Below are 55,636 nucleotides of genomic sequence, written 5' to 3'. Positions count from 1 at the left end.
GAAAGGGATGGTAGCAAGGGGCGGGCCAGCACGATATGCATTCAACAAGAGCAATTCGTATGAGATGCGTGTAAAGCTGCCTGAAAAAACGGCTGGACGCTGCTCGTTTCGGCAGCAAAACCCCGTGACATCAGGACTTTGCCTGCGCATGGTCCCGGGAATGGTGAGGAACGACAAATGACCGAGATTGTGACCGCGGGCATCCTGGTGATCGGCGACGAGATTCTGTCAGGTCGGACCAAGGACAAGAACATCGGCTTCATTGCCGAGTACCTCACCAATATCGGTATCGATCTCAAGGAAGTCCGTGTCGTCTCCGACGACGAGCCGGACATCATTGCTGCGCTCGATGCGCTGCGCAAACGTTACACCTACGTTTTTACCACTGGCGGCATCGGCCCCACCCACGACGACATCACAGCGGATGCGGTCGCCAAGGCGTTCGGCGTCAAGATCGATCATCATCCCGAGGTGGTCGCGCGTTTCCAGGAGCGCTTCGGCGCCGACCTGAACGAAGCCCGGCTGCGGATGGCACGCATCCCTGACGGCGCCGACCTGATCCAGAGCGCGACCATCCTGGCGCCCGGCTTCAAGATTGACAATGTGATCGTGATGGCCGGCGTGCCGACGATCATGCAGGCGATGATGGACATCGTGTCGCCGAAACTGAAATCTGGTTTGCGGATGCTATCCGATACGGTGAAGGCCAATGCGCGGGAGGGCGACGTCGGTGGGCCGCTGCGCGATATCGCGAAGGCGCATCCGGACACGATCATCGGCAGCTATCCGTTCATGGACGAACAGGGCAAGCCGAACACCAATCTGGTGGTGCGTTCGCGCGACCAGGATAAGCTCAATGCGGCAATGGAGGCCGTCAAGGCGATGTTGGCGACAATCAACGCGCCCAAGTGAAATTAAGAGTGAACTAACGAGTGGATCAACATAAGTCCGGCCGCCTGAGGGCGACCGATGTGAGGAGACGAACATGGCCGATCATCCGGAATTGAGTGCTGAGGAGCGCGCCGGGAAGGCATTCCCGGTGTCCTGGGATCAATTCCATCGCGATTGCCGCGCGCTGACCTGGCGGCTGAACAGCGCCGGTCCATTTCACGCGATCATCGCTATCACACGCGGCGGTCTCGTGCCGGCAGCGATCGTGGCGCGCGAACTCGGCGTCCGCGTCATCGATACGGTGTGCATCGCCAGCTATGAGCACAACAAGCGCGGTGAGTTGCAGGTACTGAAGGGGCTCTCGGCCGATGCGCTGAAACTCGGCGGCGGCGACGGCAAGGGCCTCTTGATCATCGACGACCTCGTCGATACCGGCAAGACGGCGCGTATCGTTCGCGACATGCTGCCGAAAGCGCACTTTGCGACTGTCTATGCCAAGCCCATGGGCCGGCCGCTGGTGGATACGTACATCACCGAAGTGTCGCAGGACACTTGGATCTTCTTTCCGTGGGATCTCGGCCTGTCGTTCCAGCCGCCGATGCGCGAAGGCGCAGGCTAGGGCACCAGCTCTTCAGCCGTCATTGCGAGGAGCACTCGCGACGAAGCAATCCAGTCTTGGCTTGTTGCTTCTGGATTGCTTCGCTGCGCTCGCAATGACGTGGAGAGGACAGGGATATGCCGCTGCAAAATCGTGTCACGCCGTCAGGCAATATCGTCGCGACACCGGAGCGCGGAACGTTCACCGGCAATCGTGGCATCATCCATGATCCTTCGACCAAAACGCTCCTGAACAGGCGCTGGTCGAATCCGGCCTGGATCACCTGTGTCTGCGAATTTTGCGGCCGTCGCCGCGATGTGATGGCGACACGTAGCTGGACCGAACTGTTCTTCCTCGACGAGGCCACATCCTTCGCCGCCGGTCACCGCCCATGCTTCTATTGCCGCCGCGACGATGCCAACCGCTTTCGTGCGGCGTGGGAGGAGGGCAACGGCGTCACGCGTGTGCGGGCGACGGAGATCGATGCGGTGCTGCATCGTGAGCGGCTGGATAACAGGAAGAAGCGATTGCATCCGGTGGATGGGCCTGTCGAGGTATTGCCGGATGGGGCGATGGTGCAGGCGGGTGGTGAGAGCTTTCTGATCGCGCAGGGGCAGGCGCTGCAGTGGTCGTTTGCGGGCTATCGCGCGGCGGATGTCGAGCTCGTCGACGCGCATTTGCTGACGCCACCATCGACGCTGAGGGCATTTCGCGCCGGCTATCGTCCGGTGCTGCATGTGAGTGCTGCCGCGGGAAACTAGAATTCGTCATGGCCGGGCTTGTCCCGGCCATCCACGTCTTTCCTTGTTTGGTGCTAAGACGTGGATGCCCGGCATAAGGCCGGGCATGACGGCGTTTGTTGCGGGGGACGTCTTACCCCAGTTTCTGCCTTGCGAGCTTTGCACCCGCACCCAACGCCCGCAGTTTCGCTTCCGCGATATCCCGCTGCATCGGAGCCATGCCGCAATTGGTCGTCGGCACGATCTTGTCCTTCGGCACGTGTTTCATCACGGCCTCGATGGTGGCGACAACATCCTCCGGCGTCTCGACAGTGTCGCTGGCGACATCGATCACACCGGCCTGGACGATCTTGTTCTTCAGCAGTCCCAGCAATTCCAGCGGCACGCGCGAATTGCGGCATTCGATGGCGACCTGCTGGATCGGGCTGGCGTCGATGGCCGGGAATATCTCCTCATATTGCCGCCACTCACTGCCGAGGGTTTCTTTCCAGTCGGTATTGGCCTTGATGCCGTAGCCGTAGCAGATGTGAACGGCTGTCGCGCAAGTGAGGCCTTGCGCGGCGCGCTCAAGCGCCTTGACGCCCCAGTCGGCGGCTTCGTCCATGAAGACGTTGAAGGCCGGCTCGTCGAACTGGATCATGTCGACGCCGTCGGCCTGCAGTGCGAGCGCTTCCTGGTTCAGCAATTCGGCGAAGGCGAAGGCCATCTTGACGCGGTCGCCGTAATAGCTGTCCGACAGGGTATCGATAATGGTCATTGGGCCGGGCAGCGTGAACTTGAACTTGTTCGTCGTATGCGCGCGGGCAGCCTGCGCTTCGAAGGCGTGCACGCGGCCCTTGAGCTGCAGCGGCGCGGTCACCTGCGGCACCATCGCTTTATAGCGATCCTTGCGGATGCCCATCTCGACCTTGTGGGCGAAGTCGATGCCGTCGACCTTTTCCAGAAAGCCATGGACGAAATGCTGCCGCGCCTGCTCGCCTTCGGTGACGATGTCGACGCCGGCATCTTCCTGCACTTTCACCGCCAGCAGCGTCGCGTCGCGCTTGGCGCGCGCGAGTTCGTCGCCGGAGGAGCGCCAGGTTGGCCACAGCTTGTTCGGCTCGGCGAGCCATTCGGGCTTCGGCAGCGAGCCGGCGATGGTGGTTGGAAACAGCATTTGTTCGCTCCCCGGAAATTGTGTTTTGCGGAGGCCTATCTGCCACGTTCCTGACCCTCCGTATATGGGATTGGCGCATCCATAAGGGAGGGCTAGGATCGGCCAAAACGTATCGAGGACGCCGGGAAAATTATATGATCGACCTGCATTACGCACCGACGCCGAACGGCTGGAAAATCTCGATCATGCTGGAGGAGTGCGGGCTGCCCTATACGGTCGTCCCGATGCAACTCGGTCGCGGCGACCAGCACCAGCCTGAATTCCTCAAGCTCAGCCCCAACGGCCGCATGCCGGCCATCGTCGATCATGCGCCTGCCGATGGCGGCGCGCCGGTGTCGATCTTCGAGAGCGGCGCAATCCTGATCTATCTCGCGGAGAAATCCGGCCAGTTTATGCCGGCCGAGATGCGAAAGCGTTTCGACGTCATGCAATGGCTGATGTGGCAGATGGGCGGGCTCGGTCCGATGCTCGGCCAGAACGGACATTTCCTGCTCTATGCCCCCGAGAAGATTCCCTATGCGATGGATCGCTATACCCGCGAAGCCAGGCGCCTGTACGGCGTACTCGATGCGCATCTTGGCGGGGGCCGCGATTATATCGCCGGCGACTACTCCATCGCCGATATGGCGTGCTTTCCGTGGATCATGACCCATAAGGCGCAGGGGCTGACACTGGATGATTTCCCGAACGTGAAGCGCTGGTTTGCGCTCGTCCGCGCGCGGCCGCAGGTACAGGCAGGGCTTGCCGTCGGCAAGCAAGAGAAGAAGCCGATGGATGAGCAGGCGAGGAAGATCATGTTCGGTGTCGATGCACCGGCGCATGCGCAGGCGCAGCAGTGAGATTCGTCGTTCCGGGGCGGCGGCGCGCCTTCGCGCCGACGAACCCGGAACCTGGCAGTAATAAAAACACATCGGGATTCCGGGTTCGCGCCAAGTGGCGCGCCCCGGAATGACAGAGAACAATAATAAGAGGAAACACCCATGATCGAATTCTTCTTCGACTGTTCCAGCCCCTGGACCTATCTCGCCTTCCACAACATCCAGCCGCTGGCGAAGGAGTTCGGGGAGGAAATCTCGTGGCGGCCCATTCTGGTCGGCGGCATCTTCAATTCGATCAATCCCAGCGTCTATGAATCGCGCAAGACGCCGGTGCCGGCCAAAGCGCGCTACATGAAGAAGGACCTCGGCGACTGGGCGCGCTCGGCGGGCCTGGCGATCAAGATGCCGCCGACGGTGTTTCCGGTGAACAGCGTCAAGGCGATGCGCGGCTGCATCTGGCTTGGAAGCGATGCGATGGTGCCGTTCGCGCGCGCGGTATTCGAAGCCTATTGGGGCGACGACAAGGATATCTCCAGGGATGATGTTCTCACCGAGATCTGTACGCGCACCGGCATCGATCCCGCGAAATTCTTCGCGGGCATCGGCGATCAGGCGATCAAGGACCAGCTCAAGGTCAATACGGATGACGTGATCGCACGGGGCGGCTTCGGCTCGCCGACCATCTATCTCGACAAGACCGACATGTATTTCGGCAATGACCGCCTGCCGCTGATGCGTGAGGCGCTGCAGCGCCGCCGCGTTGGCGCTGGAAGCGCCGAGAGCGCCGCCTGATGCCGAAAGCGATTGTTTGCCGTGAGCTCGGAGCGCCGGAAATCCTGCGTCTCGAACAATTCGAATCAAAGGCGCTAAAGCCCCGGCAGGTCCGCGTTGCCGTGCGCGCTGCCGGAATCAATTTTCCGGATATCCTGATGGCGGCCGGCGAATATCAGCTCAAACCGGAGCTGCCGTTCACGCCGGGTATGGAAGCGGCGGGCGACGTCAGCGAAATCGCCGGCGATGTGCCCGGCATCGCGGTCGGGGATCGCGTCATCGTCAAGCTGCGTCATGGCGGCTATGCGGACGAAGTCGTGGTGACGCCGGCACAACTCACTCCACTACCGTCGACGTTCGACTATGCGGAGGGGGCGACGTTTCTTGCCGCCCACGGCACCGCGCATCACGCGCTGGTCGATCGCGGCCAGATCAAGCCGGGCGAAGTGCTGCTGGTGCATGGTGCCGGCGGCGGCGTGGGGTTGGCAGCGGTGGAGATTGGCAAGCTGCTGGGCGCCACCGTGATCGCTGCCGCGTCGTCAGAAGAGAAGCTCGTAGTGGCGCGTGAGCGCGGCGCGGATCACGGCGTGCTGTATGGCGCCGGACCGTTCAGGGATGCCGTTAAACGTCTCACGGATGGCAAGGGCGTCGATGTCGTGTTCGATCCGGTCGGTGGCGAAATCTTCGAGCAGAGCCTGCGCTGCATCAATTGGGGTGCCCGCCTGCTGGTGATCGGCTTCACCGGCGGCATCGGCGTGGCGAAAACCAATCTCGTGCTCATTAAAGGCGCCAGCGTGCTCGGCGTCCGCGCCGGCGAGGCGGCGCGGCGCGATCCGAAGATCGGCGAAGCCCGCATCGCGCAGCTCCTCGCATGGGCAGAAGCGGGAAAGATCAGGCCAAATGTTTCGCATCGCCTGCCGCTGGCGGATGTCGCGGCTGCCATGCGGCTGCTGACGGAGCGCAAGGCGATCGGCCGTGTGGCGCTGACCATGGGCTGAGCGCTCAGCGCCGAAACTGGCCGTCCTGCAGGAAGGCGATGGTCTGCATGATTGCTTCCCGATTCCGGATCATCATCGCATGTGACGCGTGGATGACGAGGTGGTCGGTCATGCCTTCAAGTTTCGTGCGCGCGACGGTGACACGACCATCATTCGGGCCACGCAACATCAAGCGCGAAGCGATCGGATCGAGCGTACGATCGCCGGCGATGATGCCGACCGGATAGTCAACTGGGGGAAGCATCGCCTCAGTTACGTCATCCCGCATCGTAACGAGTTGCTGCCCCGCCGGGCCGAAATACTGGCGATAGGGCAGCCAGTTCTTGAACAGATCGGCGATCTCGCTGCCGCCGTTCGGCGTGCCCAGCATGACCACGCTGCCCAGACGTGATGGACGGTGGCGCGCCAGATAGACACGCGCCAGCAGGCCCCCCATCGAATGGCAGACGAAATGCGTGCAGCCTTCGTTGGCTTCGGCAAACGGCGCGATGGCGGGATGGATGTCATCGGCCAGCGCAGACAGCGTCTTGCGCCGGCTGGGATAACCGATGTTCCGCGTGGCGAATCCTGCGGCTTCGACCGCCTGCTGCATCTTGATGAAAGATCGGAACGACCGGCTGATGCCGTGCAGGAAAATGACGCCCTCAGACGGACGACCAGAGGGCGTCGGATTCATTCGTGATCCTACTTGTAGCCGCGCTCGTCCCACCACGGGAAATAGCTCGGCATATCCGTGCTGACCTTGTTCTTGAACTCGGCCGGGCGCTTTTCGAGAAACGCCACGACGCCTTCCTTGACGTCTTCGGATCGGCCACGCGCATAGATGCCGCGGCTGTCGATCTTGTGCGCTTCCATGGGATCGTCGGCGCCCATCATGCGCCACATCATCTGGCGGATCAGCGCCACAGACACCGGCGCGGTCTTGTCGATGAAGGTCTTCGCCAGCGCGCGCGCGGTCGGCAGCAACTCATCGGGCGGCACGACCTTGCTGACGAGTCGGCCGGCGAGGGCCTCCTGTGCCGGGAACACGCGACCGGAGTAGCACCATTCCAGCGCTTGCGAGATGCCGACGAGGCGCGGCAGGAACCAGCTCGACGCGGCTTCCGGCACGATACCGCGCTGGGAGAACACGAAGCCGAAGCGTGCGGCTTCCGAGGCGATGCGGATGTCCATCGCGAGCTGCATGGTGGCGCCAATGCCAACGGCCGGGCCGTTCACCGCGGCGATGACTGGCTTGAGGCATTTGAAGATTCGCAGGGTCACCTGACCGCCGCCATCGCGCACCATTGGATCGCTGTAGTCGACATCGCCGCTGGCGAGGCGCTTCACCGGGCCGCGCCGCGCGTCGCGATCGAAGGTGTCGGCGCCCGAAGAGAGATCCGCACCCGCGCAGAAACCACGTCCGGCACCGGTCACGATGATCGCGCGCACATTGTCGTCCGCATCGGCCTTGTCGAAGGCGTCGATCAGCTCGGCCTGCATGGTGGCGTTGTAGGCATTGAGCTTTTCAGGGCGGTTCAGCGTGATGGTGAGGATCTGGTCTTCGACGCTGTAGAGGATGGTCTCATAGGCCATGATGGTTTCTTCCCTGTTTTTTGTTTGTTGGACGGTTGCTCGCCGCCGATTTTAGGATGGGTTGCGCGATAGCGAAACCCATCTTGTCATGCGCGCAGTCGTGATGGGTTGTCGGACAGCAGCTTGCACGGCTGCTCTCAACCCATCCTGCGGAATTATGCCGACAGCGTTGGCTGCCGCTTCTTACGCCGGCAGCCGGGTTTCGACGATGCGGGCGAACATGCTGGCGCCGATGGGCAGGATTTTATCGTCGAGATAGTAGCCGGGATTGTGCACCGGCACCGAGCCTTCCTGGCCGACCCAGAAATAGGCGCCGGGCACGGCATGCAACATGTCGGCGAAATCTTCGGAGCCCATTTTCGGCTTCGCGCGGGTGATCACATTGGCGTCGCCAACGATCGTGCGGGCGACGTCCTCGACGGCCTTGGAATGTTCTTCCTGATTGACCAGCACGCTGAAGCCGTCGCGGATATCGACCTTGATCTCGCAGTCGAATGCCGTCGCCATGCCGGCGGCCAAGGCGTGCATCCGCTCGCGGATCTGCATCCGGACCTTCTCGGAGAAACAGCGCACGGTGCCGCAGAGCTTCGCATCATCCGGGATGACGTTATAGGCCGAGCCCGAATGGATCTGGGTGATCGACAGCACCGCGGATTCGAACGGGTTGACGTTGCGGCTGACGATCGACTGCATCGCCTGACCGAGCGACATCGCGATCACGACAGGGTCCTTGGAGCGCTCCGGCATCGCGCCGTGCGCGCCATAGCCCTTGATGGTGATGTCGAAGAAGTCGGCGGCGGCCATTGCGGGACCGGGGAAGATGCCGACTTCGCCGTGATTCATGTCCGGCGCATTGTGCAGGCCGTAGATTTCATCGCAGGGAAACTGCTTGAACAGTCCGTCCTTGATCATCGCGCGCGCACCGCCGAGGCCTTCTTCGGCGGGCTGGAAGATAAAATGCACGGTGCCGTCGAAATTGCGGGTCTCGGCGAGATAGCGCGCGGTGCCGAGCAGCATGGTGGTGTGGCCATCATGACCGCAGCCGTGAAAGCGGCCCGGAATGGTCGATCGCCAGGCGAGGTTGGTGTTCTCCTCCATCGGCAGCGCGTCCATGTCGGCGCGCAGGCCGATACGCTTGCCGCCCGAACCCTTGCCCTTCAACACGCCGACGACGCCGGTGCCCCCTAAGCCGCGATGCACTTCGACGCCCCAGGAAGTCAGCTTATCGGCAACGATGCCGGAGGTGCGGACTTCCTCGAAGCCGATTTCCGGATGCGCGTGCAAGTCGCGGCGGATGGCGGTGAGTTCGTCGGCGAAAGCGTCGATACGTTCGAGTGTGGGCATGGGTCTATCCGTTCACGGCACGAGGGCAGGTGATGAGGTCTGGGGCGTAAATGGTTCGCCGTTCGGCTTCAGCCGAATGCCCGGACGCAGATGCTTCCAGGGCAGCACCGACGTATCCGCGGGCATCGCACCGGGCGCGGCGCAGATCAGCAGCTTGCCGGCGATGGGCTCGAAGTCGGCGCGGAAATGCACCGAGCTCTTGTTGACGAGAATGTTCTGCTCAGTCGGCTCGATACCGACATAGCGATACATCGACTGGTCGGCGAGCTGGGCCTTGTGCGAGGAGATGACGACGCGGACGTCGTCGATACGCAGACAGGCCGAGAGGCCCATATCCATGTCGCGGCCGCCATAATAGGGGCCGTTAGCGACGAACTTGCCGTCCGACAGTTTCTCGACCACGAACGTGTTCTCGTAAGGCGCGTCGCCGGGAATGCCCGACTTGCCGCCGATCGAGAGTTTGACCGTAGCGCCTTCGCCGGCCTGATGGGCAGCCTTCGCTGCAGCGGGATCGTAGATCACGCCGGTGGCCGCCTTGATCGCCTTGTTCTTCACCAGCGCGCGCAGCATGCCGGTGGTGTCGCTGTCGCCGCCGGCACCGGGATTGTCCTGGGTGTCGGCGATGACGACCGGCTTGGTGAGGGTCTTCGCCAATTCCATGGCATGCAACACGCCTTCGTCCGGCCTGTAGATCTTGCCGTCGAAATCATCCTCGTGGCCCATCACCAGCTTGACGATGGTGTCCGCTGCGGCGTCGGCATCGGCCCGCGTCACGCCATAGGCGAACACGCTCGGGCAGCAATGCGGGAAATCGGCGGCAGGAAAGCCGGGGCAGAACGACAGCGTCGGCACCTGGTCGTGTTCGAGCGCGGCCAGCTTCAGATAGATGCCCTTGGTCGGCTCGTCATTGGTGCATTGCCAGCTGATCGGAATCAGGAACGGCAATTGCCGGAACGCCTTGGCGAAGCGGTTGCCGGCGAGCAGCAAGTCCATGTGGCGTGCGCAGGCGCGGCCGGTGTCGGCCATGTCCACATGCGGGTAGGTGCGATAGGCGATCAGCGCGTCGGTATATTCGACCGTTTCCGGCGAGACGTTGCCATGCAGGTCGAGGCTGACCACGAACGGAATGTCCGGCCCGATCACCTCGCGCACGCGCCGCGCGATTTCGCCTTCGCCGTCGTCGAGATGTTCGGTGACCATGGCGCCGTGCAGATCGAGATAGACCGCGTCCAGCGGCAGCGCTGCCCTGATGCCGTCGATCATCTCGCCGACGATGCGCTCAAACGCGTCCCTAGTGACATGCGCCGAAGGGCTCGCGCCGCAGGCGATGGTCGGGATCAACTCCCAGCTGCGTGTCTCGGCTTCCTCGATAAAGCCGGCGAGGCCGACATTGATGCCACGCATCACCTTGAGGACGTCGGCGCCATGCGTCATCGACGGCCAGCCGCCGCCATGTACAAAGGCCTCATAGGTCGCCTTGGTCGGCGCAAACGTGTTCGTCTCGTGCAGAAAGCCGCCGACAGCGATACGGGTCATTCAGAATCCAGGGTCAGTTTCGGTATGGGCTCAGGCCGCCGGCACGGTGGTACTGCCATCGACCGCGCGGAAGTTGGCGAAATCCCATCCTCGTCCGGGCGCCGCGTCAAGCAGCTGGCGCGTATAGGGCTGTTGCGGATTTGCGAGGACTTCCGCTGCCGGGCCCTGTTCCACCACCCGGCCATGCTGCATCACGGCAACATCATCGCAAATCTGGGCGGCGACGCGCAGATCGTGGGTGATGAACAGGATGGCGATGCCGAGCCGGGTCTGGATGTCATCGAGCAGCCGCAGCACCTGGGCCTGCACTGAGACGTCGAGGGCCGAGACGGCCTCGTCGGCCACCAGCACTTCCGGATCGAGGGCAAGCGCGCGCGCAATGGCGATACGCTGGCGCTGGCCGCCGGAGAACTGGTGCGGATAGCGCGACACTGCGTCTGCCGGAAGACCGACCAGTTCGAGCAGTTCACGCGCCCTGGCCATTGCCACCGAATGTTTGGTGCCGAAATTGATCGGACCTTCGCAAATGGACTCGCCGATGGTGATGCGCGGATTGAGTGAACGATAGGGGTCCTGGAAGACGATCTGGATCTTCTTGCGATGCGGCTGCAACGTGTGGCGTGACAGGTCGGAAATTTCGCGACCCGCAAGACGGATGCCGCCGGAGGTCGGGTCGATCAGCCGGACGATACAGCGTGCCACCGTGGATTTGCCTGAGCCGCTTTCGCCGACGATGCCGAGCGTACGGCCCTTGCGCAGCGTCAGCGTGACGTCCTTGGCTGCGTGGACCTCGCGTGGTTTCCCGAACATGGAACGCTCGCGATAGACCTTGCCGAGCTCATTCGCTTCGAGCACGACTGGATTGAAGCCCACTTCCTCGCGGGCCGCGCGGGGAATGAGGCTCGGCACCGACGACAGCAGATTGCGGGTATATTCCTGCGTGGGCGCGCTCAGGATATCCTTGAGTGCTCCGGTTTCCACCAGCCGTCCATGACGCATCACCGCAACGCGGTCGGCAATGTCGGCCACCACGCCCATGTCGTGGGTGATGAACAGCACGGCGGTGCCGTGATCCTTCTGCAGGTCGCGCATCAGCTTGAGAATCTGCGCCTGCGTGGTGACGTCGAGCGCGGTGGTCGGCTCGTCGGCGATCAGCAGCTTCGGCTCCAGCACCAGCGCCATGGCGATCATGATGCGCTGTCGCTGGCCGCCGGAGAGGCGGTGCGGGTACGAGGCGAAGATGCGTTTCACATCCGGAAGCCGCACCTGCTCCATCATGTCGAGGATCTTGGCGCGACGCGCGGAGGCACCGAGATTGGTGTGGGTGCGCAGCACCTCGTCGATCTGCCGTCCGACCGGGACGACAGGATTGAGCGCCGTCATCGGCTCCTGGAAGATCATCGCCATCGTCGTGGCGCGGAGCTGACGCAGCCGGCGATCGCTGGCCTGCAGCACGTCTTCGCCGACCAGCTTGATGCTGCCGCCGATGGCTTTGAGTGAATCTCGCGGCAGCAGGCCCATGGTGGAGAGCGAGGTCACCGACTTGCCGGAGCCGCTTTCGCCGACCACGCAGAGCGTTTCGCCCTGGCGCACCTGGAGAGAAATGCCGTCGATGATCTTCTTGCCGGCGCCGCTCTTGCCGACGCCGACGACGAGGTTTTCGATTTCCAGTGCGATGGGGCGGGTATTCACGGTGGGGTTCACGAGTTCGCTCACTTGCCGGCCTCACGCTGTTTCATGCGGGGATCGAGCGCATCGCGGGCAGCGTCGCCGATCAGGTTGACGGAGAGGATGGCAATCGAGAGCAGTAGTCCCGGCCAGAAGATCAGCGATGGCTTGACCTGGAAGAAGGCGCGGCCCTCGGCCATGATATTCCCCCAGGTCGGGGTTTCCGGGCTGATGCCGGCGCCGAGGAACGACAGGATCGCTTCGGTGAGAATGGCGGATGCGGCGATGAAGGTGCCCTGGACGATCAGCGGCGCCACCGTGTTGGGCATCAGATGCTTCCACATGATCTTCGGCATGCTGGAGCCGAGCGAGATCGCCGCCTCCACATAGGGCTCCTCACGCGCCGACAGCACCACGGAACGCACCAGTCGCGCGACACGGGGGATTTCCGGAATAGTGATCGCAATCAGCACCGTCGTCAGGGTGGCGCCTGACAGCGACACGACGGCGATGGCCAGCAGCACGCCGGGCATCGCCATCAGGCCGTCCATGACACGCATCATCACAGCATCGGCCAATTTGAAAAAGCCCGAGAACAGGCCGATGAACAGGCCGATGACGATACTGGTGACGGCGGCGCCGAGGCCGATCAGGAGCGAGATGCGACCGCCATAGAGGATGCGCGCCAGCACGTCGCGGCCGTAAGCGTCGGTGCCGAGCAGATATTCCGAACTGGCCGGCTTCAGCCGCAAGGCTGGTGCCAGCAATTGCGGATCGTGCGACGTCAGCCACGGTGCGAAGATCGCCGACAGGATCACCAGCGTCAGGCAAATCGTCGCCAAGGCGATAATCGGCGTCGCGGTGAGAAAGCCGAGCGACGGACCGCTGCGGGAGGGGAGGGCCGGGTTGGGAAGGGATTCGATCGCCATCAGATACAGATTCCTAGTAACGAATTCTGGGATCGAGCAGTGCGTAGGCAAGGTCGATAAGCAAATTGACCCCGACATAAACGCCCGAGGTCAAAAGGATCATGGCCTGGATCACGGGAAAATCCCGCGCCAGCACGGCGTCGACCGTCAAGCGACCGATGCCGGGCAGGTTGAACACGCTTTCGGTGACGACGACGCCGGAGATCAGCAGTGCGAAGCCGGTACCGATCACCGTGATGACCGGCACGGCGGCGTTACGCAGCGCGTGGCGGAACAGCACACCGCTCTCGTTGATGCCCTTGGCGCGCGCGGTGCGGACATAGTCTTCGCCGAGCACTCCGAGCATCGCCGCCCGGGTCATGCGCGCGATTAGCGCGACATAGACAAAGGACAGCGCGATGGTCGGCAGCGTGATGCGCTCAAAGAACGGCCCGAATCCACGCGAGATACTGCGGAAACCCTGCACCGGAAACCAGCGCAGTTCGATCGCGAACACCTGGACCAGCACGTAACCGATCACGAACACCGGCACGGAGAAGCCGATCACTGACAGCGCCATCACGAAACGGTCGATCCATGTGCCGTGTTTCCATGCGGCGATGACGCCGAGCGGGATTGCAACAAGGATCGAAACCAGCATCACGCTCAATGCAATGCTCAAAGAGGGCTCGATGCGCTGGTTGACCATCTGCAGCACAGGCACGTTGGAGATCAGCGAGGTGCCGAAGTCACCGTGCAGCAGCCGCCAGACCCAGCTGAAAAACTGCGTGTAGAGCGGTTCGTTGAGGCCGAGCTGCGTCCTGATGCGGTCGAGCTGCTCGGCCGTCGCGTTATCGCCGGCGATGATCGCGGCAGGATCGCCGGGCGTCAGCCGAAGCAGCAGGAAGACAAACAGGGCCACCACACCCATGACGGGTATGGCCGCAAGAATCCGGCGAATGAGGTATCCGAGCATGGCGCTTTCCTATTGGTGGTGTTGATCGAACGTAACTGGACCGCGTCGGTCAACCGGAAACGTCACGGGCTCGCTGCTCTTGGTCGTCATTGTCCGCGAGAAACACAGATTTTTCGAGAAACGCTGATTCACCGTCGCAACTTGCCTCAACCCGAAGTTCGCTAAACTTAAACGTAAAGGTAGCAAGTCCTGTGCCACCGCCGATTTGCGCCATGCGATGCATGTGCAAACCGGGCGACGTTGCATCAATCGAGGGTTGCCAGCAATCCCGCCATCAGGCGGCCACGATCAACAAGGCTCTGCGCGACGATATATTCGTTGAGCGTGTGCATATCGGCGCCATGAACGCCGAGCCCGTCGAGGGTCGGGATGCCCATCGCGCCGGTAAAATTACCATCCGAACCGCCACCCTTGCTGCCATGGGTCAGTTCGGGCAGGCCGAGGCGACCATTGATGGCCTTGGCTTTCTCGAACAGCGCCATGGTCGCCGCGTTCGGTTCCCACACCGGGCGGGTGACGCCGCGGGTGACGTTGAAGGTCACGTCATTCTCGGTACTTGAGAGAGCGAGCATGCGCTGGACGCCGGCATCGAGATCTTCCTGACGCTTGGCCATGCTCAGCGCTTCGCCGGTGCATGACGAGGCAACGCAGTTGACCCATTGTCCGCCATGCACGATGCCGACGCTGAACGTGCAGTCCGGTCCGGTCATCTCGTCGATCTGCACGATCTTCTTCGCCATTTCGCGAATCGCGGAGCGGCCGTTCGACAGCGTCGCGCCCGAATGGCTGGGCCGGCCGATGGTTTCGAGATTGAAGCGGGCGATCGCATAGCGGCCAGTGGTGACACCGTTGCCCGCACTACCGGGCTCCGGCACCAGCACGTATTTGTTCCGCGCGGCTTCAGCTTCGATGATGTCGCGGGTCGATGGCGTGCCGACTTCCTCGTCGGGCGTGAACAGTACGGTGATGGGTAGCGGCGTCGTATAGGAGATACGTGCGAGCTGGCGAATGGCTTCCAGCGATAGATAATTACCGCCCTTCATGTCGCAGATCGCCGGGCCGTAGCAGCGCTCGCCATCGCGGCGCCACTTCAGCTTTTCAATGGTGCCAACCGGATGAACCGTATCCATGTGGCCCGCGATCAGGATACCGGGTTCGCCGAATTTCGGATGTGGAAAACGGGCGCGGATGCAGCCGCCGAATCCCTGACGTCCCGCGATGCGCTCGATGGTCGCACCCATGATTGCCATGTCGCGTGCAGCGAGGTCGAGCATGCTGTTGACCGCATTCGCGTCCCATGTGGGGCTCTCGCATTCGACCCAGATGCGCAGGCCCTGCAACATGTTCTCGAGATCAAACGGGAGTTCGGCGGGGTTCATCAAGTCATTCCTCTTGGATGAGAATTTCGTCACGGATGATCAAGGCGCTCCGTGCCTGCGCACATTGCGAGAGTTTGTCGGCGAGAGTTCGCGCATGACTTAGCAGCAGCGCAATCGCCTTTGCAAATCGACAATGTGCATTGCAATGCATTCTACACCGTGTGGATGTATCGCGTGGAAAACGCGATTGACGCGCATCACGCTTGATGCCAAGTCCTTGAAGCCTAAATGATAAAGGCAATACGCGAAGGCGCCTAAAATTCTATCGCGTTGCATAATCGATCATCGATCGATGGTCAGATTCCAGTCAGGAGAGATTGAGTGTCCTACATGTCACGTTGGCAGCATTCTGCGGCCTTCACGAAATTTGCGCTGCCCGGTCTGGCGGTCGTCGTTGCGCTCGCGCTGCCGGTGCTGTCGTCGCCCGCGCATGCTGCAGGTAAGACCATCACTGCAGTGATGCATTCCGATCTGCGTGTGATCGATCCCGGTATCACCACCGGTTATATCGTCCGCGACCACGGCTACATGGTTTACGACACGCTGCTCGGCATGAACTCGAAATACGAGATCAAGCCGCAGATGGCCGACTGGAAGGTCTCCGACGACAAGCTTGTCTATACATTTACCCTGCGCGACGGCCTGCTGTGGCATGACGGCAAGCCGGTCACCGCCGAAGACTGCGCCGCGTCGCTGCAGCGCTGGGGCCGCAATGACGGCATGGGCCAGAAGCTCATGGATTTCACCAAGAGCATCGAGGCGCCCGACGCCAAGACCATCGTGCTGACGCTAAAGGAGCCCTACGGCCTCGTTCTGGATTCGATCGCCAAGCCATCGTCGCTGGTGCCGTTCATGATGCCAAAGCGTCTGGCTGAGACGCCCGCCGGCAAGGCGATCGCCGAGCAGGTCGGTTCGGGTCCGTTCAAATTCGTGCAGTCGGAATTCCAGCCCGGCGTGAAGGCCGTCTACGAGAAGTTCAAGGAGTACAAGCCGCGCTCCGAGCCGACCGACTGGCAGGCCGGCGGCAAGGTGGTGAAGGTCGATCGCGTCGAATGGATCACCATGCCCGATGCACAGACCGCGGTGAATGCGCTGCAGTCGGGTGACATCGACTTCATGGAAAATGGTCCCTACGACCTGCTGCCGGTCCTGGCGAAGGATCCGGAGCTTAAGATCGAAGTGCTCAACCCTCTGGGCTTCCAGACCTTCGGCCGCATGAACTTCCTTAACCCGCCCTTCGACAATCCGAAGATTCGCCGTGCCGCATTTTTGGCAATGAGCCAGAAGCCGGTGCTGGATGCGCTGGTCGGCGATCCCAAATATTACAAGGTCTGCGGCGCGGTGTTCGGTTGCGACACGCCGAATGCGACGGATGTCGGTTCGGAAAGCCTTGTGAAGGGCAATGGCGTCGAGGAAGCCAAGAAGCTGCTCGCCGAGGCCGGTTATGACGGCACGCCGGTGGTGATCATGGCGCCGACCGACGTGACCACGTTGAAGGCGCAGCCGATCGTTGCGGCGCAACTGCTCCGCAATGCCGGCTTCAAGGTCGAAGTGCAGGCCACCGATTGGCAGACGGTGCTCAGCCGTCGTCCGAGCCAGAAGCCCGTCAAGGAAGGCGGCTGGAACATGTTCTTCTCGAACTGGGTCGGTGCCGACATTCTCAATCCCATCAGCAATGTCGCGACCTCCGGCCGCGGCAAGAGCAATGGCGGCTGGTTCGGCTGGAGCGAAGATGCCGAGCTGGAAATGCTGCGCGACAAATATGCGCGTGCGACCACGCCGGAAGAGCAGAAGAAGCTCGCCGCCGAGATCCAGAAGGAGATCTATGACAAGGTCATCTACATCCCGCTCGGCGAATACAAGGTGCCGAGCATCTGGCGGACCTCGCTGACCGGCGTCACACAGGGCGCTGCCATTCCGATGTTCTGGAACATCGACAAGAAGGACTAACCGGCGCCGCTGTCGCGGTTCGTGTGAAGTAACAGAACGCCGGCCTGAGTGATCAGGCCGGCGTTCTTGTTTTTGCGAATGACCTCTCCACGAGCGATGCGTTCGATGGTCGCACCCATGATTGCCATGTCGCGTGCAGTGGGGTCGAGCATGCCGTTGACTGCGTGCGTGACTTGGCAGTAGCGGGCAATCTCCTTTGCAAATTGACGATGTGCATTGGAATGCATTCTGCAGCATGTGGATGTAGCGCGTGGAAAACGCGATTGACGCGCATCACGCTTGATGCAAGTCTTTGATGTCTAAAAGATAAAGGCAACGCGTGGTCGCGCCTAAATTTCTATCGCGTTGCACAAGCAATCATCGACCGATGGTCAGTTTCAAGTCAGGAGAGATCGAATGTCCTACATGTCACGTTGGCAGCGTTCTGCGGCCTTCACGAAATTGACGCTACCGGGCGTAGCCCTCGCAATTGCGCTGGCGCTGCCGGTGCTGTCGTCGCCCGCGCATGCTGCCGGCAAGACCATCACCGCAGTGATGCACTCGGATCTGCGCGTGCTCGATCCGGGCATCACCACCGCCTATATCGTGCGCGATCACGGTTACATGGTTTACGACACGTTGCTGGCGATGGACGCAAGCTTCAAAGTCCAGCCGCAGATGGCGGAGTACAAGGTCTCCGATGACAAGATGGTCTACACTTTCACGCTGCGCGACGGCCTGAAGTGGCATGACGGCAAACCTGTCACTGCGGAAGATTGCGTCGCTTCGCTGCAGCGCTGGGGCCGCAATGACGGCATGGGCCAGAAGCTCATGGACTTCACCAAGAGCATCGAAGCCCCTGACGCCAAGACCATCGTGCTGACGCTCAAGGAGCCCTACGGCCTGGTGCTGGATTCGATCGCCAAGCCATCGTCGCTGGTGCCGTTCATGATGCCGAAGCGTCTCGCCGAGACGCCCGCCGGCAAGGCCATTCCGGAGCAGATCGGTTCGGGTCCGTTCAAGTTCGTGCAGGCTGAATTCCAGCCGGGCGTGAAGGCGGTCTATGAGAAGAACAAGGACTACGTGCCGCGCTCCGAGCCTGCGAGCTGGGCGGCCGGTGGCAAGGTCGTCAAGGTTGACCGCGTCGAATGGATCACGATGCCCGATGCGCAGACCGCGGTGAACGCGCTGCAGTCCGGCGACATCGATTTCATGGAGAACGGTCCCTACGACCTGCTGCCGATTCTCGTCAAGGACAAGGACCTCAAGATCGAGGTTCTGAACACGCTTGGTTACCAGACGCTGGGCCGCATGAACTTCCTTTTGCCTCCCTTCGACAACGTCAAGGTTCGCCGCGCGGCCTTCCTCGCGATGAACCAGAAGCCGGTACTCGATGCTCTGATCGGCGCCCCCGAATACATGAAGGTCTGTGGTGCCATGTTCGGCTGCAACACACCGAACGCCTCTGATGTCGGTGCGGAAACGCTGGTCAAGGGGAACGGTATGGCGGAAGCCAAGAAGGCGTTGGCCGAATCCGGTTATGATGGCACCCCCGTTGTCATCATGGCGCCGACCGACGTATCGACGCTGAAGGCGCAGCCGATCGTGGCGGCGCAGTTGTTGCGCGATGCCGGCTTCAAGGTCGAAGTGCAGGCGACCGACTGGCAGACCGTGGTGACCCGCCGCGCCAGCCAGAAGCCAGTCAAGGAGGGTGGCTGGAACATGTTCTTCACCAATTGGGTCGCTGCTGACATTCTCAACCCGGTTTCCAACGTCTCGACGTCGGGCCGCGGCAAGAATGGCGGCTGGTTCGGATGGTTCGAGGATGCCAAGATCGAAGAACTGCGCGACAAGTATGCGCGCGCAGCGACGCCTGCGGAACAGAACGCTGCCGCTGTGGAAGTCCAGGCCCGTGCGCTCGAGCAGGTCGCGTATCTGCCGCTTGGCGAATACCGGATCCCCAGCATATGGCGGAAGTCGCTGACCGGCGTGCTGCCGGGCGCCGCCACCCCGGTGTTCTGGAACATCGACAAGAAGGAATAACCGGCGCCGCTGCGGCGGGCAGGTTTGAATAAGAGAGCGCCGGCCTGAGTGATCAGGCCGGCGTCTTTGTTTTTGCGAATGACCCCGCAATGACGGGGATGGGCCGGTACTACCGCTCGGGCGATGCCGCCGACACCACGAGCAGCACATCGGCCTTGGGCTTGCCGATGCTGCGCACCCAGTGCGGTGTCTCGCCGGAAAAGTACAGGCAGTCGCCTTTCTTCAGGACGATCTCTTCGTCCTCGATCTTGATCGCCATCTTGCCTGATATGACGAACAGGAATTCTTCGCCCGCATGCGATGCGCGCGGCGCGAATTTCAGCGGCGGCCGGATCAGGAACGGCTCCATCATCTTGCGTGTGCGTCCCGCAGCCAGCGCCAGCAGATCGACGCCGTCGTCCTGCATGGGCGTTTGCTGTTCGTCCTGCCGGAACAGCGTGTAGCGCGGGGCAGGCGTTGGGTTGGGGTCGAACAGATAGGTGACGTTGACATCGAGCGCGGCGGCGAGGCGCAGCAGCGCATTGACCGACGGCGTTTTCAGGCCGCGCTCGACGAGGGAAATGTAGCCGCGCGTCAGTTCGCTCTGGGTGGCGAGCTGATCCAGCGTCAGTCCCTTGGTGGTGCGTAGCTGGCGCAGGTTGAAGCCAACCGCATTCTTGCTGACGTCGAGCAACGTCGATCTCCTGATGAGGTGCTTGTCCTTTTAGAGGGCGCGCGGCGATGGTGGAAGGGCCGTCTCGCTGATCTCTTTGAAAGAGCTCCAGAGCGATGCCGGAGTGTTTCTACAGGAAAACATTGCTGCAGATATTTCCAGCACGAGCAAGGATAATTTAGGCAAAAGCGCCGGGAGATGCCGATTTTTAGCCTGCGTTATGTGCATCGGCTGCCTTTTGCCGATTTAGGCGTCAGATGCCGATTTTCGTGACGTTGATTTCTGTCAGTAAACATGTTGGATTTTGATGACGGGAATATGTCCTCAGAAAACGACACGAAGGCAGATATATGATCAAGCGTTTGAAGCCCGGTAAGCGGCTCAGCATGGCCACTGTTCATGGTGGTCTCGTTTATCTCGCAGGACAAGTGCCGGACGATCTGTCTGTCGGTGTCGAGGCACAGGCCGCCGAAGTGCTCGCCAAGATCGATGCACTGCTCGGCGAAGCCGGCACCGACAAGTCATCGATCCTGAGCGCCACGGTGTGGCTGCCGAACATCGCGGATTTCGCGGCTTTCAATACGGTCTGGGATGAGTGGGTGCCGGCAGGCGCATCGCCCGCGCGCGCCTGCGTCGAAGCACGGCTCGCCAATCCGTCGATCCGCGTCGAGATCGCAGCCATCGCTGCGATTCACTAGGAATCGCTGCCATTCCTTAGGCATCACCACCGCCTGCGCTGGGGCGACTGAAGCAACAGCGAAAGTTCACGAGAAGACCCGGACCGCGCCGCGAGATGTCGTGGCACGGAACGAGCCCATGCGCCTGAAACTGAACATGTCTTTTGAAGGAGTGAACGATGACCGTCGCAGAAGAATTCAATGCCGTTACGACCGCCGACCATCCCGACGACGCAGTGTTGCGCAAGATCGTTTGGTCGAGCGTGATCGGCACCGCCGTCGAGTGGTACGACTTCCTGATCTATGGTGCCGCGACCGCATTGGTCTTCAACAAGGTATTCTTCGCGGCCGGCGATCCGGCGCTCGCAACTATTGCAGCCTTCGGCACCTATGCTGTCGGCTTCCTCGCGCGTCCGCTCGGCGCGGCGATCTTCGGTCACTATGGCGACCGCGTTGGCCGCAAGGCGATGCTCGCGATTACAATCATGGTGATGGGCCTCGGCACTTTCGCCATCGGCCTGCTGCCGACCTATGCACAAATTGGAATCGCGGCGCCGATCCTGCTCATCGCGCTGCGCTTCCTGCAGGGCATCGGCCTTGGCGGCGAGTGGGGCGGGGCGGTCCTGATGGTGGTCGAGAATTGTCCCACGCATAAACGAGGTTTCCTCGGCAGCATGGTGCAGGTCGGCAATCCCGTCGGCAATCTCGCGGCCATCGGCATGTTCGCGCTGGTGTCGCAACTGCCCGAAGAAGATTTCATGAGCTATGGCTGGCGCATTCCGTTCCTGCTGTCGATCCTGCTGGTCGGCGTCGGCCTCTGGATCCGCATGAGCATGGAAGAGACCCCGGCGTTCCGCGCCCTTAAGGCCAAGAACGAAGTCGCCAAGATGCCGATCGTGGAAATCTTCAAATATCACCGCCGTCCGTTCTTCACCGCCGTCGGTCTGAAGATCTCGGAAATCGCCTATGCCTCGATCGCTGGCGTGTTCATCATGTCCTATGCGACATCGAAGCTCGGCCTGTCGCGCGGGCTGGTGCTGAACGGCGCCTTCATCGCATCCTTCGTTGCGCTGTTCTCGATCCCGTTCTTTGGCTGGCTGTCGGACAAGGTCGGTCGCAAGGCGATGTTCTATGCGAGCTGCCTCTTTTGCGCGGCTTTCGCATTCCCGATGTTCTGGCTGCTGGATACGCGTGATCCGACCATCGTGATCCTCACCATCGTCGTCGCAATCTCGTTCGGCCAGATGGTGATGTTCGGCATCGGTGCGCCCTGGTATTCGGAGCTGTTCACCGCGAAGCTGCGCTATAGCGGTGCCTCCCTCGGCTTCCAGGTCGGAGCGGCGATCTCTGGCGGTCTCAGCCCGTTGATCGCGGCGTCGCTGATGACCTGGGCCGGTGCGACCTGGCCGGTGTCGGTGTTCCTGATCTTCTGCGCCTGCATCACCGCGATTGCGACGTCCTTTGCGCCGGAAATGGCGAACAAGGAACTGACCTGACGGCAATGGGGCGGCAGCACGGCTGCCGCCCCATATGCCTGCCCATCAATGACTGCGATGATGATTTCCGCAGAAGGGATATGAGCGATGCTCGATACGTTGACTGCCAAACCTGTACCCGGCGCCGTGGTCCCGTCATGGACTGGCGTGGTGCGCCATCTCCACATCACACCGCGCGCTTTCCTGCCGATGCGTGAAATGCCAGAACTCACACTGATCGCCGGCAAGGGCATCGAGGGCGATCGTTACATGATCGGCCGTGAGGAGGGGTTCTACTCGCACAAGCCCGAAGAAGGGCGTCAGGTCACGTTGTTTGAATACGAGACGCTGGTAGCGCTCAAGCGGGATCACAATATCGATCTCGGTCCCGAGGAGCATCGCCGCAATGTCACCGTATCCGGCGTACCGCTAACGCATCTGGTCGGTCGCCAGTTCTGGCTCGGCGAGACGCTGCTGGAGTCCACGCGGCTGTCGATCCCGTGCCGGCATATCGAGGAGATCACCGGCAAGGCGATCTTCGATCCGCTGATCAACCGCTCCGGCCTCAACTGCAGGATCCTGCAGGGCGGCATCGTGCGCGTCGGCGATGCCGTGCGGAACATGCAATGAGCGCGGTGCCGATTACTAAAGTCAGGACCATCGTCGACACGGTCGAGGACGGCGGCCGGGGCATCAAGCTGTTCTCGCTGGTCGATCCCGATCACTGGGAGCTGCCGCCGTTCCGGCCGGGCGCGCATATCGATCTGCATCTACCCCGCGGATTGGTGCGGACCTATTCGCTCTGCAACGATCCGGCCGATAACAAGCGCTATGTCGTTGCGGTGAAACGCGAGGCCGAAGGGCGGGGCGGCTCGATCGTGCTGCATGACGAGGTCAAGGTCGGCGACACCATCGGCGTGACGCTGCCCCGCGGCGGGCTCGATCTGTCCGCGGATGTGACGCGCTTCACCTTCATCGGCGGCGGCATCGGCGTGACGCCGTTCCTCTCGGCTGCGGCCTGGCTCAAGCGCATGGGCCGTTCGAAATTCACGCTGCACATGATTGCGCGCGGTGAGCCGCCACTCGCCGATCTGCTCGCGCCGCTGCGCAAGTCCGGTCATGTGGTGATTCACGACACGTCGAGTGGGCAGCGCCCGGATATTGCGGCACTGGTCGGCCGGCCACTGTCGGATGTCGCGCTTGCCTGCTGCGGTCCCGACGGCATGATCGACGACTTCGAACAGGCATCACGCGACTGGCCCGCCGATCGCGTTCATATCGAGCGCTTCGTGCCGCCGCCGCTGCCGATCGATCCCGACGCCAAGCCCTATGTGCTCGCGCTCGCAAAATCGAACCGGGAAATCACCGTGGCTGCAGGACAGACCATGCTGTCGGCGCTGACAGATATCGGCATCGACGTGCCGGCATCCTGCTGCGGCGGCATCTGCGGCTCCTGCAAGGTGGACTGGCTGGAAGGGCAGCCGGTGCATCGCGACCGCGTGCTGTCGCCGGCGGAGCGCGAACGCAGCCTGCTGGTCTGCGTGGCGGGTTCCGCTGGGGATCGTCTGGTTCTCGATCTCTGACGTCCGATCTGACAGCCAAACAGGCGGCAACGGTCATCCGTTGCCGCCTGTTTGCGTTCAATCGAGGGGCGCGGCGTTCCGGTCAGCGAACGCCCGCTTTGGATGGCTTACAAACATACCTTGATGGCTTAACTAATTCTTAGAAATTGCGCAAAGTGCGCAAAAAGTGTTTGATGTCTGCGTAATTTGCGCATATCGGGCGGTGTGCGCAGGGGCTCCTGAGGGAAATTGCGCAGAATAATCAGTGATGCGCACGGCGCGGGAAGGAAATAACCATGCAGATTCCAATTAAGCGGGCGATTGAGAAGGTGCCGGGCGGCATGATGACCGTGCCGCTGCTGATCGGCGCGCTGTTCGCGACCTTTGCCCCCAACACCCCGAAATTCTTCGGCTCCTTCACCGGCGCGCTGTTCTCCGGCGGCGCTCTCAGCATTCTCGCCGTGTTCTATGTGTGCATGGGTGCGAGCATCGACTTCAAGGCGACGCCTTACATCGTGAAGAAGGGCGGCGCCCTGATGATCGTGAAGGTCGGTACCGCAATTATCTTGGGCCTGATCTTCGGCCGCTTCCTCGGTGAAGCGCCGGTCACCGCCGGCATTTTCGCAGGCGTCTCGACGCTGGCGATCGTCGCCGCCATGAACGACACCAATGGCGGTCTCTACATGGCGCTGATGGGCCAGTATGGTCGCCCGCGCGACGTCGGTGCCTACAGCATCATGACGCTGGAAAGCGGTCCGTTCCTCACCATGGTGACGCTCGGCGTTGCCGGTCTGTCGTCGTTCCAGTGGCCCGCGCTCGTCGGCGCGATCCTGCCGCTGGTGGCCGGCATGATCCTTGGTAATCTCGATCGCGAGCTGCGTGACTTCCTCAGCAAGGCCGTGCCTGTGATGATCCCGTTCTTCGCCTTCGCGCTCGGCACCGGCCTGAACCTGACGCAGGTCTGGCAGGCGGGTCTGCTTGGCGTCGGCATGGGCGTTGCCGTCGTGATCGTGACCGGCATCCCGCTGTTCTTCGTTGACCGTCTCACCGGCGGCAACGGCGTTGCGGGTGTTGCTGCAGCGTCGACCGCCGGCAATGCGGCGGCTGTGCCTGCGATCGTCGCTGCGGCCAATCCGGCCTATGCGGCTGCTGCCGGCCCGGCGACCATCCTCATCGCGGCCTGCGTGGTCGTGACAGCGATCCTGACGCCGATCCTCACCTCATGGGTGGCGGGCATTGTCGGCCGTGATGTCGAGCCGGGCGAAGAGGCGACGACGCCTGCCGCGCCAAGCGTCGCAGCACCCGCACCAGTGGCTGGGCACTAAGATGGCGGGACGCTGGTTGATCCTCGCCGATGATCTCACCGGTGCAGCAGACTGCGCCATCGCCTTCGGTCGCCGGGGCCTTGCGGCTGCCGTGACTTGGGGCGACGTCGCAAGTGCCGGGGATCGCCAGCATCCGGTTATCTCCTATGATGCAGCGAGCCGCGGCCTGACGGCCGAGGCCGCTGCGCGTCGCCACGCCGACGTGTTGCAACAATTGATGGAGCCGGACCGGCTCCTGTTCAAGAAGATCGACTCGACGCTGCGCGGCCAGCCGGCTTCCGAGACGGCCGCTGCGCTGGCGCATCTCAAGGCGCAGTCGGGTTCGGCCTTCGGCATCTTCGCGCCAGCCTTTCCGGCGACGAACCGCATCACGATCGATGGCCGTGTTGTGGTCGGCGGCCGTCCACTTGAAGAGGCCGAGGTCTGGAAGCGCGATCACACTTACGACAATGCCGATATCGCCGATGTGCTGGCCTCGGCAGGCGTTCGCAGCGAGAAGGTCCTGCTTGCGACGATCCGCGGCGGCCATCTCAAGGCTCACTTGGCGCGTATCGCGTCCGAGGACAACGTCGTTGCGATCTGCGATGCGGAGACCGAGCACGATCTGCATCTGATCGCCGAAGCCAGCCTGAAGATTTCGCCGGCGACAGTGTTTATTGGCAGCGCCGGCCTTGCGCATGCACTGGCTGAGCTCGATGACGCCAGCTCTGTCGAGACGCTCGAAATTCCGCCCAGCACATATGGCACATTGATCGTTGTCGGCTCGCTCGCCGGTGCATCGCGCTCCGCAGCGCGCAAGCTCGTCGCGAGCGGCACCGTCACCCATCTGCCTGTCACACCTGAAGTCTTGCTCGGCAACAAGGTGGGACAGGCGGCGCTCGCCGCGCGTGTGACCGAAGGACTGACCGCAGGCGGCGATGTCCTGGTCGAGATCGTGATGGATGACAATCCGAAAATGTCGCTCGGCCCGCAGCTCGCGCAAAATCTCGCCGATGCGCTGATGCCAGTGGCGTCCAGCATCGGCGCATTTGCCGCAACCGGCGGCGAGACCGCGGCGGCACTCTTGTCGCGCTTCGGTGTCAACGGAATCCGTCTGGCCGACGAGATCGAGCCCGGCGTCTCGCTGGGTCTTACGCTTGGCGCACTATCAGTTCCGATTGCCACCAAGGCAGGCGCCTTTGGCGACGAGAACAGCCTGATCAAAATTCGCGAACGTCTTCACACCGTCCGAACTCAAGGAAGCTTCACATGACCCGTCCGACCATTGCGATCACCATGGGCGATCCTGCAGGCATCGGCCCCGAAGTGATCATGAAAGCCTTTGCCCATCCGGAAATGCTCGCGATGTGCAATCCGCTGGTGATCGGTGACGCCAATCGCCTGCGCAAGGCCGGTGAGATCGTCGGCGCCAGGATCGGCGTCGACTCACTGACCGACGCAAAGGCTGCGAATTTTGCGTCGAAAAACGTCCAGTGCGTGGATCTGAAGATCGTTCCCGACGATTTGCCGTTCGGACAAAACTCTCCGATCGCAGGCGAGGCGGCTTACCGTTTCATCGAGAAGGCCGTCGAGATCGTTCAGGCCGGCATCGCGCAGGGCATCTGCACGGCGCCGCTGTCCAAGGAAGCGCTGCATGCAGCCGGCCACAAATATCCTGGGCATACCGAACTGCTCGCGCATCTGACCGGCACGCCGGAAGTGTCGATGATGCTGGTGTCGCCGAAGCTGCGCGTCATTCACGTGACGACGCATATCGGCCTGATCGACGCCATCAAGAAGATCGAGCCCGGCCTGGTCGAACGCGTCATCACGCGTGGCCATGAGGTGCTGGTCAAGGCGGGCATCAAGAATCCGAAGATCGGCGTTTGCGCGATCAATCCGCATGCCGGCGAGAACGGCCTGTTCGGCTACGGCGAGGAAGCCGAGAAGATCACGCCGGCCGTCGAAGTCTGCCAGAAGAAGGGCTGGGATGTCCGCGGTCCGCTGCCGGCCGATACGCTGTTCTTCCTCGCCGGCCGCGGCGACTACGACATGGTGGTCGCGATGTATCACGATCAGGGCCATGGTCCGATCAAGGTGTTGGGCTTGGAATCCGGCGTGAACATCACGGTCGGCCTGCCGGTCATCCGCACCTCGGTCGATCACGGCACCGCCTTCGACATCGCCGGCAAGGGTATCGCCGATGAGCGCAGCCTTCTCGAGGCCTTGCGGCAGGCGGTGGATCTCGCACCGGGATCCAAGGCGGCCTGACAATCTCCGTCATGCCCGGCCTTGTGCCGGGCATCCACGTCTTGTTACTTCGAAGACGTAGACGGCCGGGACGTCAAGCGAAGCTCGCTTCGCGCTGCCCGGCCATGACGAAACGCTGGTAAATACCAGCTTGATTGGCTGAGGTTAGATGTCGATGCGCAACAAGGAACGTCGCTCACGCCTGTTGGACGCGCTGAATGCCGGCGAGATCGATGTCGACGATCTCGCGCGGCGCTTCGGTGTGTCCGGGTCCACCGTGCGGCGCGACCTGCAGCATCTCTCGAAGAACAATGCGGTGCGCCGCACTTACGGTGGCGCGATTCTCACCGGTCACGTCGCAGAAACCACGCTCGACCAGCGCTTCGCGGTGCAGGGCAAGGAAAAACAGGCCATCGCGCGCGCCGCGATCGACCTGATCGAGGACGGCGACACGCTGATCCTCGATGCGGGATCGACGGTCGCGGCATTCGGCAAGCTGCTGCTGCAGCGCCGCTTGCGCATCATCACCAACAATATCGCGCTGCTGCCGTTTCTCGCCAAGGCACCAAGCATCGAACTCGTGGTGCTCGGCGGCGCGCTGCGATCGACGAGCATGAGCACCATGGGGCCACTGGCCAGTGAGGGACTGCGCCGGCTCACTGCCGACCGCGCCATCATGAGCGCCGACGGTGTCGTGAGCGGCCGCGGGTTGTGCGAGGCCGACCTCGATCAGGTCGCCTTGAAGTCCCTGATGATGCAGCAGGCCAAGGAGGTCATCGTGCTCGCCGACGCCGGCAAGCTCGGCCGCGCCGAACAGGACGCCTGGGCGCCGTTGCCGCCGCGCTGGACGCTGGTGACGGGCGCCGGTGCCTCGGCGGAGCAGCGCAGGCTGATGGAGAGTGCAGGGGCGCATATCGTCGTGGCGGGGGCGTAGCGGGGCTTTATGCGTGTTCTGGCGCCAGGCGGATATGGGATCGACTTGCGGCGAAAACCGGCTAAGTAGGTGCCAGCGCGGACGTGGCGGAACTGGTAGACGCAAGGGACTTAAAATCCCTCGATGGCAACGTCGTGCGGGTTCGATTCCCGCCGTCCGCACCAGCCTTCAGGGGAACTTCGGCCTCAATCCGGCCACCGGCGGCTGCTTTACGCAACTTCAATCCTGCCCGGCTAGAAAGTCCCGATGATCGCATCTTCTTCCCGTTCTCGCCTGCCGATGCGCGCTGCCGCGATGGCATCGTTGCTCGTCCTTGCCGGCTACCTCGGCGGCTGCGCCAGCATGGGCGATGGCATGGTGTCGGGCGCCTTTGTCGATCCTGCGAAATATGACCTCTATGACTGCCCGCAGCTTGAGACCGAGCGCAAGACGCTTGCGACGCGGACGGCCGAATTGCAGGGGCTGATCGACAAGGCGCAGACCGGCACGGGTGGAGCGGTGGTCAGCGAACTCGCTTATCGCAACGATTACATCTCGACGCGTGCGCAGGCCAAGCTGGCGGAAGAGAACTGGCAGAAGAGCAAGTGTGTGGCCAGTCCGCCGAAAGCGCCGGCAGCGTCAGAACCCATTACGCCGCGCAAGCGCGCTGGCGCCCGCTCCTGAGCCTGTCAGGATCAGAGTTTCCAGTCGTAGATCCAGTCCTGCCGCGCCTGCAGACGTCCTGCACCGAGCGCGCGCATGGCGAGGTCGCGCGCCAGCGCCATGGGTCCGCGCAGATGATAGATCTGCCCGGATTGCCGGGCGGTGCGCTGTATCAGGCAGACGCGCGGCTGGCGTAGCTGGGCGTAGCGCGCCAATGCCGGCGCAATCCCTGCGGCATCGTGGCCAGCCGTGCCAAGGCATTGCGCCAGCACCGCCGCATCCTCGATGGCCATGCCTGCGCCCTGCGCGGCGAAAGGCAGCATCGCATGGGCGGCATCGCCGAGCAGCGCCACGGATCCCTCGTGCCACATGCCGCCGTCCGGCAGTGTGAACAGTGGCCAGCGCCGCCAGTTATCGACGCTCTCGATCATGGCGCGTGCATTGGCTGGCCAGCACGACCCTGCAAGGTGCCGCCTGATCTCGCTGGCGTCGCCGATGTCGCTGCTGCCGGGCTGCATCACCGCGCCGGGCATGATGGCGACCATGTTGATCCGCTCGCCCGATGACACCGGATAGACAACGAGATGGGCCTTCGGCCCCATCCAGAGCTGGACGCCATGGGGGATCAAGTCGCTTTTCAGCCGACTCGTTTCCAGCGTCCCGCGCCAGGCGATGAGACCGGAGAAGTGCGGCTGCGTTTCGGGAAACAATTGCCGTCGCACGAAAGACCACGCGCCATCGGCGCCGATCAAGGCCAGCGCCGACTCGCCGTTGACGATGATACCGGCGGGCGTGGCGCGGAGGTTGTCCACGGGACAACCGAGGCGCAGTTCAATGTCGGGATGCGCCGTGACCGCGCCGAGCAAGGCCGATTGCAGATCGGCGCGATGCACCAGCCAGTAGGGCGCGTCATCGCGGGTGCTGCCGAGCGGCAGGCGGATCACCTCGCCGCCGCTGCGCGCGGTCATGATGCTTACACTGGCGGGCGTCGTGACATGGGGCGCAAGGCGCGGTTGCAGGCCGAGGTTGATCAGTATGCGGGTCGCATTGGGCGAGAGCTGCAGCCCGGCGCCGGCCTCTTCGAGCCGTCCGGTCTTCTCACAGATGATGACGCGAAAACCCCGGGCGGCTAGCGCGAGTGCGGCCGTCAGTCCGCCGATGCCCGCACCAGCGATGACGATGGTGCGCGGCGCCGTCACGGCCGGAAATCAGGCAACCTTGTCTTTCACCACGCATTCCGGCGGACGTGACTGGCCGGCGCCGAGATCGGCGGCAAAGCGATACAAGGTCGAGCAATACGGGCAGATGATCTCGTTGTCGTTGCCGAGATCGAGGAAGACATGCGGATGGTCGAACGGCGGATTTGCACCCACGCACATGAATTCCTGCGAGCCGATCTCGATGATCGGAACGCCGGCGTCATTGTGAAAGTGCGGAACCACGTGGTCGGACATCTTCTCTACCTTTGCTCGCAACAGCCGCGGGCGTATGAGCCGGCGCGCCATTCAGTGCGGCGCACCATACTGGTCCGGAACCATGATTCCTAGACCGCGCAGGGGTCATTCATCCGTACAAATTCGACACAATTCGGGTGTCTCCGAATAGCCCTTCTTTCGTCGGGGCAGTTGTGTCCACGATGTGACGCACCATTTCTAAAGAGGTGCAAGGATAGGGTTTTCCGCCATGTGGTTCCGGCTCGACACAGCTTTGACGGGGGTAGCGGTCTGCGCGACCGCCGGCCTGCTGTTGCTGCCGCATGCCCGCGATGCCGGCGCCGTGCTGGCCGCCCAGGATGACCCGGTCGCTCTGGCCGATGCGCAACTCAGCTCTGCATTACGGAATGATCCCGCAGTGCTCGCCCGTAATATCGAGGAGGCGCTCGCGGCCAGGGATGCCGACCTCGCCAAAAGCTTTGCTGATGTTGCGGCTGCCAGAAATGTTCAACTGCCGGACGACCTCGCCAGGCGCGTGACCGAGGCGGTTGCGGACGAGAATTCGGCGTCCCATTTCGCCAGCCGCTTTGCGAATGGCTTTGTCACCGGCAATGCCGACGATGTCGGCAGCCTGTCCGGCACCGTCGCCGGCGATCTGTTCGTATTCGGCGATATCCGCGACGTCGTGCGCGAAGGCAAGCACATGGCGATGGGTGAGGACACCGATCACCTCATTCTCGGCCTTGCTGCTGCAGGTCTCGCTGTGACCGCCGCGACCTATGTCAGCGTCGGCGGCGTCGCGCCCGTGCGCGCGGGCCTCACGCTGGTGAAGGATGCGCGCAAGGTCGGACGGATCGGCGAGGGGCTCACCACCTGGGCGGCGCGTTCGGCGCGCGGCGTGGTGGATGGGCCGATGCTGCGCGCCGCCGTGGCCGATGCCTCCATATTGCGGCCAAGCCAAACCATCACCGCGGTGAAGGCGGCGTTCCGCACCGAGAAGGCTGGCGGCATCGTCCGCCTCGCCGGGGATGTCGGCCGCGTCGGCGAGAAGGCTGGCACGCGCGGCGCGCTCGATACGCTGCGCATCGCCCAGAGCCCCAAGGATGTTAGGCGCGCGGCGCGACTCGCCGAAGTCAAAGGCGGTCAGACCCGCGCCATCATGAAGATGTTCGGCCGCGGTGCGCTGCTGCTGGCGGCTGGCGCGTTCAATCTTTCGATGTGGGTGTTCTGGGCATTGTTCGCGCTGCTTGGATTTGTCGTGTCGATCAAGGCAACCACCGAGCGCATCACCTGGTCGTGGCTGCAGCGCTCCAAGGCGAGGCGCGCGCGCCGCGACCTGGCGGTACGACAGGATGCTCTGCTGCAGGACATCTCACGCAAGGACGCATTACTCAGGGACATGGCTCTCCGCCATCCCGCGCCGGCTCACTCACTGGCGCCGGTGCTCGTCCACGGGTAAACTGCGCGCTTCCCATCACCATTCATTCTCTCAATCACCCCATCTCTCAATCGTAACGGAATTCTGGATGCCGAGCTTTCACAACGGCGCTGTCGAAATTGCTTATCTCGATGAAGGCGAGGGCGATCCGATCGTTCTCGTGCATGGCTTTGCATCGAGCAAGAACGTCAACTGGGTCTATCCGACCTGGGTGTCGGAATTGAAGAAGCACAATCGCCGCGTCATCGCGCTCGACAATCGCGGCCATGGTGATTCCAGCAAGCTCTACGATTCCGAACAATACAGCATCGGTGCGATGGCCGCCGACGTGCGCGCGCTGCTCGCACATCTTGGTATCGCGCGCACCGATATGATGGGTTATTCGATGGGCGCGCGCATCACCGCCTATATCGCCTATAGCCATCCCGAACTGATCCGCAGCGCGATCTTCGGCGGTCTCGGCATCGGCCTCATCAACGGCGGCGGTCCCGGCGAGAATGTCGCCCTCGCGCTCGAGGCGGATTCGCTCGATGACGTCACCGATCCCGTGGGGCGTACGTTTCGCGCGTTCGCCGATCAGACCCGTTCGGATCGCCGCGCGCTCGCAGCCTGTCTGCGCGGTTCGCGCCGGCTGATGACGAATGAGGAAGCCGCCGCCATCAAGGTGCCGCTGCTGATCGCGGTGGGAACGACGGACGAGATCAGCGGCTCCGCGCAGGAGTTGCAGAAGGTCATCGCCGGCTCTGAAGTGCTGGATATCCCGAACCGCGATCACATGCGGGCGGTCGGCGATCGCGTTTACAAGGAAGGCGTGCTGGATTTCCTGTCCCGCCGCCCGTGATAATAATTGGCGGGGGCGCATCTTGTTTTGATCACACGAGCGCCCACTTCTGATGCACGCCCGGTTTGTGGGCGGGGTGGAGTCGTCCCCGGAATGTCTGCACTTTCAATGTGTTAGCGGGCGATTGCCGGGTAAGCCACCGTTCACGATGGCATCAGCGGCGTCACGACAGCGACGCGTCTTGTGCTATAATCGACGCTCTATTCAGGGAATTGCGAGTCCGCCATGGCCGTGCAGAGCATCAATCCGCAGAATTCAAAACTCGCAACGCTGGATCCGATCTGGGATCGGATCCGTTCCGAGGCGGAAGACATCGTCCATCGCGAGCCTGAACTCGCATCCTTCATCTATTCGACCGTGCTGCATCACAACCGTCTGGAAGATTCGGTGGTGCACCGCGTTGCCGAACGTCTCGATCATGCGGCGCTGTCCGGCGACCTGATCCGCCAGACCTTCGACGAAGCACTGCGCGACGAGCCCGACTTGGGTAACGCTTTCCGCGCCGATCTAGTCGCGGTGTTCGACCGCGACCCAGCCACGACGCGCTTCATCGATCCGCTGCTGTACTTCAAGGGCTTCCACGCCATCCAGGCGCATCGTCTGGCGCATTGGCTCCACAACAAGGGCCGCAAGGACTTTGCATGGTATCTGCAAAGCCGCTCGTCGGCGGCCTTCCAGACCGACATCAATCCTGCCGCGAAAATCGGCCGCGGAATCTTTCTCGATCACGCGACCGGCTTCGTTGTGGGTGAGACCGCGGTCATTGAAGACGATGTCTCGATCCTGCATGGCGTCACGCTCGGTGGCACCGGCAAGGAAAACGAGGACCGTCATCCGAAGATTCGCCATGGCGTGCTGATCGGCGCCGGCGCCAAGATTCTCGGCAATATCGAGGTCGGCCATTGCGCGCGCATCGCGGCGGGCTCGGTCGTCGTCAAGCCGGTGCCGCACAACGTTACCGTGGCCGGCGTGCCTGCGAAGATCGTCGGTGAGGCTGGTTGTGCGGAGCCGTCGCGCACCATGAACCAGATGCTGAACGCGATCGGGCTCTGATGTGTGCCTGTGATTTTGGGCTTGTGATTTTCAAGCACTGATTTCGCACGCGTTTTCGTTCACCTGTGGGATGGCGTGATTTTTCGAGAAACGGCCTAGCCGTGGCCGTCATCTCGCATTAAAGCTTCTCTCCATCAGCTCAACAGACATCAACTGCATTGGAGACACCTGTGGACGTTCAGGAAGTCAGAAAGCTCGACGCCTATCTCAAGCGCGTGTTCGGCAACCAGAAGCTTCGCGTGGTGCCGCGCCCGAAGAAGGACGACTCCGCCGAAGTCTATATCGGCGAAGAATTCATCGGTGTGCTGTTCGTCGATGACGAAGACGATGATCGCTCGTTCCAGTTCCAGATGGCGATCCTCGAAGAAGACCTCGTCGATAACGGCTGAGGTTGCGCCTTGCCTCCGCTTGGCGGCGGCGAGCTCACGCGAGCGCAGCGCAGGCCCTTGCGCTCTGTGCATCACACGCTAGAGCCTCGGTTCTGATAGAATCAGAACCGAGGCTCTAGCTTTTTGTTTTGACGCGTTTTCTTGATGCGAACCGGTACCCACTGCGCTCGAAAACGCTCTAGGCTGCGTCGTCCGGTGCGACCAGGCCGGCGGCGGTGGCAAGCCAGACCAGGTGCGCGTCGGTGCGCGCGCCGATCTTCGATTTGATCTGGTAGTGATAATTCTGCACGGTCTTGGTGCTCAGATTGAGCGATGTCGCGATCTGTTCCGTGGTCCAGCCTGACGCCACCAGCCGCAGGATTTCCGTTTCGCGCGGCCCGAGATCTTCCACCAGCGACCGTTCGTTGCCGAGCCGCTCGCTGGCGATTTCGCGCGCGATGTCTTCGCTCAATGCGCGTCCGCCGCGGGCGACGGTGGCGATGGCGCGCACCAGTTCGTGCGGCGCGCTGCTCTTTGTGATGTAGCCGCAGGCGCCAGCCTCGAACGCTTTCAGCGCGAACGCGGCGCTCGCATGCATGGTGAAGACCAGCAGGCGCGCGGTGCGATCCCATTGCCGGATATGCCGGATCGCTTCCAGCCCGCCGGGGCCGGGCAGCGACAGATCCATGACCACCACGTCCGGGCGCTCTGCCTGATAGGCGCGATAGGCCGCAGCGGCATCCTCGGCCTCGGCGCTCACGCGAAAACCGATCTGCCGCTCCAGTAGCCGGCGATAGCCTTCGCGCACCACCGGATGGTCGTCGACCAACAGGATGCTGATGGCGGTCATGCCGCCGCTTGTCGTGGCAGCAGCGGAATCACCGCGGCCACGCGGATACCGTGTGCCGCCGGGGCGATCGACAGGCTGCCGCCAAGCGCTGCGATGCGTTCGCGGATGCCGAGAATGCCGTGGCCGGAGGCGGTGTGGGCGTGCCTGGCGTCGCCGCCGCCGTCATCCTCGACACTGAGGGCGACGGCATCGCGGGCCTCTTCTCCGTGGCTGACGCGGAGATGAACGTGCTGCGGCCGGCCGTGGCGGGCGGCGTTGGTGAGGCACTCCTGCGCGATGCGGTAGATGTTGACGGCGGCTTCTGCGGGGACGGCGGTGAGATCGCCGGTTACGTCGAGATGAAACACGGCGCGCCGCGTTGTGCTTGCATTCCACTGCGCCACCAGTTGCACAAGGCTGGCCTGCAATCCCAGTTCCTCGAGATCCTGCGAGCGCAGCCGCGCCAGCGCGCTGCGCAGCGTAGTCATCATCTGGCCCGTGATGCGGGCGACGGCGCGGGCATCGTCGGCCAGATCGGGACGGGACGGCGTGGCGCCGGTCTCGATGGCTGCGGCGAGCGCCGCGGTGGCGGTGAGGCACTGGCCGAACTCGTCGTGCAGATCGCGCGCCAGTGCGCGGCGTTCTTCTTCCTGTACCTGAAACAGTCGTTTGGTTAGTGCGACGCGTTCGGCAGTGGTGGCCGCGAGACGGCCGGCGAGATCGTTGACGGCGCGGGCGATATGGCTGAATTCGGTGGCGCCGAAAGCGGGCAGGCGATGGCGGTGGTCACCATGTTCGAGGCGGCGCAGGCCGCGTATGATGCTCCGGGCCGGCATCAGTGCATGGCCGATCAGGAGGATCGCGAGCAGACTGATGCCCAGCGCCATCGCCGCGGCGATGCTGACCATCACGGTCACCTGCCGCCATGCCTGACGCACGGCGGCGGCTGGGTCGACACGGGCTTGCACGGTGCCGGCATCGCGCTGCCGCACGGTCAGCGGCCGCGTCTCCGTGGCATGTGGCCCGAATAGCGCGCCGTAGAGACTGACGAACCATGATGGCGCCGGGCTGCCGATGTCTTCGGTCTGGCTGCACAGGTCGAAGGGCGGCGCGCTACCGAGCCGGAAGTCAATGCATACGCCTGGCGCGATCACCTTCATGGTCGCAACGGATTTCCAGTCCGGCAGCGGCAGCAGTGCATCGCGGTAAGTGCCGTCGCGCCACAGCAATTCGCGCCAGTACAGGTTCTGCAGGGTTGTCGCGACGCGGTCGGCGGAGGCGGCGGTGTCGGCCTCGATGGTGCGGCGCGCATCGACCAGAATCCATCCGATCGTACAGGCCAGACAGAGCAGCACCACGGCGACGAGACGAAGAACGAGATGTATCAGCAGGCGCATGATCGCATTCCCCGCGGTGAGACATTGATATTAAAGCGGCACGCACCGCGGTCTGGCAAGCGGTTCTGCATCGTTTGGGCAATTTGCCCGGTATGTGGCGGGTGCGATGCCCTTGGAGGCTCAGTCGTACAGGCGGCAGATTGAAGCCAACCGCCGATCGTGATCGGTGAAACAACCAGCAGGAGGGACATGTGGTGAGCCGGCATCATCTCGATCCGGCAGATCGCGCGCCGCTGCTGCACTGGTTGATCTTTACCGGGCTCTGTCTGTTCGCCGCGGTTCTGCTCTGGCACTATGGCCTGGTGCGGCAGATGCTTGCCGTCGATCGCACCTATATCTCGTCAGTGATCGTACTGCTCTATTTCGGTGCGTCGCTGCATTGCCTGTGGCGTCTGATCGCGGTGTCGCGCGAAGCCGATGCGGCGCGGGGTGCAGCGGAGCTATTCGCGGAGGGCGGCCAACGCATCGTCGTGGCCGGCGACGGTGTTGCGATCGACGGCGTCGGTGCGTTACCGAAAGGCCTGATGGCGTCGCATATCCGCGACCTCGCCGTGAAGTCCGCACTGCAGAGCGGTCGGCAGCTCGACCAGACGCTGCTGCTGCGTCGTCTCGCCGGAAATTTGCGTGGCTCGAACGGCTTCGGCGGCTTTGCCGGCGACACGCTGATGAAACTCGGCCTGATCGGCACGATAGTTGGCTTCATCATGATGCTGGCGCCGATCGCCGGCCTCGACACCGGCAATCAGGGCGCCATCAAGGCCTCCATGAACCTGATGAGCGAGGGCATGGCGGTGGCGATGTATACCACGCTGGCGGGGCTGATCGGTTCGATCCTGATCCGCATCCAGTATTACATGCTGGAGGACGCAACCGCCAAACTGTTCGCCTTTGCCGTCGGCGTCATCGACGTCCACGCCGTGTCGCTGCTCGAACGTGAAGCGGAGCACGCGAAGTGATCGACGAGTTTGAATTCTCTGGCAAGGAAGCACCGTTCGATCCGCTCGGCGTCATGCTGTTCAAGGCGCTGCAGGTGATCGCCTTCCTGTTCTTCATCGCGCTGCTGGCGATCAAGACCCATGACGACGAAGGCAAGGTCGATCCCAAGCTGGAGTTTTTGATCACGGTGAGCTGGCCCGACAAGCACCCGGACGACATCGACATGTTCGTGCAGGACCCGATCGGCAATATTGTGTGGTACCGGCGGCGTGAGACCGGCTTCATGGTGCTCGACCGCGATGATCGCGGCGGGCTCAACGATTTCATCATGGTCAACGGCCAGAAGGTGCTCTCGCCGATCCGGCAGGAGATCGTCAGCCTGCGCGGCATCGTGGCCGGCGAGTACATCGTCAACATCTACCATTTCGCGGCGCTGACCGGACAGCCAGTGCCAGTGACGGTCAAGGTCGAGAAACTGAATCCGAAAGTACAGGTGGTGCACTACGACACCGTCAATGTCGATCATGGCGGCGCCGAGACAACCGCGGTGCGCTTCATCATGGACAAGACCGGCAATGTTACCGAGGTCAATCACGACCAGACATCGCTCGTGCAGATGCTGAACAAGCGGTACAGGGAGCGCAAGGCTGGATGAAGCGATGAGCCTGCAAACCAGCATTATCGGTCTGTCGCTCGGCTACGTGCTGCTCGGCCTGTTGCTGTTGCTGGCGGTGGTGCGGACGCGGCTGCCGTGGCCGGTGAAGGCCGGCGCGGTGATGGTGACTTCGGCGTTTTACGTGCTGGTGTTCTTCCGCACCCAGGGCCTGCTCGGCTGGTCGGCGGACGATCCGCTGCCGCCGAACTTCCAGTTGTTGTGGGTGCGCAGCGTCGAGCCCAACATCGCCCAGGGCGAGCCCGGTGCCATCCACATGTGGGTCGAGGCCCTCGACGACGACAATCTCCCGAGCGGGGCGCCGCGGGCCTATCGGCGGCCTTACTCCACCGCGCTCGCGCGCAAGGCTGAGCGTGCGCGCACTGAGATCGCCGCGGGTCATCCGCAAGGCGGGCGTGCCGCGCAATTCGGATCCGGCGAGGGCGAGTTGCCACCTGGTGGGCCGCCAGGTGCGCTGTTCGCCAGCGGCGAACCGGGCGGCGATCCGTCCGGCGGTGGCCTGCTGGACCCCGCTTTCATGCGCGGCGACTCCCAGTCCATCACATTCGCCCCGCTGCCCGTGCCCGTCCTGCCAGCCAAAGATGTGCCGTAGCGGCGATGGCCGGCGCGAGCGTTAACTCCGCGCAGCTCCGCTTGGGGTGACGGGGTGGGGCGGCGATGCAGCCATCAAACATTTTTTCCTATCTCCCGTTGACAGCATCCCCATCAGGTTTATATTCCCCTTCGTCCTGCCCCACTGAGAGGGGCGATCGCGATCGTCACGTTCGCGGGGCAGGATGCGGTGGACGCCGGAGATGCGGCGTCACGCGGTTCACGGGGGAACGTCTGTCTTCGGGCAGGACGAATCTGCGCCAGCACTGCCACTGGCTAGGAGACGGCCGACCTTGGGATGGAAAGACTCCTGGACAGTGTGACGGACGACCAAGTCAAAACGCGTTCGGCCTATTCGCTTGAGGCTCCCTTCCCATCGCCTTGGGACTTTAATTCGCGATCGGAGCGTTCGTCGAGGCAAAGTGCAAGCAACCGAAAAAACACCGCAGGCGGAACGTCGGGCACTGGCTCGGCGCCTCCGAAAGTCCTGATGCACTCTAGATTGCGGAAGACCGCATTCGCATCAGGCCCAAGGGTGCAACGGGCACCCGGCGTTCCGCACGCCCTCTCACAAAAGGGCGGGAATGCAAGATACGACGGCGCCCCCGCGCCGCAAACAACAGGGGTGATGACGCATGTCTGAAGAGCAGTGGCTGTTTGACAGTTGAATCTGAAATAACGTGACGCGCGCACGCTCAAACCAGACGCCGTCATGCCCGGCGCATGCCGGGTATCCACGCCTTGGCGACGTCCACAGCAAGGCGTGGATGGCCGGAACATCTAGCGAAGCTCGCTTCGCGCCATCCGGCCATGACGACTGAGAGGGTTAGGCAAGATCGTGGGATGGAGTGAGCGCAGGCGCATCGAGCAGACGCCCACCCCAGCCTACGATCAACGCAATCACGACGAGGGCGTTTACCGCAGCCCGCTGAGCTGGATCGTCAGTCGATCCATCGCATTGCCGACATCGCGCCATTGCGCGAGCCAGCTACGCGGAAAGCGGAAGATGAGATCGGCGCCGCCGATGCGGCGTTCGCTCATGCACATGCCTTCCGTGGCACCGTCGCGCGTGCAGCGCGCCACCAGCGCCGGCGTCGTGCCGAGAAACAGATCTTCATTGCTGTAGGGCGAGTTGTCGCGGAATGGCTGCGTGGTCAGCCCGTCTTCGCTTGATGTCGCGCGGTCGATATAGCGCGGATAGATCGTGCGCAGGCGGGTGTCCGGCGAGGTCGCATCGTGATGCGCCGAGATCGAGACGAAGATGCGATCGATCGGCTGCGCGTTCTCATCGAAATTCTCGACGCTGACATGCCTCGGCAGGTTGCTCGCTTCCAGCGATGGATAGACATAGCTCAGATCGACGCGTTCCTGCGGCCCTGAATGTTTCTGCACCTTGCGGCGAAACGCATGGGTCGGGACGTTGAACAGTGTGGCGCCCACGCTCACCGGAATGCGGTCGGGATCGCCGGGCTTCTGGCTCTGCCAGGTCGGCCACAACAGATAGGCCACCACTGCGATAGCGGGGGCTGCAAGCGCTGCACCGATCAGCATCGGCACGACGTGGTTGCGGCGGTGGCGGCGCCGCGGCCGCGTCGTCGGGTGGGTCGGAAACAGCAGAGACATGCGCACGCTAAATTGGAACTGGGACGGTGTACCGGGTGGGCGAATCAACCGCGAATATGCCAGCCGATGGTTAACGGCCTCGCGCGCCTCGCCGCGGGCGGGATCCGGGAGCCATGCACCGTACGCGGTTCCCACCGTGCCGTTAACCCTTTATTAACGTTATGCTGGCGTGGAGCCTCGCGTTTTGCGATGCAGGGCGGTGTTTGTATGTGCCGTGAAAGAGCTTCGATGTCCCCCGATGCGTTGAATTCATTCTTCCAGCTATGCATTGGCTTCGCGCTCGCAGGCGCCATTGCAAGCGCCTATCAGGCCTTTGCCAAACGTCCCCCGAGCTTCAGCCTGCTCCAGCAGGGGCCGTCCCCTGAAGCCTTCGCAGCCGTGCCGCTGCTGGTCTTCACGGCGCCCTTCATCATCATGCGCAACACGCTGCGCAACGGCGCGGCCGAGCAGCATCGCGTTCAGTTCGTGATGATCGCGACCGTGCTGGCCGGCCTCTGGAGCCTGATGTCCGGCACCTTCATCGTGATGACGCTGGAAGCGCTGGGCATACTGGCCTAGGCACAAGAATCCGTGGCAGTGTCTCCCACAAAGGGAGACCACTCAATCATGGCAATCTACGAACTCGACGGGCAGGGACCGGATCTTCCGGCCAGCGGAAATTACTTTATCGCCGACACTGCCGATGTGATCGGCAAGATTCGTTTGCTGGAGCAGGCGAGTGTCTGGTTTGGCGCGGTGCTGCGCGGCGACAACGAATGGATCGAGATCGGTGAAGGCTCCAATGTGCAGGACAACTGCACGTGCCATACCGACAAGGGCTTTCCCCTGACCATCGGCAAGAACTGCACCGTCGGTCACAACGTTATCCTGCACGGCTGCACCATCGAGGATGGCGCGCTGATCGGCATGGGCTCGATCGTGATGAACGGTGCAAAAATTGGCAAGAACAGCATCGTGGGCGCCGGCTCGGTGATCACCGAGGGCAAGGAATTTCCGGAGAATTCGCTGATCATCGGATCGCCGGCGCGCGTCATTCGCACGCTGTCGCCGGAGCAGGTGACGGCGATGGGCAGCGCGGCGCGGTTCTATGAGGCGAACGGCCCGCGTTTCCAGAAAGGTCTCAAGAAGATCGGCTAGAGCGTTTTAGAGCGAAGCGGGTACCGGGTCGCGTCAAGAAAACGCATCAAAAAGCCAGAGCCTCGGTTCTGATTCTATCAGAACCGAAAGGGCTCTCGTTGTGATCGCACGCAGCGCGATCACGTCCCTTCTGACTCATTGGCTTCTGTCTCGCCGGCCACGCGCTCGTGGCCGGCGCTCCATAGCGAATGTTCTTCGGTGCCGTCCTGATAGGGATTGGCCTCGGCAGGAATGCCCTCGCTGGCGGCACGCTCGCCTTCCTCAAATGGATCTTTTTGCGGATCGTTTGGCATGGGCCTTCTTCCTTGCTGGACGTGACGAGGCGGGGCGCATCGCAGTCTTGCGGCTTGATGCCGATGATGGACCGGCGGCTTTCACGCTCTTGCGGAGCGCATCCTTGAGATCGATCGGAACGCCGTGCTTCTTCAGGAGGTCGGCGAAAGCTTCATCGGCAAGTTCTTGCGTCGTTGCCATGCGATCGCGACCGAGCTGGGTCAGCTTGTCGAGGGTCTCGTCATCGAAGTCGATCAGCTTGCGCATGACATCTGCTAACTGAGGCCCGGCTCGCGCCAGCGCGATCGCTTGCGCGTCGGGTCGAATACTTTCTCCTGATGGCGATGCAGTGCCTGTGCAACGCCGAGCCGCGCGAAACTGATGGGGCCGCCGTAGTCGGCCGCCTCGATCAGGCAATGCATCGCGGTCTGCCACTCCTTTGCATCGTGTTCAGATGGTGACAGCTGTGTGATGTAAGCGCCGGCGTCGCGCAACGACACCAACGTGTTGCCGTCAGGCAATTCGATCGGTTCGCGAAACGGCTTGTCCCAGGACACGCAGGCTTCTCCTCGGCAATGTCAGGGATTCAAGCCGCCGGCGCCAAATTCGTTCCCGCAACGGAACCCGTTTCCGCTGGTCTCGTTGAACGCCGAAGGAGATTTCCAATGGCGCATTCCTCGAAACTCATCGCGACTGCAACGGCTACCGTCCTGTTGTCTTCAGTTGCGGCGTTCGCCCAATCCGGCAGTGCAGGTGGCGGCGCGACGGGCGGCGCTGCGGGTACCAATAGTGCAGGCACGGCGAATGCGAGCGGTGGACGCGCCGCGACCGGGATCACGGCAGGCGCGAGCGGGACCGGACAGGCGTCGCCCGATGGCAAGCCGGCGACAGGCGATGCAGCGGTTGATGCGCAGGATCGTGCCGTCGATCGCAAGGTGAAGAGCATCTGCAAGGGTTGCTAGCGCAACGTTGCGCGACAGGCGTTCAGCAACAGACCGTAACCGACAGTCGCGAACAAGTGACGGCTATTGATCGTCACACCGTGGCGGTTCACGGAGGAAAGAGCTACCTACTTGAGACGGGCGGCGCTGGAAGTGACCCGTGACGGAGTGTAGTTGATGTTACGCAAATTGGTGTTTGGTCTGATGACCGTTGCCGCAGTCGCACTGATCGCCCCGACAGCCGCATCGGCGCGCGGTGGCGGAGGCCATGGTGGTGGAGGTTTTCACGGCGGAGGAGGCTTCCATGGCGGCGGATTTCACGGCGGTGGCTTCGGCCGTGGATTTCGCGGTGCGGGAATAGGATTGGGATTTGGTCTCGCCGGCGCCGGTCTTTATGGCGGTTACTACGGCTACGGCCCCTATGCGTATTACGGTGGGTACCCCTACGCTTATGGCGGTTATGATGACGAAGGCGGATGTTACATAACGCGTAAGCGCGTACGGACACCGGCTGGATATCGGGTGCGTCGTGTCGAGGTTTGTGACTGATTGGCCTTGAGCGACGCCACCTGATTACCTCGTCGGCTCCAGCATAGCTGTGCTGGAGCCACATCATGGCTGGTCAGATTGTCTGGTATGCGTTTTGCAAAATCGAAACGATGACCATGACCCTCGACATTGCCAATCTCACGCTGCTGTTCGTCACCACCGTCTTTGCGCTGGTGATGGCTTTCGTCTGGATGTTCTGTGAGTTCGAGCGCCGGTTCGGGAAGCGGTTGACGGCGACTGCACTCGTGCGCTTCGGCTATCGGCCCGACGGCACCATCGACCGAAACGCAAATCGCCGCGACTAGCGCGGCGATTTCTTCGTCGGTTCGGGTTTCTCAGACGGCAGTCTGAGATCAGCCCAGCACTTTGTACTTCGTCAGCCAAGCCTGCATCTATTTCCCCGCATTGTCGGCCGCTTCCTGCCGCAAGCTGCGTGGCCACCACCTCAAAAAGTTGCGCCCGAACCTTGGGGGAGGTTCGGGCGCGCGCGATCCGGTCTGGGACGGGGAGGGGTGGGGATGTGACCGGGTCGCGTGTCTCCAATTCGTGTTGTTGTTTAGCGATCCCGCGCGCTGGCCGTAGCCACTGCAGGACGGTTGTCGCCGAGCGAGACCCAGACATTCGGATCGCTCTGTGACTGACGTTTGACGAAGCGGTAGCCGGTCTCGGTCCAGGCGAGGACGTTCTCATTCTGGTTGTCCAGAACGTATTCGCCCTTGTCCGTCTTCACCGTGAGCACGGCGTGGCCTTCGCCCTTCTTGTCACGCACCACGGTGATCAGCAGCGCCTCACGTGGCCAGCCTGCTTCGATCAGCATCTTGCGCTTCAGGAGTACATAGTCTTCGCAGTCACCGTAACCATCTGATGGCAGCGACCACTTTTCGATCACGCCCCAATGATCCATGTCGGTCATTGGCTTGATGGTCTCGTTGACCCAGCGATTGACCCGCACCAGATCCTTCCACGCAGTCTGCGTGATGACGATGTCACGTGCTTGCGTCGCACCGCCGCGGCAATCGGTCGGATTGTCTGAACAGAATTCGACCCAGCCGATCGGTGCGCGTGTGCTGTCGCCCAGGCTTGCGTAGAGTTTTTCGTTGCCGGCACGTGCCGACGAAGTCACTCCAAGAAGGACTGCTAAAACGGCCAGTCCGAAGTATCGCCCCTTGTTACCAAACATTGTGGCCCCCGTTTTCTTGTTGGGACCATGTTTCGCACAAAGGATTTTCGTCGCCGCTAAATCGCTCAAGTACAATTGAAGCGATTACAAGTAAAAGGCGCGGCGAATTCGAACTATACTTGAATCGAATGTGATTCAAATTTTAGCTAATTGTATTTGATTCAAATTTTACGCGTTAATGGCTTGAATGCTGCAATTCAGGAACTTGCGTGCGCAAAGCGGCGTGAAATTAACCCCTCGCGACCGCGTGCAGATGACGCGCAACGGTATCCGCTGACGCGTATAGCGCCTTCAAGACATTGAAAAACGAGGATCGGGGGCGTTCGGCCGTTTACCGGGCGTTGACGCTGTCTTCGAGCGTCTCTGCCAACTGCTCGTGGAAGAACTCCAGAGCGAAGCCTTCTTCGAGATGGCGGACCACACGGGACTGGATTCGGCCGAGCATGACGATCGAATTCAGCAGCGGGCGCTTCTCTGCCGCAATGGCGGCGCCGGACAGCGACAGGTCGATAATGCGGCCGTTCATCTGGACGCCATCCTCGAGGGTGAGGAGCACCATCGGATTGCGCGGCACGATACGGTCGTGGCGGCGGTCTTCCGGCAGATTAAGAATGTCGCGGTTGGCCAGCCAGGTCAGCTGGGCTGCCAGCTTGTCGCGTTTGCGCGGTGTCGCACCCACGGTCATGGCGAAGCCGTTGTCGATGATCCGGGTGATTTTACCTTCGACACGGCCGATATGGTCGAGATAGGCGATGACGCGGTCGCCCACATTGCCGATGCCGGGACCGAGCAGCGCGAGGCCACCGGGCGACATATTGATGACCTGGCACGGAAATTCGCGGCGATCCGGCAGCATATAGCGGCCAAGCAGGTGCACTTTCACCCGCTGAAAGCGACGGCGTTCTTCTGCAGACGGAAGAATCGATTTTGTTTGCGCGAACGCCATCAGTGCCGTGCCGGTGATGCGGGTCGAGTTTCGACCGACCCTACGGCCCGTAGGGTTAACGCCGCGTTAGCAAATACCGAACTGGCGCAACCAGTTGGCGTGATTGTTCTGCGCGACACTTATAATGAGCAGCGTATGTAGAAGGCTGCTCAGCGCAGCCCTTCATAGACCATCAGGCCGCGGGCAACCTGCAGTTTGCGCAGGGCGCGCGGCGCAAAGCGCTGCGGCTGGTGGGCGAGATAGCGAAACGACGTCAGCTGGAATGCGCCGAGCCGACCGCGGACTTCATACATAGGCGCCAGCAGGCCGGTCAGGCTGATAGGGGAATGCGCGCGCGCCGCGAATGGCAGCAACAGCAGTTCCAGATGCGCCTTCTGACCGAATTCGGTCATGGCAGTGACGCCAGCGACGGCAACGAGCTGCTCCTCGGATACGACGGTGATCATGTCCCGGATCTCGTCGCGACACTCGGGCGCGAACAGCAACGGAAACGGCTGGTTCTTCAGGTCGCGGCCCAGCAGGGCACAAACTCTTGTGCCGGCCACGCGGAACGGGAATTCGACGGGCTTGTCATAGGACAGCACAAAGATGTCGCCGAGCAATTCGCGGACGGGGCCCGGTTCCAGCTCACTCCGATCGGGAGCGCGCGCAAAACCGCGTTTGTCGTCCCAATAGGCGAAGAACGCGCGGCTGGATGGATGTTTCATTCGCCTGATCCTGACCCGGCTTGCAGTGGATCGGGGACATTTCTGTCCCGAATCCATCCATCGCTCGCCGCTACATGTTGTGCAGATCAGTCATTGCAGCGTCCATGCCGAAGGCGCGTTTTCCACCGCGTTCGGGCGGGTATCCGCCGTTAAGGTTAAGTTTACTATGATTTTTAGGATCTCATTAACCGTCCGGTTTCGGAGCGGGTGGGCCGGCTCGCCGTTAACTCTAAGTTAAGCATGCGCTTGGCAACGCGGGGATTGCCGGTAGTCTCCTGCTCACTCCAGAGCGGACTGTCTCCAGCAGTTCGTGACGCGTTTCGATAAACAGGTGGCTGAAAACAGAATTGGTCGTCACGCGGGGAGGGGTGGGGATGTCGGCTTGTCCGGCACACCGGGACATCCATCCGCGGGAAAAGATCAAGACGGACCCGGGAGAGCCTTTCTCAGAGGCTCTCCCTTTTTCTTTTCAGGCGGGTTTGCTGTCCTGCGGCTATCCTGAGCTTGCACCGCACCGGCAAAGCCGACTATCTGGAGCATCGCTCGCCAGAGCCGCTGACAGGCCGTTATCCCCTTGGACACCTTGGATTCCCCCGCTCCCCCGCGTGAACCGATCCTGACCCTGCCGGGGGCGCTGACGGCCTATGTCGGGTTGCTTGCCGTGATCCATATCATCCGCATGTTGCTGCCGGTGGATCTGGAATACTGGACCATTGAGGTCTTCGGTTTCATTCCGAAGCGCTACGATCAGACGCTGCTGTCGATGCCGTTTCCCGGCGGCAATGGCGCCAAGGTATGGAGTTTCGTCACTTACTCCCTGTTGCACGCCAATCTCAGCCATATCGGCTTCAACGTGTTGTGGCTGCTGCCGTTCGGCAGCGCGCTGGCGCGGCGCTTCGGCGCTGTCCGCTTCTTCACCTTCATGGCGGTGACGGCTGTGGCTGGCGCCGCTGCCCATCTGGTTACCCATGAACACGCGCTCGCACCGATGATCGGCGCCTCGGCTTCGGTCTCCGGCGCCATGGCCGCGGCCATCCGTTTTGCCTTCGTGCGCGGCAGCTTCCTGTCGTTCAACCGTGGCGATGCCGATGAGGCGGCACGCGTGCCGGCGCTTCCGCTGCTGCGCTCACTGCGCGATCCGCGCGTGATCGGATTTCTGGCGGTCTGGTTCGGCGTCAATATCATCTTTGGCGTCGGCTCGATTGCGATCGGCGCGGAAGGGGCGAGCGTTGCGTGGCAGGCGCATATCGGCGGCTTCTTCGCCGGGCTGCTGCTGTTCTCGCTGTTCGATCCTATTCCGAGGTTGCAACGCACGGGGTCACAAACATCGTCTCCGGACATCTCCGACCTGCATTAAGCGCGTACCGGCTTCTTGCGAGGCCGACGCATTTGATCCATCTTATGTATTCGACAGGTGACTCACGTTGGCAGGTTCGGCCCTTGAGGCCGATCCCGTTCCCGGCGCGAATGGTGTGTCAGTGCGATCACCACATCTGAACGACTGTTGAACTGCGCTGTTACACTGCATCTGTCTGACGACCCTAGAATGAAAGACCGCGTCCGACAAAGGGCATGGTCGACTTAGGAGGCGACAATGACGGTACGTGCAATTCTCGATTCCAAAGGCCACCAGATCATCAGCGTCTCGCCGAACGATAAGGTCTCATCGGCGGTGCAGCTGCTGTCACAGCGAAAAATCGGCGCCGTGCTGGTGATGAGTGATCACCACATCGACGGTATCCTGTCCGAGCGTGACATCGTGCGGGTGATCGGAGAGCGCGGCGCTGCGGCACTGGATGAAGACGTGAGCGCCGTGATGACGCGCAAGGTCATTGGCTGCAAACCGTCTGATACGGTCGGTGCAATCATGGAAAAGATAACGACCGGAAAATTCAGGCATCTGCCCGTTATCGAGGACGAAAAGGTCGTTGGCCTGATCTCGATCGGTGACGTCGTCAAATTTCGCTTGCGCGAATTCGAACGTGAACAGGAAGCGCTGCGCGAATACATCGCGACGGCCTGAGCCCGCCGTGTTCAGCTCTGCGAAGCGGTCGGCTTCTGCGCAACGACGGGCGCAGGCGAGTTTGCCACTTCAGGGGCGAGGATTTCGATCGCTTCTTGAATGGACTCGACGGCGCGTTCTGCGGCACGCGCGCCGAGCGTGATCATTTCTTCGGCGCGGTGGAAATCGAACCAGCCGATGCGGCCAACGCGCGGTGCGATCAGGAGATCCGGCGGATCGCCGGCAAGGCGCGCGCGGGTGATGCGATCCTGCATGATGTTGAAGGCATCGACCATTACGGTAGAGATGCCCGGTCGACCGCCGCCGCCGAAGAATTCGCGCTTCATGGTGCGCTCGGCCGAGAAGAACTTGCTGAAACCGCGCTTGGGCTCTTCGACTTCGATGATGGGCTCGGCCACTTCCGGTCCCGTGCCATGGTCGAAAATCGTGGTCGAATGGCCAAACACGTCATTGCTGAGATTAGCTGCGATGACGATCTCGGCGCCCAGCGCGCGCGCCGCCGATACCGGCACCGGATTGACCAGCGCGCCGTCGACCAGCCAGCGATCGCCGACCAGAACCGGAGAGAAGATGCCCGGCAGCGCATAGGACGCGCGCATCGCATCGACCAGGCGACCATGAGTCAGCCAGATTTCATGACCGGTGCGAACTTCGGTGGCGACGCTGGCGAATTTCAGCGGGAGATCTTCGATCAGTGTATGGCCCAGCGATGCTTCGAGCTGCGCGGCCAGCTTGTTGCCGCCGATCAGGCCAGAACCGTTCAGGCGGATGTCGAGATAGCTGAGAATATTGCGGGGCTGCAGACCGCGGGCCCATTCCTCAAGCGTATCGAGGTGGCCGGCGGCGTAGGATCCGCCAACCACGGCACCGATCGACGTGCCCACCACGACGTTCGGGACGATGCCATGAGTAAGCAAAGTGCGGAGGATGCCGATATGGGCGAAACCGCGCGCCGCACCGCCGCCGAGCGCCAGACCGATGATCGGACGTCGAACGCTGCCCAAACCAGGCTTGTCGCGACCGTTCGCGCCATTCTGGCCGCGCCCCATCAAAATCTCCAGCACACCAAGCTCCTCGACGCCGCCGATATTAAATGCAGCAACGCCATCATTCCAGACGGTAGCTAATTCATGATTTATGTCGCGTTTGCGAGGTTTAGGCACCAAATGTGACTGCAGAGCGACCCGTTACCGCACGGTACACCGGTTCATGGGGAACCTCACGCGATTGTGGGTCTGGCCGCGGGACAGCCGTCAAGGCTTGAATTTGTCACGTTTTCGGTGAAAAGCATGACCATGAGTGCATGGGGCCATGATTTGCGAACATCCGGCCGGAGCGGACGGCTGGCCATGGTGCTGGCCCTCGCTCTGCTGCAGGCTGTTGCCTTGCCCCGGATAGCGTCCGCACAGTTCTTTTCGGACCGCCCGGCACCGGTTCCGCCGGGCTCGATCCCGGATGTCCCGTCGGGTCCGGCCATCAGCCTCGCGCCGCCGTCCGGCCCTGCTTCCACCCCCCTGTTGCCGACGCCGTTGACCCAGCCGCCGGTTGCCAATGTCGCCCCGCCTGTGCCGTCGCCAGTTCAGGCTGCTCCAACGGGACCGGCACAGGGCGTGCTGGCGCTGACGGCGCGCTATGGCAAGGATATGCCGGTCATCAATAGCGGACTGGTCTGGCGGGTCTATTCGGATCGGCCGGACGAGACCGGTGCCTTCAGGCTGATCCGCGAGGATCGCGGTGCCACGCCCAACATCGTGCTGCCGCCGGGCAGCTATGTGGTGCATGTGGCGCTCGGCCTCGTGAGCGCGGTGCGGCCGGTGACCATCAAATCCGAGACCGATCGTGAAGCGTTCGTTCTCCCTGCGGGCGGATTGCGGATCGAGGGCCGCGTCGGCACCACGAAGATTCCGCAGAACCAGATCTCGTTCTCGATCTACAAAGGCAGCCAGTTCGAAGGCGGCGAGCGCACGCCGCTACTGCCGAGCGTTCCTGCCGGCGATGTTGTGTTGCTGCAGGAAGGCACCTACTACATCATCTCGAATTACGGTGACGCCAATTCGGTGGTGCGCTCCGACATCCGCGTGCAAGCGAGCAAGCTCACCGACGTGACCATCACGCATCGTGCGGCTGTCATCACCATGAAGCTGGTGAGCGACAAGGGCGGCGAGGCCCTGGCCAACACCGCATGGTCGGTGATCACGCCGGCCGGCGACGTCATCAAGGAATCCATCGGAGCCTTCCCGCGCGTCACACTGGCGGAAGGTGAGTACCGCGCCATCGCCAAGAACGAAGGCAAGGTGTTCGAGCGCCCCTTCAACGTCGTGAATGGCGTCGACGGCGAGATCGAAGTCATCGCGCGCTAACTGCTGCTCGCAGGCTACTCAACAATCTTCCAGAACAAGATCTCGTTGCAGACAACACGCTTCAAACGCGAATGAATTGTCATGCGCGTGTCATGGTCCTGAATCGCTAACTAACCATCGTGCCAGTTTATCGCGTTATAACAGGTCGTTGCCGTCCGCGGCCGCGGAACGTTTACATGACGTTAATCCCCATAGCCCGAATAGCACGTATCGCTACAAGTGTTCCGAAGGGGATGTCGTGACCGCGGCCAGACAGTTATCCGGAAGCCCGGACGTCAAGTTGTTCGACGACATTCCCGCCTTGCAACGCAAATGGCGGGCGGCCGTTCGTCCCGGCCAGATTCTGCCCGGCTATGAAGAAGTGATGCTCGGCAGTCTTGGGCGGATGGCCGATCACATCGTCCTGCTGAAAGTCGAAGGTGAGACGCTCGAAGTGTCACGCAGCGGCCGCTATGTGCAACAGTGGTTGGGTGACGATCGCTGGGGCATTCCGCTCGACGTGCTGGCACCTGATTGCGTGCGTGCGCTAACGGAAGCCGCAAACTGCGCCTTGCAGGCCAACAGGCCGCATCTGATGGTGGCGCATTGCGTGCGTGACGGTCTCGTCCACACCTATGACATTCTGGCGCTGCCGACAGCGTCACGCTGGGGTGGCCGGTTGGTCGGCGTCTATGTCAACGAGCAGGGCACCCGTTACAATCTGGTCGATGCGATCTTCTCATCGACGGACGAAGGCATCGTGTCGCTTGCGGCAATCAGGGATTCCGCAAGCCAGGCTTTTGACTTCCAGATCGTGCATCATAATCAGGGCGCTTCGCGCCTGCTGAAAGTATCACCCACCGACCTTCAGTGGCGCAAGCTGAGCGCAGGCGGCCACGCATTGTCGCTGCCGAGCGTGACGAAATGGCTGTTGTCCATGATTGCCAATGGCCAGAGCGGTCAGCTCGAAATCGACAGCGATGATCGCAACCTTCGGCTCAGCGCGACGGCTTTCGGCGATCTCGTGTCCCTCACGGTCTCCGACGTCACCGACATCAAGCGCCGCGAGGCCTCGTTCCGGCTGCTGTTTGACAGCAATCCGATGCCGATGTGGGTGTTCGATGCCGAGACGATGAACTTTCTCAGCGTCAATGACGCCGCTGTTGCGCATTACGGATATGACCGCGCAACCTTCCTGCGCATGCAGCTCAAGGAAATCTGGCCGCGTGACGAGTGGGAGATTCACACGCGTGCGCTGATGCAGCTCGGAGATATCTATCAGTCGGACCGCAACTGGCGCCACCTGAAGGCCGATGGAAGCGAAATCGAGGTATTGACCTATGGCCGCCGCGTGATGTTCGAAGGCCGCGACGGTTTCCTCGTGGCTGTCGTCGACATCACCGAACGTCGCAAGGCCGAGGCGCGCGTCGCGCATATGGCGCATCACGATGCGCTGACGGATTTGCCGAATCGCGTTTTTCATCAGGAGCGTCTGGCCCAGGCGCTCGATCACGACGATCCGAGCAAGCATGTCGCGGTGCTGTGTATCGATCTCGACCTGTTCAAGAATGTGAATGATTCCTTCGGTCATCCGATGGGTGACCGGTTGCTGAAGATGGTCGCCGCGCGGATGCGCGCCGAGGTGCGCGGCAACAATCTCGCGGCGCGGCTCGGCGGCGACGAGTTCGCCGTGGTGCTCGCGGCCGATATCACGCCCAACGAAGCCAATGATTTTTCCGCACGGCTCATTGAGATCATCAGCGCACCCTATGACATGAACGGCGTCGAGGTCGTGATCGGCGCCAGCATCGGTATCGCCATGTCGCCGGGCGATGGCGACACCAGCGAAGAGCTGATGCGCAATGCCGATATGGCGCTCTATCGGGCCAAGTCCGAAGGCGGCGGTGTGCATCGCTTCTTCGAGCGCGAGATGGATCGCCAGGCGCAGAAGCGCCGCGACATGGAGCTCGATCTGCGCAGCGCTTTCGCTGACGGGGACTTCGAGCTGCACTACCAGCCGCTGGTGGATCTGGCCGCCGACCGCATCACCGGCTTCGAAGCGCTGCTGCGCTGGAAGCATCCCGACAAGGGCATGATCTCGCCGGCGGATTTCATCCCGGTTGCCGAGGACATCGGCCTCATCGTCACGCTCGGCGAATGGGTGCTACGCAAGGCCTGCGCCGAAGCCGCCAAATGGCCTGATGACATCAAGGTGGCGGTCAATCTCTCGCCGGTGCAGTTCCGCAGCCGCAATCTGGTGCAGGTCGTGGTGGCCGCGCTGGCTTATTCTGGCCTGTCGCCGCATCGCCTGGAGCTTGAAATCACCGAGTCGGTCTTTCTCGCCGAAACCGAGGCCAATCTCGCCATCCTGCACCAGTTGCGGGCGTTGGGCGTCCGCATCTCGATGGACGATTTCGGCACCGGCTATTCCAGCCTGAGCTATCTCCGGAGTTTTCCGTTCGACAAGATCAAGATTGATCGGTCATTCGTGAAGGATCTGATCGAGCGGCCGGATTGCGTTGCCATCGTACGCGCGATCTCCGGGCTTGGTCGCAGCATGAACATCACCACGACGGCTGAGGGCGTCGAGACGATCGATCAGCTGGACTGGCTGCGCGCGGAAGGCTGCAACGAGGTGCAGGGTTTTCTGTTCAGCCCTGCCAAGCCCGCGTCGGAAATCGAGAACCTGCTGCGCCGGTTTGGCAGCCAGGCGTCCCAGGCTGCCTAGCTATACCTTAGAACCGGGTCACGAGGTCCTTGAGTTCTGGCCGTGGCCGGTCCTCGATCGCCTTGTCGGGTCTGCCGCCAATATGGATGAAGCCCGCCAGTTTTTCATTGGCGGCCAGGCCGAGGCCTTCGAGCACGTCGCGGTCATAGGCCATCCAGCCGGTTAGCCAGTTGGCGCCATAACCCATGGCTGTGGCGGCCGACACGATATTCAGGCAGCTCGCACCTGCGGACAGCTCCTGTTCCCATGGCGGAATCTTCGGATGCGGCTTGATGATGCTCACCACGCCGATCACCAGCGGCGCTTCCGTCAGCTTGTGTTTCTGCGCCTCGATATCCTCGACCGATGCATCGGGATTCTTCCGTGCGAACACGGTAGCGATGAGGTTGCCTGCGCGTTTGCGGGCGTCGCCTTCGAAAATGATGAAGCGCCATGGCGCCAGCTTGCCGTGGTCCGGCACGCGCGCGCCGATGGTCAGAATGGTTTCGAGTTCGGCGGGCGAGGGGCCTGGGCCCGTCATCTCGCGCGGTTTGACGGAGCGGCGGGTCTTCAGGAAATCGATGGTGTTGGGCACGAAAAAATCTCTCGAGTGCAGGTGCCGAACCGCTTAGCACGCGCGGTCCTCGCCAACGAGACAGTTTTGCCTGATCTGGAGCGATTGTGAAGGCGGCTCAGGGTCTTCGGGCAGGGGCCGACGCGGTGGTGCGGGCCGTGGCCGGATTGCAATTGATCGAGCCGATAGTGTTCGGACCATATTGCACGAAGCCGGACGCGGTCGTTGGCGAATGCGGCGCCGAGATCGGCAGATAGAGATAGCAGATCATGCCGTCGACCGGGTCGCGCCAACGCTGGATCACGGTGTCCTGCAGCGGTCCGGCGAACTGGCGTTCGAGGATCATCTTCGGCAACGTGTTCCATTCCGTCGATTGCGGAAACGGCTTTGCCGGCTGCGGCTGCGCCGCCTGAGGCGCAGAGGGCGGCGTGGGGGCGGACTGCTGTTGCGCCAGCGCCGGCAGCGCACAGCTCGCCATCACGAGGGCAGTGGCGAGAAACCGGCAACCGGGAAGCCGGGCGAGACAACGATCCATGTGCGATCCGGCCATCTTAGAATTCCACGGCCATGCCAGCGCGGCCGACATGCTCGACGCCGCCGCCGTTGGAATAGCTGCCATAGAGAACGGTCGGCGCGCTAAAATTCAGGCGATGGGAGAAGCCGATGCCGACGCCGGCCTCGCCGCGATAGTAACCGGTGTTGACCGCGAGGGTGGTGCGGCCGGCTGCCGACGGCATCAAGACCGGGGCGACGGCGACCGCGGCCACGATGCCGCGCCGCGCTTCGACCTGGTTGGCCGTGACCTGTGACTGGATGCCGGTCAATTGCGACTGGACACCGGACACGGTGGACTGCAACTGCCCGACATTCACCGCATCGGTGGAGTTGATGCCGGCGGCGACATTGGTGAGGCGGCGCTCGTTGCCAGCGCTGCCGAACGATACCGTATTGGCGACGGCGTTGGTCGAGCCGGAGCCGATCGCGACGGAATTTGCAGCGGTCGCCGATGCATTGGGACCGAGCGCGGTGGCGAGCGAACCGGTGGCCGTTGCGCCGTCGCCGAACGCCGCGCCGCCATTCGCAGCCGAGGCGGCGGCTCCGACCGCAACCGAGCCGGTGGCCGAAGCGCCGGTGCCGATCGCTATCGCGTTGACGCCGGTCGACGACGCATTCAGTCCCATCGCGATGGCACCCGATTGTGTCGCCTGCGCATTGGTGCCGAAGGCCAGTGAGTCCGCGCCGCTGGCGTTCGATGCCGCGCCGATGGCGACGGCGTTGCTGCCGGTTGCGGAGGCCGCAGGTCCGGTGCTGTTGGCGCGAATGTAATTCGATCCGGTGCCGCTGCCGCCGAGCCCCGCGACCACGCTGGTCAGATTAGCGATATCCGTTGTATTGGCGGCGACCTGCTGGTTGGTGGCATAGAGCTGGCTGCCGTTGACGGCATCGGTGCTGCTCGACGTCACGGCGCCGCTCGCCACGCCAGTGACGCTGCGGTTGCCCGCCGTGCCGGACACGTCGACGACGGTTCCGCCGGTGCTGGCGCCGATGGTGATCGGCTGACCTGCCGCGCTTTGCTGCACCAGTCCGCTGGACCCGCTGACCTGAGTCTGCAGGCTGGTCAGGCTGGCGCCAATGGTGGTCAGCCATGAATCAACTGCGCCGAAGGCGCTGCCGACATTGCTGTAAGCTGTTCCCTGGATGGTGTAGCTCGGCGCATTGAGCTGGCCGTTGGAATCAAGTGTGGTGCCGAAGGCATCGGCGACGCGCTGGTTGGCGGTGTAGAGCTGTCCGGTTGTGGCGGCGTCGGTCGAGCCGGACGCAATGGCGCCGTCGGCGACATTGACGATCCGGCGCTCACTGCCGAGCGCGCCGACCGACACGGTGTTGGCGACATTGGCCAGCGATCCCGTGCCGAGCGCGATGGCATTCGCCGCCGTCGCGCTGGCGCTGGCGCCAAGCGCAAGTGCGTTGTTTGCCTGGGCGCTGGCGCTGATGCCTAGGGCGGTGGCGTTGCTGATGCTGCTTGCGCTGCTGCCAGCCGAAGCGCGCTGGCCGATCGCGGTGTTGCCGGCGTTGGTGAAGCCGTTGGCAGAGGTGCCGCCGGCCGCGGCGCGGTTGCCGATGGCGATTGAGCCGAGGCCTGACGAATACGCCGCCTGCGTTGCATTCAGGCCGCCGCCGATCGCGATCGATTCCTGTCCGATGGCCTGGCTGGAAACGCCGACTGCCGTGCTGCGTATGCCCGAAGCGAG

59 protein-coding genes and 1 tRNA gene (1 of these 60 cut by a window edge) are annotated in these 55,636 nt (G+C 62.4%); 34 read left to right on the top strand and 26 right to left on the bottom strand.

What is annotated here, in order from left to right:
• The first annotated feature begins 177 nt into the window (after positions 1-177).
• The 3 genes from SFY93_RS23680 to SFY93_RS23670 all read left to right on the top strand — a co-directional run bounded on the left by SFY93_RS23680 (position 178) and on the right by SFY93_RS23670 (position 2,250).
• Positions 178-912 (top strand): competence/damage-inducible protein A, encoded by a 735-nt coding sequence (locus SFY93_RS23680; RefSeq protein WP_309948719.1) that lies wholly within the window; start codon positions 178-180, stop codon positions 910-912.
• A 73-nt stretch (positions 913-985) separates the two neighbouring features.
• Complete coding sequence (gpt, locus tag SFY93_RS23675; RefSeq protein WP_068736116.1) at positions 986-1,510, top strand: xanthine phosphoribosyltransferase; 525 nt, start codon at positions 986-988, stop codon at positions 1,508-1,510.
• 116 nt (positions 1,511-1,626) lie between these two features.
• Positions 1,627-2,250, top strand: a complete 624-nt coding sequence (locus SFY93_RS23670; protein WP_320444837.1) for a hypothetical protein — start codon at positions 1,627-1,629, stop codon at positions 2,248-2,250.
• Between the two features lie 112 nt (positions 2,251-2,362).
• Here SFY93_RS23670 and SFY93_RS23665 read toward each other — a convergent pair whose 3' ends face one another.
• The gene (locus SFY93_RS23665; protein WP_320444836.1) at positions 2,363-3,385 is read right to left on the bottom strand and encodes a methionine synthase; all 1,023 of its coding nucleotides are present in this window, start codon (positions 3,383-3,385) and stop codon (positions 2,363-2,365) included.
• Positions 3,386-3,519: 134 nt separating this feature from the next.
• Between SFY93_RS23665 and SFY93_RS23660 the strand changes: the two genes are divergently transcribed.
• From SFY93_RS23660 to SFY93_RS23650, 3 genes are all read left to right on the top strand, one after another.
• The gene (locus SFY93_RS23660; RefSeq protein WP_320444835.1) at positions 3,520-4,224 is read left to right on the top strand and encodes a glutathione S-transferase N-terminal domain-containing protein; all 705 of its coding nucleotides are present in this window, start codon (positions 3,520-3,522) and stop codon (positions 4,222-4,224) included.
• Between the two features lie 141 nt (positions 4,225-4,365).
• Entirely contained in the window at positions 4,366-4,995 is a 630-nt protein-coding gene (locus SFY93_RS23655; protein ID WP_320444834.1) for a 2-hydroxychromene-2-carboxylate isomerase, read from the top strand.
• The gene (locus SFY93_RS23650; protein WP_320444833.1) at positions 4,995-5,972 is read left to right on the top strand and encodes an NADPH:quinone oxidoreductase family protein; all 978 of its coding nucleotides are present in this window, start codon (positions 4,995-4,997) and stop codon (positions 5,970-5,972) included. Before SFY93_RS23655 ends, SFY93_RS23650 begins: the two co-directional genes overlap by 1 nt.
• 4 nt (positions 5,973-5,976) lie before the next feature.
• On the opposite strand, the gene SFY93_RS23645 is transcribed toward SFY93_RS23650, so the two are convergent.
• From SFY93_RS23645 to SFY93_RS23610, 8 genes are all read right to left on the bottom strand, one after another.
• Complete coding sequence (locus SFY93_RS23645; RefSeq protein ID WP_320444832.1) at positions 5,977-6,648, bottom strand: alpha/beta fold hydrolase; 672 nt, start codon at positions 6,646-6,648, stop codon at positions 5,977-5,979.
• Positions 6,649-6,656: 8 nt separating this feature from the next.
• Positions 6,657-7,547 (bottom strand): crotonase/enoyl-CoA hydratase family protein, encoded by an 891-nt coding sequence (locus SFY93_RS23640; protein ID WP_320444831.1) that lies wholly within the window; start codon positions 7,545-7,547, stop codon positions 6,657-6,659.
• A gap of 183 nt (positions 7,548-7,730) precedes the next feature.
• Positions 7,731-8,891, bottom strand: a complete 1,161-nt coding sequence (locus tag SFY93_RS23635; protein ID WP_320444830.1) for a M20 aminoacylase family protein — start codon at positions 8,889-8,891, stop codon at positions 7,731-7,733.
• A 12-nt stretch (positions 8,892-8,903) separates the two neighbouring features.
• The gene (locus SFY93_RS23630) at positions 8,904-10,427 is read right to left on the bottom strand and encodes a M81 family metallopeptidase (RefSeq protein ID WP_320444829.1); all 1,524 of its coding nucleotides are present in this window, start codon (positions 10,425-10,427) and stop codon (positions 8,904-8,906) included.
• A gap of 30 nt (positions 10,428-10,457) precedes the next feature.
• Positions 10,458-12,143, bottom strand: a complete 1,686-nt coding sequence (locus tag SFY93_RS23625; protein WP_414716962.1) for an ABC transporter ATP-binding protein — start codon at positions 12,141-12,143, stop codon at positions 10,458-10,460.
• Positions 12,140-13,024: an ABC transporter permease gene (locus SFY93_RS23620; protein WP_093756404.1), complete on the bottom strand. Its 885-nt coding sequence runs from the start codon at positions 13,022-13,024 to the stop codon at positions 12,140-12,142. The genes SFY93_RS23625 and SFY93_RS23620 overlap by 4 nt, the downstream gene beginning before the upstream one ends.
• Before the next feature lie 13 nt (positions 13,025-13,037).
• Complete coding sequence (locus tag SFY93_RS23615; protein ID WP_093756403.1) at positions 13,038-13,979, bottom strand: ABC transporter permease; 942 nt, start codon at positions 13,977-13,979, stop codon at positions 13,038-13,040.
• A 245-nt stretch (positions 13,980-14,224) separates the two neighbouring features.
• Complete coding sequence (locus SFY93_RS23610) at positions 14,225-15,358, bottom strand: M20/M25/M40 family metallo-hydrolase (protein ID WP_184518207.1); 1,134 nt, start codon at positions 15,356-15,358, stop codon at positions 14,225-14,227.
• A gap of 330 nt (positions 15,359-15,688) precedes the next feature.
• Between SFY93_RS23610 and SFY93_RS23605 the strand changes: the two genes are divergently transcribed.
• Complete coding sequence (locus tag SFY93_RS23605) at positions 15,689-17,308, top strand: ABC transporter substrate-binding protein (RefSeq protein WP_320447834.1); 1,620 nt, start codon at positions 15,689-15,691, stop codon at positions 17,306-17,308.
• On the opposite strand, the gene SFY93_RS23600 is transcribed toward SFY93_RS23605, so the two are convergent.
• Entirely contained in the window at positions 17,305-17,535 is a 231-nt protein-coding gene (locus tag SFY93_RS23600; protein WP_320444828.1) for a hypothetical protein, read from the bottom strand. The genes SFY93_RS23605 and SFY93_RS23600 overlap by 4 nt on opposite strands.
• A gap of 169 nt (positions 17,536-17,704) precedes the next feature.
• Here SFY93_RS23600 and SFY93_RS23595 point away from each other — a divergent pair, with 169 nt between their 5' ends.
• Positions 17,705-19,330, top strand: coding sequence for an ABC transporter substrate-binding protein (locus SFY93_RS23595; protein ID WP_320444827.1), 1,626 nt, complete (start codon positions 17,705-17,707; stop codon positions 19,328-19,330).
• Positions 19,331-19,439: 109 nt separating this feature from the next.
• Here the strand turns inward: SFY93_RS23595 and SFY93_RS23590 are convergent, their stop codons facing one another.
• Entirely contained in the window at positions 19,440-20,003 is a 564-nt protein-coding gene (locus SFY93_RS23590) for a helix-turn-helix domain-containing protein (RefSeq protein ID WP_068736144.1), read from the bottom strand.
• A gap of 329 nt (positions 20,004-20,332) precedes the next feature.
• Here SFY93_RS23590 and SFY93_RS23585 point away from each other — a divergent pair, with 329 nt between their 5' ends.
• The 10 genes from SFY93_RS23585 to SFY93_RS23540 all read left to right on the top strand — a co-directional run bounded on the left by SFY93_RS23585 (position 20,333) and on the right by SFY93_RS23540 (position 28,847).
• Positions 20,333-20,680 carry a RidA family protein gene (locus SFY93_RS23585; RefSeq protein WP_320444826.1) on the top strand — a complete coding sequence of 116 codons (348 nt, stop codon included), beginning with the start codon at positions 20,333-20,335 and terminating at the stop codon, positions 20,678-20,680.
• Positions 20,681-20,838: 158 nt separating this feature from the next.
• Positions 20,839-22,155, top strand: coding sequence for an MFS transporter (locus SFY93_RS23580; RefSeq protein WP_320444825.1), 1,317 nt, complete (start codon positions 20,839-20,841; stop codon positions 22,153-22,155).
• 87 nt (positions 22,156-22,242) lie between these two features.
• Positions 22,243-22,764 carry an MOSC domain-containing protein gene (locus SFY93_RS23575; RefSeq protein ID WP_320444824.1) on the top strand — a complete coding sequence of 174 codons (522 nt, stop codon included), beginning with the start codon at positions 22,243-22,245 and terminating at the stop codon, positions 22,762-22,764.
• Positions 22,761-23,717: a PDR/VanB family oxidoreductase gene (locus tag SFY93_RS23570; RefSeq protein WP_320444823.1), complete on the top strand. Its 957-nt coding sequence runs from the start codon at positions 22,761-22,763 to the stop codon at positions 23,715-23,717. The genes SFY93_RS23575 and SFY93_RS23570 overlap by 4 nt, the downstream gene beginning before the upstream one ends.
• A 275-nt stretch (positions 23,718-23,992) precedes the next feature.
• Positions 23,993-25,021: a 2-keto-3-deoxygluconate permease gene (locus SFY93_RS23565; protein ID WP_320444822.1), complete on the top strand. Its 1,029-nt coding sequence runs from the start codon at positions 23,993-23,995 to the stop codon at positions 25,019-25,021.
• Between the two features lies 1 nt (position 25,022).
• Positions 25,023-26,273 (top strand): four-carbon acid sugar kinase family protein, encoded by a 1,251-nt coding sequence (locus tag SFY93_RS23560; RefSeq protein ID WP_320444821.1) that lies wholly within the window; start codon positions 25,023-25,025, stop codon positions 26,271-26,273.
• On the top strand, positions 26,270-27,271 hold the full coding sequence (gene pdxA / locus SFY93_RS23555; protein WP_320444820.1) for a 4-hydroxythreonine-4-phosphate dehydrogenase PdxA: 1,002 nt from the start codon (positions 26,270-26,272) through the stop codon (positions 27,269-27,271). Before SFY93_RS23560 ends, pdxA begins: the two co-directional genes overlap by 4 nt.
• 148 nt (positions 27,272-27,419) lie before the next feature.
• Positions 27,420-28,184 (top strand): DeoR/GlpR family DNA-binding transcription regulator, encoded by a 765-nt coding sequence (locus SFY93_RS23550; RefSeq protein ID WP_320444819.1) that lies wholly within the window; start codon positions 27,420-27,422, stop codon positions 28,182-28,184.
• A 77-nt stretch (positions 28,185-28,261) separates the two neighbouring features.
• A tRNA-Leu gene (locus SFY93_RS23545) sits at positions 28,262-28,348 on the top strand.
• A gap of 82 nt (positions 28,349-28,430) precedes the next feature.
• Entirely contained in the window at positions 28,431-28,847 is a 417-nt protein-coding gene (locus SFY93_RS23540) for a twin-arginine translocation pathway signal (RefSeq protein ID WP_320444818.1), read from the top strand.
• Positions 28,848-28,858: 11 nt separating this feature from the next.
• Here SFY93_RS23540 and SFY93_RS23535 read toward each other — a convergent pair whose 3' ends face one another.
• Together SFY93_RS23535 and SFY93_RS23530 are read right to left on the bottom strand one after the other, a co-directional pair.
• Entirely contained in the window at positions 28,859-30,025 is a 1,167-nt protein-coding gene (locus SFY93_RS23535; RefSeq protein WP_320444817.1) for an FAD-dependent monooxygenase, read from the bottom strand.
• A 9-nt stretch (positions 30,026-30,034) separates the two neighbouring features.
• Positions 30,035-30,280 carry a zinc-finger domain-containing protein gene (locus tag SFY93_RS23530; RefSeq protein ID WP_089265655.1) on the bottom strand — a complete coding sequence of 82 codons (246 nt, stop codon included), beginning with the start codon at positions 30,278-30,280 and terminating at the stop codon, positions 30,035-30,037.
• 229 nt (positions 30,281-30,509) lie between these two features.
• Here SFY93_RS23530 and SFY93_RS23525 point away from each other — a divergent pair, with 229 nt between their 5' ends.
• From SFY93_RS23525 to SFY93_RS23510, 4 genes are all read left to right on the top strand, one after another.
• The gene (locus SFY93_RS23525; RefSeq protein WP_320444816.1) at positions 30,510-31,718 is read left to right on the top strand and encodes a hypothetical protein; all 1,209 of its coding nucleotides are present in this window, start codon (positions 30,510-30,512) and stop codon (positions 31,716-31,718) included.
• A 67-nt stretch (positions 31,719-31,785) separates the two neighbouring features.
• Positions 31,786-32,538 (top strand): alpha/beta fold hydrolase, encoded by a 753-nt coding sequence (locus tag SFY93_RS23520; protein ID WP_320444815.1) that lies wholly within the window; start codon positions 31,786-31,788, stop codon positions 32,536-32,538.
• A gap of 225 nt (positions 32,539-32,763) precedes the next feature.
• Positions 32,764-33,591: a serine O-acetyltransferase gene (gene cysE, locus SFY93_RS23515; protein ID WP_320444814.1), complete on the top strand. Its 828-nt coding sequence runs from the start codon at positions 32,764-32,766 to the stop codon at positions 33,589-33,591.
• 170 nt (positions 33,592-33,761) lie between these two features.
• Positions 33,762-33,980 carry a DUF3126 family protein gene (locus tag SFY93_RS23510; protein ID WP_068736180.1) on the top strand — a complete coding sequence of 73 codons (219 nt, stop codon included), beginning with the start codon at positions 33,762-33,764 and terminating at the stop codon, positions 33,978-33,980.
• Between the two features lie 178 nt (positions 33,981-34,158).
• Here the strand turns inward: SFY93_RS23510 and SFY93_RS23505 are convergent, their stop codons facing one another.
• Both SFY93_RS23505 and SFY93_RS23500 read right to left on the bottom strand, forming a co-directional pair.
• A complete protein-coding gene (locus SFY93_RS23505) occupies positions 34,159-34,809 on the bottom strand; it encodes a response regulator (protein ID WP_320444813.1) in 651 nt (216 codons plus the stop codon).
• Positions 34,806-36,185, bottom strand: coding sequence for a sensor histidine kinase (locus SFY93_RS23500; protein WP_320444812.1), 1,380 nt, complete (start codon positions 36,183-36,185; stop codon positions 34,806-34,808). Before SFY93_RS23500 ends, SFY93_RS23505 begins: the two co-directional genes overlap by 4 nt.
• Before the next feature lie 194 nt (positions 36,186-36,379).
• On the opposite strand from SFY93_RS23500, the gene SFY93_RS23495 reads away from it, so the two are divergent.
• Genes SFY93_RS23495 through SFY93_RS23485 form a run of 3 tightly spaced genes read left to right on the top strand, consistent with a single transcriptional unit; the run spans position 36,380 to position 38,386 of the window.
• A complete protein-coding gene (locus SFY93_RS23495; protein WP_231080120.1) occupies positions 36,380-37,141 on the top strand; it encodes a MotA/TolQ/ExbB proton channel family protein in 762 nt (253 codons plus the stop codon).
• Positions 37,138-37,776, top strand: coding sequence for a hypothetical protein (locus tag SFY93_RS23490; protein ID WP_320444811.1), 639 nt, complete (start codon positions 37,138-37,140; stop codon positions 37,774-37,776). Before SFY93_RS23495 ends, SFY93_RS23490 begins: the two co-directional genes overlap by 4 nt.
• Before the next feature lie 4 nt (positions 37,777-37,780).
• Positions 37,781-38,386 carry a hypothetical protein gene (locus SFY93_RS23485; RefSeq protein ID WP_320444810.1) on the top strand — a complete coding sequence of 202 codons (606 nt, stop codon included), beginning with the start codon at positions 37,781-37,783 and terminating at the stop codon, positions 38,384-38,386.
• 914 nt (positions 38,387-39,300) lie between these two features.
• Here SFY93_RS23485 and SFY93_RS23480 read toward each other — a convergent pair.
• Positions 39,301-40,008 (bottom strand): hypothetical protein, encoded by a 708-nt coding sequence (locus SFY93_RS23480; RefSeq protein WP_320444809.1) that lies wholly within the window; start codon positions 40,006-40,008, stop codon positions 39,301-39,303.
• Between the two features lie 228 nt (positions 40,009-40,236).
• On the opposite strand from SFY93_RS23480, the gene SFY93_RS23475 reads away from it, so the two are divergent.
• Positions 40,237-40,566 carry a DUF6949 family protein gene (locus SFY93_RS23475; protein ID WP_068731897.1) on the top strand — a complete coding sequence of 110 codons (330 nt, stop codon included), beginning with the start codon at positions 40,237-40,239 and terminating at the stop codon, positions 40,564-40,566.
• Between the two features lie 48 nt (positions 40,567-40,614).
• Positions 40,615-41,145 carry a gamma carbonic anhydrase family protein gene (locus tag SFY93_RS23470; RefSeq protein WP_320444808.1) on the top strand — a complete coding sequence of 177 codons (531 nt, stop codon included), beginning with the start codon at positions 40,615-40,617 and terminating at the stop codon, positions 41,143-41,145.
• 119 nt (positions 41,146-41,264) lie between these two features.
• On the opposite strand, the gene SFY93_RS23465 is transcribed toward SFY93_RS23470, so the two are convergent.
• Genes SFY93_RS23465 through SFY93_RS23455 form a run of 3 tightly spaced genes read right to left on the bottom strand, consistent with a single transcriptional unit; the run spans position 41,265 to position 41,975 of the window.
• Positions 41,265-41,438 (bottom strand): hypothetical protein, encoded by a 174-nt coding sequence (locus SFY93_RS23465; protein WP_170849843.1) that lies wholly within the window; start codon positions 41,436-41,438, stop codon positions 41,265-41,267.
• Entirely contained in the window at positions 41,407-41,685 is a 279-nt protein-coding gene (locus SFY93_RS23460) for a hypothetical protein (protein WP_320444807.1), read from the bottom strand. The genes SFY93_RS23465 and SFY93_RS23460 overlap by 32 nt, the downstream gene beginning before the upstream one ends.
• Before the next feature lie 8 nt (positions 41,686-41,693).
• Positions 41,694-41,975, bottom strand: coding sequence for a hypothetical protein (locus tag SFY93_RS23455; protein ID WP_320444806.1), 282 nt, complete (start codon positions 41,973-41,975; stop codon positions 41,694-41,696).
• A gap of 108 nt (positions 41,976-42,083) precedes the next feature.
• Here SFY93_RS23455 and SFY93_RS23450 point away from each other — a divergent pair, with 108 nt between their 5' ends.
• The 3 genes from SFY93_RS23450 (at position 42,084) to SFY93_RS23440 (ending at position 43,213) form a co-directional block, all read left to right on the top strand.
• On the top strand, positions 42,084-42,380 hold the full coding sequence (locus tag SFY93_RS23450) for a hypothetical protein (protein WP_320444805.1): 297 nt from the start codon (positions 42,084-42,086) through the stop codon (positions 42,378-42,380).
• Positions 42,381-42,536: 156 nt separating this feature from the next.
• The gene (locus SFY93_RS23445) at positions 42,537-42,908 is read left to right on the top strand and encodes a hypothetical protein (protein WP_081421821.1); all 372 of its coding nucleotides are present in this window, start codon (positions 42,537-42,539) and stop codon (positions 42,906-42,908) included.
• A gap of 65 nt (positions 42,909-42,973) precedes the next feature.
• Positions 42,974-43,213 (top strand): hypothetical protein, encoded by a 240-nt coding sequence (locus SFY93_RS23440; protein WP_320444804.1) that lies wholly within the window; start codon positions 42,974-42,976, stop codon positions 43,211-43,213.
• 251 nt (positions 43,214-43,464) lie between these two features.
• Here the strand turns inward: SFY93_RS23440 and SFY93_RS23435 are convergent, their stop codons facing one another.
• The 3 genes from SFY93_RS23435 to SFY93_RS23425 all read right to left on the bottom strand — a co-directional run bounded on the left by SFY93_RS23435 (position 43,465) and on the right by SFY93_RS23425 (position 45,741).
• On the bottom strand, positions 43,465-44,088 hold the full coding sequence (locus tag SFY93_RS23435; protein ID WP_093762025.1) for a transglutaminase-like cysteine peptidase: 624 nt from the start codon (positions 44,086-44,088) through the stop codon (positions 43,465-43,467).
• 331 nt (positions 44,089-44,419) lie between these two features.
• The gene (locus tag SFY93_RS23430; RefSeq protein ID WP_089264909.1) at positions 44,420-45,034 is read right to left on the bottom strand and encodes a PilZ domain-containing protein; all 615 of its coding nucleotides are present in this window, start codon (positions 45,032-45,034) and stop codon (positions 44,420-44,422) included.
• Between the two features lie 149 nt (positions 45,035-45,183).
• Entirely contained in the window at positions 45,184-45,741 is a 558-nt protein-coding gene (locus SFY93_RS23425) for a PAS domain-containing protein (protein ID WP_320444803.1), read from the bottom strand.
• A 583-nt stretch (positions 45,742-46,324) separates the two neighbouring features.
• Between SFY93_RS23425 and SFY93_RS23420 the strand changes: the two genes are divergently transcribed.
• Both SFY93_RS23420 and SFY93_RS23415 read left to right on the top strand, forming a co-directional pair.
• Positions 46,325-47,098: a rhomboid family intramembrane serine protease gene (locus SFY93_RS23420; protein WP_320444802.1), complete on the top strand. Its 774-nt coding sequence runs from the start codon at positions 46,325-46,327 to the stop codon at positions 47,096-47,098.
• Between the two features lie 237 nt (positions 47,099-47,335).
• On the top strand, positions 47,336-47,764 hold the full coding sequence (locus SFY93_RS23415; RefSeq protein ID WP_320444801.1) for a CBS domain-containing protein: 429 nt from the start codon (positions 47,336-47,338) through the stop codon (positions 47,762-47,764).
• A gap of 11 nt (positions 47,765-47,775) precedes the next feature.
• Here SFY93_RS23415 and SFY93_RS23410 read toward each other — a convergent pair whose 3' ends face one another.
• Complete coding sequence (locus SFY93_RS23410) at positions 47,776-48,828, bottom strand: patatin-like phospholipase family protein (RefSeq protein ID WP_320444800.1); 1,053 nt, start codon at positions 48,826-48,828, stop codon at positions 47,776-47,778.
• Positions 48,829-49,053: 225 nt separating this feature from the next.
• Here SFY93_RS23410 and SFY93_RS23405 point away from each other — a divergent pair, with 225 nt between their 5' ends.
• Positions 49,054-50,124, top strand: coding sequence for an RgsD C-terminal domain-containing protein (locus SFY93_RS23405; RefSeq protein ID WP_414716960.1), 1,071 nt, complete (start codon positions 49,054-49,056; stop codon positions 50,122-50,124).
• A gap of 238 nt (positions 50,125-50,362) precedes the next feature.
• Entirely contained in the window at positions 50,363-52,831 is a 2,469-nt protein-coding gene (locus tag SFY93_RS23400; protein ID WP_320444799.1) for a putative bifunctional diguanylate cyclase/phosphodiesterase, read from the top strand.
• 7 nt (positions 52,832-52,838) lie between these two features.
• Here the strand turns inward: SFY93_RS23400 and SFY93_RS23395 are convergent, their stop codons facing one another.
• From SFY93_RS23395 to SFY93_RS23385, 3 genes are all read right to left on the bottom strand, one after another.
• Positions 52,839-53,405, bottom strand: coding sequence for a nitroreductase family protein (locus SFY93_RS23395; protein ID WP_320444798.1), 567 nt, complete (start codon positions 53,403-53,405; stop codon positions 52,839-52,841).
• A 97-nt stretch (positions 53,406-53,502) separates the two neighbouring features.
• Complete coding sequence (locus SFY93_RS23390) at positions 53,503-53,934, bottom strand: hypothetical protein (protein WP_320444797.1); 432 nt, start codon at positions 53,932-53,934, stop codon at positions 53,503-53,505.
• Between the two features lies 1 nt (position 53,935).
• On the bottom strand, positions 53,936-55,636 hold the 3' portion of the coding sequence (locus tag SFY93_RS23385; protein WP_320444796.1) for a YadA family autotransporter adhesin. The gene runs 489 nt beyond the window's last position; 1,701 of the gene's 2,190 nt are visible here — the last part of the coding sequence; its start codon lies beyond the right edge, outside the window; the stop codon is at positions 53,936-53,938.

The sequence above is a fragment of the Tardiphaga sp. 42S5 genome, assembly GCF_034044155.1.
GTDB lineage: Bacteria > Pseudomonadota > Alphaproteobacteria > Rhizobiales > Xanthobacteraceae > Tardiphaga > Tardiphaga robiniae.
Note: the sequence above shows the minus strand (reverse complement) of the source record. Positions and strands in the feature narration are given on the sequence as shown.

Coding starts and splice junctions, on each gene's coding strand:
- SFY93_RS23680 (WP_309948719.1), top strand. CDS start 178: ATGACCGAGATTGTGACCGCGGGCATCCTGGTGATCGGCGACGAGATT.
- gpt (WP_068736116.1), top strand. CDS start 986: ATGGCCGATCATCCGGAATTGAGTGCTGAGGAGCGCGCCGGGAAGGCA.
- SFY93_RS23670 (WP_320444837.1), top strand. CDS start 1,627: ATGCCGCTGCAAAATCGTGTCACGCCGTCAGGCAATATCGTCGCGACA.
- SFY93_RS23665 (WP_320444836.1), bottom strand. CDS start 3,385: ATGCTGTTTCCAACCACCATCGCCGGCTCGCTGCCGAAGCCCGAATGG.
- SFY93_RS23660 (WP_320444835.1), top strand. CDS start 3,520: ATGATCGACCTGCATTACGCACCGACGCCGAACGGCTGGAAAATCTCG.
- SFY93_RS23655 (WP_320444834.1), top strand. CDS start 4,366: ATGATCGAATTCTTCTTCGACTGTTCCAGCCCCTGGACCTATCTCGCC.
- SFY93_RS23650 (WP_320444833.1), top strand. CDS start 4,995: ATGCCGAAAGCGATTGTTTGCCGTGAGCTCGGAGCGCCGGAAATCCTG.
- SFY93_RS23645 (WP_320444832.1), bottom strand. CDS start 6,648: ATGAATCCGACGCCCTCTGGTCGTCCGTCTGAGGGCGTCATTTTCCTG.
- SFY93_RS23640 (WP_320444831.1), bottom strand. CDS start 7,547: ATGGCCTATGAGACCATCCTCTACAGCGTCGAAGACCAGATCCTCACC.
- SFY93_RS23635 (WP_320444830.1), bottom strand. CDS start 8,891: ATGCCCACACTCGAACGTATCGACGCTTTCGCCGACGAACTCACCGCC.
- SFY93_RS23630 (WP_320444829.1), bottom strand. CDS start 10,427: ATGACCCGTATCGCTGTCGGCGGCTTTCTGCACGAGACGAACACGTTT.
- SFY93_RS23620 (WP_093756404.1), bottom strand. CDS start 13,024: ATGGCGATCGAATCCCTTCCCAACCCGGCCCTCCCCTCCCGCAGCGGT.
- SFY93_RS23615 (WP_093756403.1), bottom strand. CDS start 13,979: ATGCTCGGATACCTCATTCGCCGGATTCTTGCGGCCATACCCGTCATG.
- SFY93_RS23610 (WP_184518207.1), bottom strand. CDS start 15,358: ATGAACCCCGCCGAACTCCCGTTTGATCTCGAGAACATGTTGCAGGGC.
- SFY93_RS23605 (WP_320447834.1), top strand. CDS start 15,689: ATGTCACGTTGGCAGCATTCTGCGGCCTTCACGAAATTTGCGCTGCCC.
- SFY93_RS23600 (WP_320444828.1), bottom strand. CDS start 17,535: ATGCATTCCAATGCACATCGTCAATTTGCAAAGGAGATTGCCCGCTAC.
- SFY93_RS23595 (WP_320444827.1), top strand. CDS start 17,705: ATGTCCTACATGTCACGTTGGCAGCGTTCTGCGGCCTTCACGAAATTG.
- SFY93_RS23585 (WP_320444826.1), top strand. CDS start 20,333: ATGATCAAGCGTTTGAAGCCCGGTAAGCGGCTCAGCATGGCCACTGTT.
- SFY93_RS23580 (WP_320444825.1), top strand. CDS start 20,839: ATGACCGTCGCAGAAGAATTCAATGCCGTTACGACCGCCGACCATCCC.
- SFY93_RS23575 (WP_320444824.1), top strand. CDS start 22,243: ATGCTCGATACGTTGACTGCCAAACCTGTACCCGGCGCCGTGGTCCCG.
- SFY93_RS23570 (WP_320444823.1), top strand. CDS start 22,761: ATGAGCGCGGTGCCGATTACTAAAGTCAGGACCATCGTCGACACGGTC.
- SFY93_RS23565 (WP_320444822.1), top strand. CDS start 23,993: ATGCAGATTCCAATTAAGCGGGCGATTGAGAAGGTGCCGGGCGGCATG.
- SFY93_RS23560 (WP_320444821.1), top strand. CDS start 25,023: ATGGCGGGACGCTGGTTGATCCTCGCCGATGATCTCACCGGTGCAGCA.
- pdxA (WP_320444820.1), top strand. CDS start 26,270: ATGACCCGTCCGACCATTGCGATCACCATGGGCGATCCTGCAGGCATC.
- SFY93_RS23550 (WP_320444819.1), top strand. CDS start 27,420: ATGTCGATGCGCAACAAGGAACGTCGCTCACGCCTGTTGGACGCGCTG.
- SFY93_RS23540 (WP_320444818.1), top strand. CDS start 28,431: ATGATCGCATCTTCTTCCCGTTCTCGCCTGCCGATGCGCGCTGCCGCG.
- SFY93_RS23530 (WP_089265655.1), bottom strand. CDS start 30,280: ATGTCCGACCACGTGGTTCCGCACTTTCACAATGACGCCGGCGTTCCG.
- SFY93_RS23525 (WP_320444816.1), top strand. CDS start 30,510: ATGTGGTTCCGGCTCGACACAGCTTTGACGGGGGTAGCGGTCTGCGCG.
- SFY93_RS23520 (WP_320444815.1), top strand. CDS start 31,786: ATGCCGAGCTTTCACAACGGCGCTGTCGAAATTGCTTATCTCGATGAA.
- cysE (WP_320444814.1), top strand. CDS start 32,764: ATGGCCGTGCAGAGCATCAATCCGCAGAATTCAAAACTCGCAACGCTG.
- SFY93_RS23505 (WP_320444813.1), bottom strand. CDS start 34,809: ATGACCGCCATCAGCATCCTGTTGGTCGACGACCATCCGGTGGTGCGC.
- SFY93_RS23500 (WP_320444812.1), bottom strand. CDS start 36,185: ATGCGCCTGCTGATACATCTCGTTCTTCGTCTCGTCGCCGTGGTGCTG.
- SFY93_RS23485 (WP_320444810.1), top strand. CDS start 37,781: ATGAGCCTGCAAACCAGCATTATCGGTCTGTCGCTCGGCTACGTGCTG.
- SFY93_RS23480 (WP_320444809.1), bottom strand. CDS start 40,008: ATGTCTCTGCTGTTTCCGACCCACCCGACGACGCGGCCGCGGCGCCGC.
- SFY93_RS23475 (WP_068731897.1), top strand. CDS start 40,237: ATGTCCCCCGATGCGTTGAATTCATTCTTCCAGCTATGCATTGGCTTC.
- SFY93_RS23470 (WP_320444808.1), top strand. CDS start 40,615: ATGGCAATCTACGAACTCGACGGGCAGGGACCGGATCTTCCGGCCAGC.
- SFY93_RS23465 (WP_170849843.1), bottom strand. CDS start 41,438: ATGCCAAACGATCCGCAAAAAGATCCATTTGAGGAAGGCGAGCGTGCC.
- SFY93_RS23460 (WP_320444807.1), bottom strand. CDS start 41,685: ATGCGCAAGCTGATCGACTTCGATGACGAGACCCTCGACAAGCTGACC.
- SFY93_RS23450 (WP_320444805.1), top strand. CDS start 42,084: ATGGCGCATTCCTCGAAACTCATCGCGACTGCAACGGCTACCGTCCTG.
- SFY93_RS23445 (WP_081421821.1), top strand. CDS start 42,537: ATGTTACGCAAATTGGTGTTTGGTCTGATGACCGTTGCCGCAGTCGCA.
- SFY93_RS23440 (WP_320444804.1), top strand. CDS start 42,974: ATGGCTGGTCAGATTGTCTGGTATGCGTTTTGCAAAATCGAAACGATG.
- SFY93_RS23435 (WP_093762025.1), bottom strand. CDS start 44,088: ATGTTTGGTAACAAGGGGCGATACTTCGGACTGGCCGTTTTAGCAGTC.
- SFY93_RS23430 (WP_089264909.1), bottom strand. CDS start 45,034: ATGGCGTTCGCGCAAACAAAATCGATTCTTCCGTCTGCAGAAGAACGC.
- SFY93_RS23425 (WP_320444803.1), bottom strand. CDS start 45,741: ATGAAACATCCATCCAGCCGCGCGTTCTTCGCCTATTGGGACGACAAA.
- SFY93_RS23415 (WP_320444801.1), top strand. CDS start 47,336: ATGACGGTACGTGCAATTCTCGATTCCAAAGGCCACCAGATCATCAGC.
- SFY93_RS23405 (WP_414716960.1), top strand. CDS start 49,054: ATGACCATGAGTGCATGGGGCCATGATTTGCGAACATCCGGCCGGAGC.
- SFY93_RS23390 (WP_320444797.1), bottom strand. CDS start 53,934: ATGGCCGGATCGCACATGGATCGTTGTCTCGCCCGGCTTCCCGGTTGC.